Consider the following 57,671-nt stretch of genomic DNA (forward strand, 5'->3'; position numbering starts at 1 on the left):
AGACACCGCAGAAAATCTGGAACTGCATTGTAGGAGCCGTGACGCAGGTAGCCACATGGGGCGCGAATATGCAGGCGAAAGCCAGCGAAGTAATGAACACAATGATTACGGGCATTGTGAATATCGTAACGCAGACACCGCAGAAGATATGGAACTGCATTGTAGGAGCCGTGACGCAGGTAGCCACATGGGGCGCGAATATGCAGGCGAAAGCCCGCGAGGTAATGAACACCATGCTTACGAATATCGTAAGTATCGTTACACAGGTGCCGCAGAAGATTTACAACAGTATTTCCGGGGCTATTTCCAAAGTAGCGCAGTGGGGCACAGAGGTTAAAAATAAGGCCGTGGAGGGTATGAACATGGTACTTAACGGTATCACGGGCGTATTTTCCAATATCGGCAGCACGTTTGCAGACATTGGCAGCAACATTGTAAGCGGTATCTGGAACGGAATAAGTGGCGGCTGGGACTGGCTGAAAAATAAGGTATCAAACCTTGCAAACAGCCTGCTTGACGCGGCAAAGGACGCGCTGGGGATTGAAAGCCCATCGAAGCGTTTCCGGGACGAGGTAGGCGTATATATGGCGCAGGGTATCGGCGTAGGATTTGAAAAAGAAATGCCTGCCATAGCCAAGAGGATAGAAAAAGCCATACCGACAGAGTTTGACATTGGAACAAAGGTAAACGTAGGCAGCAACGCTGTATATGACACCAGAGGGAACCGCAGGGCATACGGTAGCGGAGCGCTTGCGGGAGGCTTTACCGTTATCCAGAACATTTACGCCAACACTACGGACTACGCAAAGCAGCAGAAAGAAGCTGCGCGGCAATTCCGAATGATAGCAAGGACGGTGGGGTAAGCCTATGGAATACGAAAAGTTGATTTACACCAATGAGAGAGGCGAAAGCGTAGAGTTTAGCACAGCCAGTATCTACCATTGTAACGTGAGCAAGGACGTTGACGGCATAGCGGGCGTTACGAATGTGCTTTACAGCACAAACAGTATGGGGCAGCATGGCGATACTTACGTAGGGCAGAGGATAGAGGCAAGGGATATTGATATAACGGGACATATCAACGCCAAGGACAAGGCGCAGGCATACGAACTGCGACGGAGCCTCTTAAAAGTCCTTAACCCGGAGCTTTCCGGCACGTTGGCCTACGAGTTTGGAGGCTTTAAGCGCGTCATTAACTGCCGCCTGCATGGAGAGCCGAAATTAGAGCGCAAAAGCGTTTTGATAGAGTTTACAATACCGCTTGACTGCCTTAACCCGTTCTGGCGGGAGGAGGACGAACAGAAAGAGGATATTGCGAGCTGGGTAGCGGCGTGGGAGTTTCCCTGTGAGATAGAAAAGGATAACCCGGAAAGCATGATTTTTGGATACCGGGCAGAAAGCGTTATTGTGGACTGCTATAACGAGGGCGACGTATCAACAGGAATGAGGGTAAGATTTACCGCGTTGGGGACAGTGACGAACCCTATACTTTTGAATGTGGATACAGGAGAGTTTTTAAAGCTCAATGTTACCATGCAGACAGGCGACGTAATAGAGATAAACACCCAGTACGGGAGCAAGGGAGCAACGCTGACGCGGGACGGGGAGAAAACCGATTATTTCCGCTATGTGGACGTTGACAGTACCTTTATGCAGCTGGAAATAGGGGACAACAATTTCCGTTATGACGCGGAGAGCGGCGTAAACTCTATGGAAGTCTCTATATTCTACAACAAGGAGTATCTGGGGGTATGAGTATGGAGCTTAGAGTATTTGACAAGGCCATAGAGCCGCTGGGGGCAATCGACGAGCTGGCAAGCCTGATATGGCGCATGAAATACTTTGATGTGGGAACATTCAGCCTGCTTGCCCCCATTACGGACAATAACAGTAAATTGCTGATTGAGGGCAATATTATTGTGAAGCACGACGGGAAAAAGGAAGTGACGGACGCAGCGGGCGGTATCTGGCGGCGGGCGGCACAGATTACCTACGTGCATATCACAAAAGACGAAAACGGCTTAGAGCAGATAGAGGCACAGGGGAAAATGCTTAGCTGGTGGCTCAATAAGCGCTGTATCAGCCCGCAGATTGTGGAGACAGATACAAACCAGAACCTTATAAATTCCATGATACAGAAGAACTGCGGGAGCGCGGCGACAGCAAAGCGCCAGTTTCCGCAGTTTACCATATTGGAGCAGGCGGATATGGGAGGCAGCAGCGTTGAGTATGCAAACGAGGTATACGCGAAGCTGGGCGACGAGGTAAAGGCGCGGGCACAGGCCGGGAAACTGGGCTATGACATTCTGATTAACGAAAGAGAAAAGAAATACGGGTTTTATCTCTATAAGGGAAACGACCTTACAGCAAAGAATAATGACGGAAATACGCCCTGCATATTTTCCCGTGATTTTGATAACGTCAATGAGCAGGAATATACGGCCAGCATTGAAAACTGCGGGAATTTTATCTATGTGCAGGGGGCAGCTGATGAAAACGGAAATCAGCCAGTAACGACCGTAGACGGAGAGGGCGCAGAGGGGCTGGAACTGGTAGAGGTTTTCTGTGAGGCTACGGATATTGCAAGGAAATACCAGAGCGGGGAGACAGAGGTAACGATACCGCTTGATACCTACATAGAAATGCTTAAGACGCGGGGAGCGGCGGAGCTGGAAAACTACGGGGAAACCATAAACTTTGTGAGTACCATAAACACAAATTCAAACCTGCGTTTTAAGGAGGATTTTAATTTAGGCGACCGTATAACCTGCAAAGAAAATAAATGGGGGATACAGATTGACGCAAGGATAACAGAAGTAACAGAGACATACCAGAAAGGCGCGGAGGAAATCGAGGCGACGTTTGGGGACAGCTTACCCACTCTGGTAGACCAAATAAGGAAAGTGAGGTAAGGGGAATGGCAAATTGCTTACCATTCAATGCGATAGAGCATGACAGGGTATATAAAGCCGAGGATTGGGCGTGGTATTTTGCCACGTTCATAGCAAACGGGGTATTTCCAAAGCCCAGCGACGGACTGCAAGTGATAGCCTACAGCGGAATGGAAATAAAGGTAAATGCGGGATACGCCTTTATCAATGGCTATGCGTTCCGAAACCCGGCCAGCGCCAGCATTACTCTTGATACGGCAGAGGGAGCCTTAAACCGTATCGACCGGGTAATAGTACGCTGGGATTTAACGCAAAGGGATATGTACTTAGCTGTTTTAAAGGGTACACCGTCTGCACAGCCAGCAGCAGTTAGCTTAACCAGAAATACAGAAATATGGGAGCTGGCGCTTGCGGATATTTACGTAGGAAAAGGCGTTACCAGCATTAAAACCCAGAATATCACGGACAGGCGCTTTAATTCTGCCCTGTGCGGGATTGTAACGGGGACAGTGGAAGAAATCGACGCAAGCGTACTGACGAAGCAGTTTGATGATTTTTTCAGTACATACAGCCAAGCGGTACTTGACGAGTTTAGCGTTTATAAGCAGAGCATGGAGGCTTATTTAACGGAAATCGGCGGGATTTACGACAGTTATGTAAGCAAAACAGAGAGCCTGTTTAATCAGTATAAGTCCCATTTTGAGGAGCGGTATACAGAATTTGAAAGTACATTAAGCCAGTGGGACGACGAGCTTTTAGCAGCTTATACGCAGTTTATGGCAAATATGGCGACTTTCCAGACCGAGGCAGAGAGCCAGTTTAATACATGGTTTGAGAGCATAAAGGATAAGCTGGGAGAGGACGCAGCCGGGCAGCTGGCTTTAGAAATTGAGGAGCTGACAGAAAGCGTAGAAGAACTGCGGCAGCAGGTACAGACGGGAAATGCGGCCATGCAGGAGGCGCTTGACGGGCTGGACGCGAGGCTTACAGCAGTAGAAAACGGCTGGGGCATTAACTATAACCATGACGCAGTATTAGGGCTGTGCTATATGGGCGCAGCGTGGATGTCCCAGTATTACGAAAGAACAGTAGAAACGGCAGTGTTAGGAGTTGGCTATATCGGCAATTCTTACCTTGCAAATACATTTTAAGAAAGGGGCATACCATGAAAGGGTTTCCAAAAACGCTTAAGACAAAAGATGATTATTACAACTGCCTTGCTATGGTGGCGGCAGGAGAGCTGAAAGCAGCAGACCTGCTGGCAAAGATTGAGGGGCTGGAAAAGCAGCGCTACATACAGTGCGCCGTTGTAAAGGCAGAGGAGGCAAAGAAAGCCGTAACAATTTATTACTGCGACGAGGCAGCAGAGGGCATGGCTTTTGTGTCCGGAGACGTAAGCGGCACAGTAACGGCAGTTACCCACACAAAGAGCGAGGAGGCAGAGGTGGCAGGCGAGGAGATGAACGACAGAACCGTTTTAACCCTGTCTAAAGGAATTGCCGCAGGAAGTACCGTTATTGCGCTGGAACACGCGGAAAAGGTAGCGGGAATGGATACAAACGATATTGCAGCGCTGAAAGGAGTTTTAAAGAAGTATGAGTAGATTATTGGTTGACGACGTAACGAAAACAGACAGCCGGGCGCTTCTGAATGTAAGCAAAATGGCGACTATCAGCGACATTGTGACACCGACGAACCAGTATTTATATGCCAGCGGAGCCAATGAGCTTACCTTAGTGGAAAACTGCGTAATTTCCGTAGGGGCAGCGGGAGTATTCAAAACAGGAAATACCGTTTTAAATGCCGCGAATTTGGACGTAGGCAGTGCTTTTACCGTGGGCTGTGATTACTACGTTTATATCTGTGACAGCAGGGTAGACGCGCAGGACGAGCAGTATGTCATTTCTCTTAATTCCACATATCCTACAGGCTGGAACGCCAGCAACAGCAGGAAGATTGGAGGCTTTCATTACGGGCGCTGCCGTAAGGTGGACGGGAATTTACAGCCCACAAACAGCAGCGGCGTGATTTTTGGCACAGGCTGGGAGAGCGCCGTAAGCAACGGCATTGTGCCGCGCAGCGTATGGACGCTGGGACACCGCCCGAAATGTAACCCGGAGGGCATGGTATATATCGGAGGCGGCACATGGGTAGACATTTACCTTAATTCTGACGACGGAGAAATGGGGCTGAAATCGGAGTACAACTGTGCGCCCATGACAGGAACGGAGGGCATGAACTGGTATAATTTTGTGGAGCGGCTGGCAAAGAGCGGTAAGCGCCTGCCGGATTACGCGGAGTTTTGCGCTTATGCTTTTGGCAGCCCTGCGGGACTGGACGACGCGAACACAAACGCATGGAGTGCAACGACAAATAGCGGCAGAGACGTAACGGGCAGCGTAGTTAATGCTGTATCTGCTGTAGGCTGCGTGGACGCTGTAGGCCGTGTATGGGAATGGCTGAATGATTTGATTACCAGAGCCGAACACGCCAAGAATACGGAAAACCACCCTAACGAGGCGTGGGGCTGGGATACCAATACACCGCTGAAAACAGGAGAAAAGAACTACGACGTTGGTAATATCTATCAGTATTACTATAATTCTCTGGCGGCGCTGATGGCGGGCGGCGGCTGGGGCAGTGGCGCGCGGTGCGGCGCGCGTGCGGTGAGTTGCAACGATTACCCGTGGGATGTCAGCGCGTACACCGGGGCGCGCGGGGCGTGTGACAGTCTGTAGACGGCGGGCGAAAGCCCAGCCGCAAGTAGTGGGAGGATAAAAAAGCATGACGACGAGAGACAAAAGCGATAGGCTACACCAGAAAATATATGATTTTCTGCTTTATATCTATCCGCTGCTTAGCAAGTATCCGAAATATGAGAAATTCAGCTTACAGACAGCGACCAGAAACGCCATACTGGAAATGCTGCAAGAGGTAATAAAGTGGCAGAAAACAGCCACGAAAAGCCATTTATACGCAGCGGATACGGCATTACAGCAGAGTAAGGAGCTTCTGCGGCTGGCAAATGATTTGAAGTATAGCGCTATGAACGCCCAGCACTACGGCCAGTGCTGCAAACGGCTTGCCGAGTTGGGCGTTATGCTGGGAGAAATCATAGACGAAGTAAAGGCTACGAGATAGCCGGAATATGGGGCAGCTGCTTACTTACAGCCCTCTGGCGGCGCTGATAGCGGGCGGCAACTGGAACAATGGCGCGCAGTGCGGCGCGCGTGCGGTGAATTGCAACAATTACCCGTGGAATGTCAACACGAACACCGGGGCGCGCGGGGCGTGTGACTTAGTGAGAGCATTACAGGCGCAGTGTTTTACGAAATGCTGGCAAGGACTTTTAATTAAGCAAATGCTTAATATCCTATAGTCAGAGCGGCTGTCCCGCCGTAAGGCAAAGAGAAAAAGCAGGGCTGCTGGTTAGTAGCTGCGGCGAAAGGCAGGAGCTTTTTAATTGAAGCGTATTTCACACGTTAAGAACCGAAACGGCCAGCTGGTAACGCTTATAGAGGCTATGGCCGATTACGGAAATATCCAGATTGCCTACAATAAGGCCAGAAAGTGCAAGCGATACCGCAAGGACGTTTTGATATTTACGAAAGAGAAAGAGGAGAATTTAGAGCGTGTAAGGCGGGAACTGCTGGAACTGTCCTATGAGCCGGGAGAGTACCGATATTTTAAGGTATATGAGCCAAAGGAAAGGCAGATAATGGCGTTGCCGTTTTATGACAGGGTGGTACAGCACGCCATAAACAACGTGATAGAGCCGATTTTCAGTAGGCGCTTTCTTTACCACTCTTACGCCTGCCGGAAAGAAAAGGGTATGCACAGGGCTTCTGCCACGCTGAAAAGCTGGCTTTACAGCTGGGAAAAGCATAACCCGGATAAACCGCTTTATGCAATTAAGGCAGACATACACCATTATTTTCAAAGTATCGACCACGAAACGCTTAAGGCGGAAATAAGGAGCCTGATAAAAGACGAGGGAGCGATTGCACTTATTGAAAGGATTATAGACCATAACGGCACAATGCCGGACGGGGTGGGGATACCTGTAGGAAACCTTACCAGTCAACTATTTGCCAATACATATCTGAACATCTTAGACCAGTACATAAAGCACACGCTGGGAGCAAAGTATTACGTCCGGTATATGGACGATTTTATAATACTTAGCCCGGACAAGAACCAACTGCGGGAATGGCTGGCAGAGATTGAGAGATTTTTAAGGGAACGGCTGAAACTGGAGCTTAACCCGAAAACAGCGATTTTATCAGCGAAGAACGGAATAGATTTTGTGGGATATAAGCATAGGGCGACACACAAGAAAGTAAGGCGCGACAGCATAAAGCGTATAAAGAAAACAATCCGAAAGCACCAAAGAGGGGACATTACAAAAGAGCGGTTACAAAAGAGTATTGCAAGCTGGACGGGACACGCAGGCCACGCCGACAGCTACAATTTACGAAAGAAAATAGTAACGCTTGCGGCAGCGGCGGAAAAGAAAGGGGGCGGCGGCTTGTAAATGGCAAGGAAAGCGCTGCTTAAGGTACTGGAAGAACAGCAGGAAATTATACAGCAGCAAAGCAGGCTGATTGTGGAACTGGTGGATACAATCGAGAGCTGGGAGCAGACGGCAGGCTATGACGGAGAAGAACTGAAAGAAAGGGCAAGAGCGTTGTGCGAAAGTGGCATAGAAACAGAGATTTACTGAATTTGCGTAGCAACGAGGCTTTCGTAGTGGAATTGGAGCGGATTAGAGACGAGGACGACAGGCAGAACAAGCGTATTGCCTTAATCGAGGAGGATACAAAGGCAATCCACAGGCTGACGACCTCTATTGAAAAGCTGGTAATTCAAATGCAGGATATGTTAGCAGAGCAGAAAGAGCAAAGTAAGCGTATCCAGCGGTTAGAGGAGGAGCCGGGCGACGCATGGAGAGAATTAAAGAAAAAGGCGCTGGATACCGTTGTGGGTATCGTAGTAGGCGCGCTGGCAACGGGGCTTATCTATATGATAGCCCAGAATATTTAAGAAAGGATTGAAAGAACATGAAAGGTATTAACTGGGTAAGAAAGCTGACAAGTAGAAAACTGTGGACGGCGGTAGCGTCCTTTGTATCCATGATGATTGTAGCCATGGGAGGAGCGGAAAACACCGCGACACAGGTAACGGCGCTGATTATGGCCGGGGCTTCTGTGGTGGCCTACATAATCGGAGAGGGGCTGACAGACAGCGCCAATATCGGCGTTGAGGTGGAAACAGAGGTAGAAATGGACGACACAGAGGAGTAAGACAAAGAACCGGGCGCTTGCGGGAAACCGCAGGCGCTTTTTTGAATGAAGAAAAGCGAGGTAATAGCATGGCGGAAATCAAAAGCGAAAGCACTAAGGAAATGACGCAGGAAGAAATTAAGAGCCTGCGGGAAAAGGTGGCGAAAATGACACCAGAGGAGCTGCGGGAGTTTAGAAATTCTCATAATGCAGACGAAATGGGCTTTTGGGGAGAGGAGAGCGTATAATATGCAGATAAATAAACTGCTTACACCATACAATTTTACAGACGCAAACGATACAGGCAGGATAAAATATATTGTTATCCACTATGTCGGAGCGTTGGGAGGAGCAAAGGCAAACTGCCAGTATTACGCGGGGCAGTATATAGGAGCTTCTGCGCATTACTACGTTGGATTTTCCGGGGAAATATGGCAGAGCGTGCCGGACGAAGATATAGCATGGCATTGTGGAGCAAAGAGCTACAAACATGCGGAGTGCCGGAATACAAACAGCATAGGTATTGAGCTGTGCGTAAGAAAGAAAAATACGGCACATCTGGGGGCGGAAGATAAAGACTGGTATTTTGAGGACGCGACCGTAAGGGCGGCAGCGGAGCTTACGAGGTACTTAATGGATAAGTACGGCGTTCCTGCGTCCCATGTTATCCGGCATTATGATGTTACCGGGAAGATTTGCCCTAATCCGTATGTCTATAACGCCACGGCGCACAAATGGGACGAGTTTAGAGGGCTGATTAGCGGAGCGGAAGTTACCGAGCCGCAGCAGAACCAGCAGGGCGCAGGCTCATATAAAGTAAAGGTTGAAATTGACGACCTTAACATAAGAGTAGGAGCAGGCACTAATTATGCCAAGACTGGGGGATATACCGGGAAAGGTGTATTCACGATTGTAGAGGAGAAAGCCGGGCAGGGCAGCACCGCAGGCTGGGGCAGGCTGAAAAGCGGCGCAGGCTGGGTATCTCTGGATTACTGCATAAAGATTGAAGGGAGCGAGACGGGAACGGCCGAAACCGGAACGGCAGACGGAGGAGACACAGAAAGCACAATCTGGGAGTTTCTGACTGGAAAAGGGCTAAATGCTTATGCCGCTGCCGGGCTTATGGGGAACCTGTACGCAGAAAGCGGGCTTGCAGCAAATAACCTGCAAAATTCCTACAGTACAAAGCTGGGAATGAGTGACGAGGAGTATACAGCTGCGGTAGATAATGGCAGCTATACTAATTTTGCGCATGACAGCGCAGGCTACGGGCTGGCGCAGTGGACGTACTACAGCCGGAAACAGGCTTTATATGACTATGCAAAGGCGGCGGGCACGTCTATCGGAAATCTGGATATGCAGCTTGATTTTCTATGGCAGGAATTGCAGGGGTACAAGTCTGTTATGGAAAAGCTGACGGCGGCAACGTCTGTGCGGGCGGCTTCTGACGCTGTGCTTTTAGGATACGAAAAACCAGCAGACCAGAGCGAAGCAGTCCAGAAAAAGCGGGCAGAGTACGGCCAGAACTTTTACAATATATATGCAGGAAAGAAAAACGAGGAGGCAGAACCAGAGCCGCAGAAACCGGCGGCAGCAGTGCCTTATACTGTGAAAATAGATATTTCAGATTTGAATATCAGAACAGGAGCGGGCACAAACTATGCAAAGACCGGGGAATATACCGGGAAAGGCGTATTTACGATTGTAGAGGAGAAAGCCGGACAGGGAAGTACCGCAGGCTGGGGCAGGCTGAAAAGCGGCGCAGGCTGGGTATCTCTGGATTACTGTACTAAGCTGGCATAAGCGCGGGCGTGTCGTTCATAAGAGGGCGGCACGCCCTTATTTTTTGTCTGAAAGTGCAAAAACACGTTGACAATATACCAAAGTTGGTATATAATAAAGAACATAGAGAGGAGGACAAAACAAATAAGTGCAAAGCACTGGAAAGGAGAAACGGCACGTTGGGTAAGAAAAAGAAACATAAGAAAAAGCCTATCAAGTGGCAAGATTTAGCGGTCAATGCACTGATAGACTTAATCGTAGGAACGGTACTTATCATAATAGGAAAGCTGTTAGAATAAGCACCAAGGCGGGCGAAAGCCCGCCGCCTATAGAAAATATACCACAAACGGAAAGCCGAGTAAAGAGCATGATTTTAAAGTTGGGTATCTTTTTGGTGACTGCGGGAGCCATAAAGCTATGCGTAGCGCTTATAATCAGAGCGCGAGAGAAAAGAGGGAAAACATGATAGGCGAGAATATCAGAAAGGCAAGAAAAGCGGCGGGCGTTTCTCAAAAAGAACTTGCGGAACGCCTGCAAGTCCACCAAAAGGATATAAGTCGATGGGAGAATGGGGCGCACGTCCCTACACTGGAAATATTTACAAAGATATGCAGGGAGCTTAACGCTTCTGCTGATGAAATTTTAGAATTGAAATAAAGGCGAAAGAGAGGGCTTATTATGGCAAAGAAAAAAATTGTACTTTATGGAGTTGCGGCGCTGTTTGCCGTAAGCGGTATTGTGGCGCTGCCGTCTGGGAATATAGCCGGAGGCGTGGGCTGCATTGTGATTGCAGCAGTATGCGCTTTTTTAGGAAAAAAGAGCGCAGATAAAGAAACGGAGACGGGAAAGCCAGCAAGAGAGGCTACGCGCCCGGTATCCGGCAGCAGGATTGCGGAGACAATAAGGACAAAAGTAGTAGGAGTTACGTACTGCAACGACGACGGAGAAAGCAGACAGGATATTTTAAGCAGAATGACAGGGGACGAGGAAATACAGATAGAAAAAACCGTATACAATGGAGAGCCTGCTGCGTATGTAAAATGGGGCGATAAGGTTTTAGGCTATCTGTCTGCGGAATTGTCTAAAGATTTAGCAAATAGATACCCAAACGCCAGATATGAAGCGAAATTGTTAGAAATTTCTGGGGAGGAGGTACATACGTTTGGGTGCAATATAGAGCTTGATATTATCGTAGACGAACAGAGAGGCAGCGCACAGGAGCCAGCCGGGGAAACAGTCGTATACGTAGACCGCAGCAGTAAAAAGTACCATATTAAGCCTGATTGTTCAGGGATGAAGAACCCGAAAGCAATACCATTAAGCCAAGCAAAAAAGAAATACGCGCCTTGTAGGAAATGCTGCAAGTAAGTAAGACCACGGGAGCCGCAGACTTGTAAAAGAGCCTGCGGCTTTTGTCGTGCAAAATTTACCAAAGAGAGGGATACCAGAATGGCAAATAAGAAAGGGAGCAGGCAGCTTACAAAAGCTGACAGGATAAAAATAGAGGCATTATTAAAAGCGGGGCATAGCAAAAGGGAAATTGCCGCGCAGCTGCACGTACACCGCAGTACGATTTACAACGAGCTTAAGAGGGGCAGATACATACACCGCAATAGTGACTGGACGGAGGAAGAACGGTATAGCCCGGATATAGCCCAGAAACGCTGCGAGGAAAATTTAAAAGTGCGTGGCACACAGCTTAAAATAGGCAACGATATAGCCTATGCAAATTACATAGAGGATAAGATAGTAAACGAGGATTACAGCCCGGCTGCCGTTCTGGGAGAATTGAAAGCGCAGGGGAAAGAGGGGGAGTTTTCAACTACAATATGCGTCACTACGCTTTACAGTTACATTGATAAAGGGATTTTCCTTAAGCTGACAAATAAGGATTTGCCAGTAAAGAAGAATAAAAAGCGGGGCTATCATAAAGTAAAGAAACAGCAGGCCAGAGCCAACGCCGGAGAGAGTATAGAGAAGCGCCCGGAGGAGATAGACAAAAGGGAAGAATTTGGGCACTGGGAAATGGATAGTGTCATAGGAAAGCGCGGAAAGTCTAAAAATACTCTGCTGGTGCTGACGGAGCGAAAGACGCGGGACGAGATAATATTTAAACTACCAGACCACACAGCAGAGGCGGTAGTAGCCGCAGTGGATAGGTTAGAAAGGAAATGGGGAGAACTTTTTAAACAGGTATTCAAGACCATTACCGTAGATAACGGCAGCGAGTTTGCATATTGTGAGGCGCTGGAAAAGTCTGTATTGGGGGAGGGCAACAGAACAAAGCTATATTACTGCCACCCGTATAGTAGCTGGGAGAGAGGGACGAACGAAGTAACAAATAAAATGGTGCGCCGGAAAGTACCAAAGGGGACGGATTTTGACGAAAAGACGGAGGAGGAGGTGCAGAGCATTGAGGACTGGATAAACAATTACCCGCGCCGTATTCATGGATACCATACGGCGGCAGAACGGTTTACAGAGGAGGTAGAGAAACTGGCATAATGGCAGCAGGAGGCAGATACAAGGCGCAAAGGCTGGCGGAAACGGCAGCTTTAAAGGCGAGCCGGAATAAAGAGACGGAAACACAGCGCTTTCTTAGTATGATGTGCATTATATATAAAAACAGCAGAATGAAATTATACAAAATGCTGAAACTGATTTTTTGTCGAAAAAAAGGTTGAAATTTTTAATGTTATTCTAGTTTATCAAATTTTGTTGTCATCGGCATTTCTGAATGCTATAATACTTATAATTGGGTTAACTATAGACTGTTGAAGGGAAAAGGTATCGTGTATGTTTGAATATCAGGTGGAGGCCGGAAGACCGGAGCGGCTGGGCGTGACAAAAGAGGGAAAAGACATCAATTTTGCGGTGACGGTGAGAGACGGCGGGGCATGCAGCCTGCTTCTTTATCCCAGAGGAGAGAAGGAGCCGGAAGCGGAACTGGAGTTTTCAGAGGACATGCAGTACGGGGATCTGTATGCCATGAAGATCCGCCAATTTCCCATGGACCGGTATGAATACAATTACCGGATCAACGGAACGGTTGTCCAGGATCCCTATGCGGATGCGGTTGCAGGCCGGGAGGTATGGGGGAACTGTCCGGACAGTCCTCATGAGGTTCGCTGCAGGGCGGATTTCGCGCCGTTTCCCTGGCAGGGAGACCAGCCGCTGGAGCTGCCTTATGAAAAGTGTGTTCTGTACATGACGCATCCCAGGGGATTTACGATGGATCCGTCATCCCGGGTACGTCATCCGGGAACGTTCGCCGGGATAAAGGAAAAGATCCCGTATCTGAAGAACCTGGGGATCACGCAGCTGGAGCTGATGCCGGTCTATGAATTTGCAGAAGCAGAGGCGGAGGAGACGCCGAAGAAGCATATGCCGGTGAAGAAGCGCAAGATGGAAATGCTGAATTACTGGGGGTATGGGAAAGCGTGTTTCTTTGCGCCCAAAGCGTCTTACAGCGCGTCTGGGAATCCGGTGCGTGAGATGAAAGAGCTGGTGAGAGAACTTCATAAAAACGGGATTGAATTGATCCTGGAATTTTATTTTCCGTATATGACCAGCCCGGCGCTGGTTCGGGACTGTGTAAAACACTGGGTATCGGAGTACCATATTGACGGCGTTCACGTAAATGCGCAGGACACGCCGCTGATCTGTCTGTCATGGGAGCCTCTGCTGTCCAGAACGAAGATTATGAGTGAATATTTTCCCCTGGAAAGGATCTATGAATCAGATTATCAGCCGACATTCCGGCGGCTGGCGGAGTATAACGATGATTTTATGATCAAAGCGCGCCGCTTCCTGAAAGGAGATGAGGATACACTGTGGCAGATCTCCGAGAGTATGAGACGAAATCCGGCGCAGCAGGCGGTGATCAATTACATAGCCTGCCACAATGGATTTACCCTGGCGGACGCGGTTTCTTACGATGTGAAGCACAATGAAGACAACGGGGAAGACAACCGGGACGGGACAGACTGCAATCACAGCTGCAATTACGGTGAAGAGGGACCTACGTCCAAAAAAGCGCTGCAGTCTCTCCGAAGACGTCAGATGCGCAATGCGTTCCTGATCCTGCTGCTGTCCCAGGGAGTTCCGGCTGTCTATGGCGGAGATGAGATGGGAAATTCCCAGAGAGGCAATAATAATGCCTACTGCCAGGACAACGAAATCTCCTGGATACAGTGGAGCAGAAAGAAATATGACCGCCAGATGCAGGAATTTGTCCGGGAGGCGATCGCTTTCCGCGGCCGTCATGCAGCGTTCGGACGAAGAAAGCCATATGTGATGAGCGACTATCTGTCAAAAGGCATGCCGGATCTGTCCTATCACGGAACCCGGGCCTGGTACGGGGAGTTTGAAAGCTACAACCGGCAGATGGGTATCCTGTATGCCGGCGAATATACGGGAGACCGCACTTTGTATGTTCTCTACAATATGCATATGATTGAACATGAGATCGCGCTTCCTACGCTCCCCGCAGGTCAGAGCTGGTATCTGCTGGCAGACACCGGCAGGGAAGGGGCATCGACCTTTTTGAAGGAAGAGGAAAAGATACTGCTGGAAGACCAGAAGATGGCGGCGGTTCCTCCCAGAACTATATGGATACTGACAGGTGAGACACATGAAAATGATTAATATCTGGAGACATTTCCATACGATCACAGAGCACAAGATCGTGGTGGCGCGGCATTGTTTCCAGGTGGGGATGTATTGGCAGGGGCTGACCCATGATCTGTCAAAATATTCTCCGGCAGAATTCTGGCCGGGATGTAAATATTATCAGGGCTACCGCAGCCCAAACAATGCAGAAAGGGAGCAGAAAGGGTATTCTTCTGCCTGGCTGCATCACAAAGGCCGCAATAAACATCATTATGAATACTGGATCGATTACAGTACAGGTCCGGTGAAAGGCATGGCAGGCATGAAGATGCCGCTTCGGTATGTCAATGAGATGATCATGGACCGGATTGCCGCTTCCAAAGTGTATGAAGGAAAGAAATATACACAGCATTCCCCGCTGATGTATTATGAAAAAGGGAAGGACGGCTATATGATCCATGAGGAAACCAGGGCTCTTCTGGAATATATCCTGCGTATGCTGGACGCGAAGGGAGAAGATTATACATTTGCCTATATGAAAAAATATATGGTAGGAAAGAAAGAATATCCCCGGATTAAAAAAATTTGAAAAAAGAAGGATTTTTGCATTTTATATGGAATAGATATATAATAAAAGGAATTTTTGCGAGGAGGGATGAAAGTTGACGATTCGTGAAAACGTGGAAAACTGGGAAAAAGAATTTCTGAGTCCTTATGCGTCCCTGAGCTGCAATTCCAGAGGAAGAGACATGGACGAGCCGCCTTGTGATATCCGTCCGGTTTACCAAAGAGACAGGGATCGGATCCTGCACTGTAAATCGTTCCGCAGGCTGAAGCACAAGACACAGGTGTTTCTGACGCCCAAAGGAGATCATTACCGGACCAGACTGACCCATACTCTGGAAGTGTCGCAGAATGCCAGGACAATCGCCAGAGCGCTTCGGCTGAACGAGGATCTGACGGAGGCCATCGCGCTGGGACACGATCTGGGGCATACGCCGTTTGGACATGCCGGCGAGCGGGCGCTGAATGAGGTCTGCAGCGAAGGGTTTGCCCACAACCGGCAGAGCGTGCGGATCGTGGAGCGGCTGGAAAAAGAAGGAAGAGGACTGAATCTGACCTGGGAAGTGAGAGACGGGATCCTCAATCATCAGACGGCCGGTCATCCATCCACGCTGGAAGGGAAGATTGTCCGTTATTCAGACAAGATCGCTTATATTAACCATGACGCGGACGACGCGATCCGGGGAGGGATTATCCGGGAGGATGAACTGCCCCGTACATATACAGATATTCTGGGACACAGTACCCGGGAAAGACTGAATACGCTGATTCACGATATTGTGGGGCAGAGCAGCGGCGTGCCGGATATCCGGATGTCGGAAGAAGTAGAATTCGCTTTTCATGGATTGCGTAAATTTATGTTTGAGCATGTGTATACCAACCCTAAGGCAAAAGGAGAAGAAAAAAAGGCGATTCATATAGTGAAGGAGCTGTTCCGCTACTATATGGATCATCCGGAACTGCTTCCCAACGAATATGTGGAGCGCATGTGGCAGTCCGGGGAGACCCAGGAACGAAGCGTGTGCGATTATATATCGGGTATGACGGATCAGTACGCCATAGCCAAATTCCAGGAATTCTTTATTCCGGCTTCCTGGAGATACTAAGAGAAATCAGGTGATTTCATGAACTACTATTCACAGGATCTGGTAGAGGAGATCCGGTCGAGAAGCGATATCGTGGACGTGATATCCGGGTATATCAGGCTGCAGAGAAAAGGCAGCAATTATGTGGGAATCTGTCCGTTTCACAATGACCGCAATCCATCCATGTCAGTCAATCAGTCCCGTCAGATCTATCATTGTTTCAGCTGCGGGGCTGGAGGGGACGTCTTTAAATTCGTTATGGAATACGAGAATCTGACATTCCCGGAAGCTCTGAAGACATTGGCGGACCGGGCGGGCGTAGAGCTGCCAGACCGGGAAGTATCCCCCGAAGAAAGAAAACAAGCCGATCTGAAGGCACAGATTCTGGAAGTGAACAAACTGGCAGCCAGTTATTATTATTACCTTCTGCGCAAACCGGCAGGCAAACTGGGAATGGATTATCTGACCGGAAGAGGGCTTTCTGCAAAGACCATGCAGCAATTCGGCCTTGGATACGCCGGAAAAAGCGGCAGTGAACTGTACCGGTATCTGAAGGGCAAAGGCTATTCGGATTACCTGTTGAAAGAGTCCGGGCTGTTTCAGGCGGATGAAAAGCATGGCATGTATGACAAGTTCTGGAACCGGGTGATATTTCCTATTATGGATATCCGCAGCAGGGTTATCGGGTTTGGCGGCCGTGTGATGGGCGATGGAAAACCTAAATATCTCAACTCCCCGGAGACGAGGGCTTTTGACAAGAGCCGCAATCTTTACGGGTTGAATCTGGCGAGGGTTTCCAGAAAATCCAATCTCATCCTGTGCGAAGGATATATGGATGTAATTGCCATGCACCAGGCGGGATTCAATCAGGCTGTGGCATCGCTGGGGACTGCCTTCACCCAGCAGCAGTCAGTACTGCTGAAGCGTTATACCAATGAAGTCCTGCTTACCTATGACAGCGATGACGCGGGAGTACGGGCGGCCATGCGGGCTATCCCTATCCTGAAGGACGCGGGACTGACCGCAAAGGTCATTAATATGGAGCCATATAAGGATCCGGATGAATTCATCAAGGCCTTGGGCGCCGATGAGTTCCAGAAGCGGATAGATCAGGCGGAGAGCAGCTTCTTTTTCGAGCTGCGCATCCTGGAGCGACAATATAATTTCCGGGAACCGGAGAGCAAGACGGCATTCTTCAGGGAGGTTTCAAAAAAACTCCTGGAATTTGAAGCGGGGATTGAGCGGAATAATTATATTGAAGCGGTGGCGGAACGCTATCATCTGACCTATCAGGAGCTGACGCGGATGGTCAGCCAGGTGGGAGAGCATCTGGGTGAGATCCGGAGGGAGGACAAGCCGCTTGCTCCTCTTAGCCAGCGGCGTAAAAAAACGGAGGACAGAAGCCTCCGTCCGCAGAAATTACTGCTCAGCTGGATGAGTTCTGATCTGAAGCTGTACCGGAACATTGTCCGCTATGTGGAACCGGAGGATTTTACCGATCCTTTCTGCCGGAGAGTGGCCGAGCTGCTGTCCGTGCAGGCCGGGGAAGGAAAGCTGAATCCGGCGGCGCTTTTCCAGCAGTTTACAGAAGAAGAGGACCAGCAGAAGCTGGCAGAGCTTTTGGAGCAGTCGATCCCATCCCTGTCCGGCAGAGGGGGAGAAGAGAAGGCATTACAGGAAACGATCCTGAGAGTAAAGCAGAACAGCATTTCCTGGCAGACGGAGCATATGGATCCGGGCGATATGGACAAGCTTCGGGAAATCGTGCAGAAGCGCCGGGATATGGAGAAATTGCATATTTCTTTGGATTAAGGATAAAATATGAACAATTATGGAAGGAAGAACCAATATGGAAGAAAATGTAACCAAATTCAGCGATAAACTGAAAGAATTACTTGCACTGGCAAAAAAGAAAAAGAATGTGCTGGAGTATCAGGAGATCAGTGATTTTTTCAGCGATATGAATCTGGATGCAGAACAGTTTGAAAAGATTCTGGATTTTCTGGAACACAACAATATTGACGTGCTTCGGATCACGGATGACGATGACGACGCCAATATCATCCTGACGGATGAAGATGAAGTGGATATGGAACAGATCGATCTGTCCGTGCCGGATGGCGTCAGCATCGAGGATCCGGTTCGTATGTATCTGAAGGAGATCGGCAAAGTGCCGCTTCTGAGCGCGGAAGAAGAGATCGAGCTGGCGAAACGGATGGAGCAGGGAGACGAGGAAGCCAAAAAACGTCTGGCGGAGGCGAATCTGCGTCTTGTAGTCAGCATCGCGAAGCGTTATGTGGGCCGCGGCATGCTGTTTCTGGATTTGATCCAGGAGGGCAATCTGGGTCTGATCAAAGCGGTGGAAAAATTCGATTACCGCAAAGGCTATAAATTCAGTACTTACGCGACCTGGTGGATCCGTCAGGCAATCACCAGGGCCATCGCAGACCAGGCACGTACGATCCGTATCCCGGTGCACATGGTGGAAACCATCAATAAACTGATCCGCGTGTCCCGCCAGCTTCTTCAGGAACTGGGAAGAGAGCCGCAGCCGGAGGAGATCGCGGCAGAGATGAATATGCCGGTGGAACGGGTGCGCGAAATCCTGAAGATCTCCCAGGAGCCGGTGTCTCTGGAAACACCGATCGGAGAAGAAGAGGACAGCCATCTGGGCGATTTTATCCAGGACGACAATGTTCCGGTACCGGCAGAGGCAGCGGCGTTTACGCTTCTGAAGGAACAGCTGGTGGAGGTTTTGAGCACGCTGACTGAGAGGGAACAGAAAGTGCTCCGCCTGCGTTTCGGACTGGATGACGGACGGGCACGGACCCTGGAAGAAGTGGGCAAGGAGTTCAACGTCACCCGCGAGCGTATCCGTCAGATCGAGGCGAAAGCTCTGCGCAAACTCCGTCATCCCAGCCGCAGCCGGAAATTAAAGGACTTTCTGGAGTAAGCCATGCAGCTTTCCGCAAGGATGGAGCGGCTGGCCTCCAAAGTCCCGTATGGGAGCCGGCTTGCAGATGTGGGAACGGATCATGGATATATACCGATCGCTCTGGTGCTCGGGGGAAGGATCTCCTTCGCAGTGGCCATGGATGTGAATCCGGGACCTCTGAAGAGAGCAGAAGAGCATATCCGCGGGCAGAAGCTTTCTGCATACATAGAAACCAGGCTGTCGGATGGATTGACTGCGCTGCGGGCAGGAGAAGCAGACACGGTGCTGATTGCAGGTATGGGAGGAGCATTAACTGTAAGGATCCTGAAGGGCGGAGCGCACTGTCTGTGCGACGTGAAGGAGCTGATCCTGCAGCCGCAGTCAGAGATTCATCTGGTGAGAAAATGGCTCTGTGAAAATGGATACCGGATCACAGAGGAAGACATGGTACAGGACGCGGGAAAGTTTTATCCTATAATGAAAGCGGTTCACGGAGAACAGCAGACACCGGGAGAAGTGGAACTGTATTATGGGAGTACGGATCGGCAGAAATCTCCGGCGGTCTTTGAAGCCTATATACGGAACGAATTGAGGAAAAATGAAAATATCCGGAGGCGGCTGAAAGAGCACGGACAGGAAAATTCTGTCCGTATGGGAGAACTGGAAAAAGAAAAGCGCCGGCTGGAAGAAGCGCTGTACGGAATCTCCCGGCAGAAGAGAGGGGAAACAGAATATGAAATGCAGTGAGATTTGCTGTGCAATAGAGCGGGAGTATTCACCGGAATACGCCTGTGAGTGGGATAACGTGGGGCTGCTGGCAGGAAGGCGCGATAAAGAAGTGAAAAGGATCCTGCTGGCGTTGGATGCCACAGATGAGACAGTACAGACGGCTGTGGAGCAGGAGGCCGACATGCTGATTACCCATCATCCCATGCTTTTCTCCGCAATCAAAAGAGTGACGGATGAAGATATGAATGGCCGCAGGCTTCTCGCCCTGATCCGTCATGACATTTCTTATTATGCCATGCATACAAATTATGATACCAGAGGGATGGCGGATCTGGCGGCCAGGATGATGGATCTGCAGGAATGCACGGTGCTGGAGGAAGTCAAAGACGGAGAAGGCATCGGCAGAGTCGGCGTGCTGCCGGAGAGGATGACTCTGAGAGCATGCGCGGAGAAAGTCAAGGAGGCTTACGGGATACCGAACGTGAAGATTTTCGGAGATTTGAATAAGGAAGTTTATTCAGCGGCGATCTGTCCGGGAGCAGGAAAGAGCACGATGAAGGAGGTTCTTCGTTTCGGATGCGACGTCTATATTACCGGGGATATTGACCACCATACAGGGATTGACGCGGTGGATCAGGGGCTGTGTATCATCGATGCGGGACATTACGGGATCGAGCATATTTTTATGGAGGACGTTAAGGCATATCTGGAGAAGACTTTAAGCGGAGTCCGTATCTCCTGCGTGCCGGTCCGCCATCCTTTTGCGGTAATTTAAAAACAGACTTATAAGGAAGGTGCAGGAGATGAAGCGCATATTCGTTGCAGGTCAGAAAGTTGATGTCAGGGACGATATGACATACAGAGAACTGGCCGATGCGTATCAGAAAGATTATGAATATCCTATTGTGCTGGTTCTGGAAAAAGAGAGGCATAAAATGAGAGAACTGTTCCGCACGGCAGAGGACGGCTGCAGTGTGGAATTTCTGACCATCAGCGATAAGGCGGGATATGAGACGTATAAGAGAAGCGCCGTACTCCTTATGTTGAAAGCGGTATCCGATGTGGCAGGCATGGAAGCGGCGCGAAGCATCCGTGTTCATTTCACAGTCAGCGAAGGATTTTACTGTACGGCACAGGACATGAAAGTGGATGAGCGTTTTCTGACATCTGTAAAAGAGCGGATGGAGGAGCTGGCCGCGCAGGCAGTGCCTATTGAAAAGAAAAGCCTTCCGGTGGAAAAAGCCATCGAACATTTTGAACGGCACGGCATGAAGGATAAGGCGCGTCTGTTCCGTTTCCGGAGAAGTTCAACAGTCAATGTATACTGCCTGGACGGATTCGAGGATTATTATTATGGATATATGGTGCCCGATACCGGATACCTGAAATGTTTTGACCTGATTCCGTTTGACGAAGGATTTGTGTTGGAGTTCCCGCCCATGAAAGATCCGGGTAAACTGGCTCTTTTCGCGCCGGAGTATAAAGTATTTACCGCGCTGAAAAATTCCGGGAAATGGAGCACGGTACTGGGTGCAGGTACGGTCGGGGCGCTGAACGAGAAGATTGTGGACGGGGAGATCGGCAATATCATTCTCGCCCAGGAAGCCATGATGGAGAAAGAACTGGGAAACATCGCGGCGCAGATCGCATCCCGGGAGGATAAGAAACTGATCATGATCGCCGGTCCGTCTTCTTCCGGCAAGACAACTTTTTCCCACAGGCTGTCTATCCAGCTGATGGCGCACGGACTGAAACCGCATCCTATCGCTGTGGACAATTATTTTGTGGAACGGGAAGACACGCCGCGGGATGAAAACGGCGACTATAATTTTGAATGTCTGGGAGCCATGGACATTGAGCTGTTCAACAGCCAGATGCAGGCGCTTCTGCGGGGAGAGAAAGTAGCCCTGCCCACATTCAATTTTCTGACCGGAAAGAAAGAGTATAAGGGCAACGAACTTAAGCTGGGGCACGACGATGTGCTGGTGATCGAAGGAATCCACTGTCTGAACGACGCATTATCCTATTCTTTGCCGAAGGAGAATAAATTCAAAATTTATCTGAGCGCGCTTACGCAGCTGAACGTGGATGAGCATAACAGGATTCCGACGACGGACGGACGCCTGCTCCGCCGGATCGTGCGGGACGCCAGGACACGGGGATCCTCTGCCCGGCGGACTATCGCCATGTGGCCGTCTGTGCGCAGGGGAGAGGATGAAAATATCTTCCCCTATCAGGAGACTGCCGACGTGGTGTTCAATTCCGCGCTGGTCTACGAGCTGGCGGTGCTGAAACAGTACGCGGAACCGCTTCTGTTCAGTATCCGCCCGGAAGATCCGGAATATCCGGAGGCAAAACGCCTTCTGAAATTCCTGGATTACTTCCTGGGGATCGACAGCGAGCGGGTTCCGAATAATTCCATTCTTCGGGAATTTATCGGCGGAAGCTATTTTCATGTGTAGGAATTAATTGCATATAGAGGTATGAAAAATCCGGGAGATATGGCTCCTGGATTTTTTATGCCTTTTCAAACCTCATAAAAAATCCTGAGGAGGAGGCACCTATCAGGCATACAAAATGTTTCATATAGCTTCCTCCTATAATAAAAACATAGCAGAGGAAGCTTACACACAGATGAATACAGAGTTACAGATCTGTAAGCTGCACCGGGGATTTCTATTTTACTTTATTCTGCGGAAGCCAGCGGCCTTTCCACGCGTACAGAACCATCAGGATCACGCCCAGCAGCCAGGAGACCGGGTAGAGGACGAAGACGCCGTCAATTGCCGGAAAAAACGGAAGGATCCATTGAATCCAGACGATGCGGAACAGGCACAGGGAAACCAGAAGAATCACCATCGGAGGGATGCTTTTTCCGGTGCCTCTTACCGTTCCCGCAAGCCCGTGCAGGATACTCAGCAGAAAATAGAACGGGCAGAAATACCGCATCGTGAGTTCGCCGTAGGCGATTGCGGCCGTGTTGTCAGTGAACATACGCATCAGAGGATCAGAAAAGAGAAGCAGCAGCGCTCCTGTGGCGACGGTATAAAGAAATCCCATGGCAAGAGTCGCCCACATGCCTTTTTTGACCCGGTCAATCTTCCCTGCGCCGTAATTCTGACCGGTAAATGTCGTGACAGCCATACTGAAGCTTGTGACCGGCAGAATATTAAAGCCGTCGATTTTCATGTAAGCGCCGAAGCCGGCCATGGCATCGGCGCCGAACCTGTTTACGCTGGATTGAACCAGAACATTGGAGAAAGAGATGACCATGTTCTGGATGCCGGTAGGAAGACCGATCCGGATAATGCGGGACGCCATTTTCTTCTGGATGCGGATCTGGCGGAGACTGATCCGGTAGGAAGTCGGAACGCGCATCAGAAATCCAATTGCGAGGACACTGGAGACAAGCTGGCTGATATCGGTGGCGATAGCGGCTCCTGCGACACCCATATGGAATCCTCTTACCAGAAGAAGGTCAAGTACAATATTCGTGATGGAAGCAGAACCCAGATAGAGCAGGGAACGCTTGGAATTGCCGACGGCGTTCAGAATGCCGGAAGCCATATTGTAGAGAACATTAAACACGACGCCGCCGAAATAGATCTGCAGATAGGCGACGGAATCTGCCAGGACATCCTGGGGCGTATGCATCCATAAAAGCAGAGGCCGGCTTAAAAATACGCCTCCGATAGTCAGCGCGATTCCCAGAATCAGCGCGATAGCCATGGAAGTGTGTACAGCGTCGCGGATTCCTTTGCGGTCATCTGCGCCCAGATATTGAGAGACAACAACGCCCGCTCCGACGGCTGCGCCCTGACTGAAAGCAATCAGCAGATTGATCAGCGAAGTGCTGGACCCTACGGCGGCAAGCGCATTGCTTCCCACAAAATTTCCAACGATGATGGAATCTGCGGTATTGTAAAGCTGCTGCAGCAGATTTCCAAGAATCAGCGGAACAGAGAAAAAGATAATTTTTTTCAATATATTTCCATCCGTCATAAGCCCGTTTTGGCTGACGGTTTCTGTCTGCATATTCACGATGATTCCTCCTCATACAAATATTCCGTCCCTCAGTATAGGAGCATGTTTAGAAGTTGTAAAGAGAAAATGAAGTTTTCTTGACAAAACAGGACAAGACAGCTAGACTAGAAGCGCATTCAGAAAATGTTTCAAAGTGAAATGGGGCTATAGAAATGAAAGAATTTATCAGAAAGAAGCATCTGGTTTTGCTGGCGGTCTGGTTTGCGGTTTATATGTCGCTGTTCGTGTACCAGGAGATTTTTCCGCCGGAGCAGGTGACGATTATTCACTGCCGGCTGGATGATGTAATCCCGCATGTGCCGGCGTTTATTTTCCCGTATCTGAGCTGGTTCCCGTATATCATTGTCTGCGCGGTGCTGGCGGTCAGGAACCTGGATGGGGAAGACTATACGAAAGCGCTTCTGATCCTGACCATGGGTATGAACATTTTCCTGCTGATCACTTATCTGTGGCCGACGGGCCTTGATTTCCGGGAGAGTATTACCTATGATACGGCGACGCTCAGCGGCTGGCTGATGAAGTTTGTACAGTCTGTGGATACGCCGAAAGCGGTATTCCCAAGCATGCACGCGTATGTGACCCTGGCTCTGCAGTATACGCTGGAGCTTCAGAGAGACCGGCTTCCAAAGGCAGGCATCTGGGTCGGCAGATTTTTCGCTGCGGCGATCATTCTCTCCACTATGTTCACCAAACAACATTCCGCGTTGGATGTGATCGGAGCGGTGGTGCTGTTTGGCGTATTGTGGGCTGTATTTGAGACTGTATTTGCGAAACATGAGGAAAAAATACAGATCCGGAGGGAACAGACAGAATAAGCGGCAGGACTTCGGCGCTTGACAGAGGTATTTCAGTAGGATAGAATATAGAAACGGCAAGTAGGACAGGCAATCGCGGCTGATGTATATCAGGTGAGGAAAGTCCGGGCTTCACAGGGCAGGATGCCGGATAACGTCCGGTGGAGGTGACTCCAAGGCCAGTGCAACAGAAATAAACCGCCAGGATTATTCCTGGTAAGGGTGGAAAGGCAGTGTAAGAGACTACCGCCCGGCTGGTAACAGACGGGGCACATGTAAACCCCATCCGAAGCAAGACCAAGCAGAAGCATATGGCGGCCCGTCAGCTTCAGGTAGGTCGCTGGAGCGTGCTGGCAACAGCACGTCTAGATAGATGATTGCTCAACGACATAACCCGGCTTATCGTCCTGCTTGCCATTTTTATAAAGGAGAATACCATGAAGAAACTCTATTCCTGGAATGTGAACGGTCTGCGGGCCTGCATGACGAAAGGATTTATGGATTTTGTAGAGCGGGAGCAGCCGGATGTGCTGTGCCTGCAGGAGACCAAGATGCAGCCGGATCAGGCTGATTTTGATTTTGGAGATTATACGGTGTATTGGAACAGCGCTCAGAAAAAGGGCTATTCAGGAACAGCGGTCCTGACGAAAGAAGTGCCGCTGAATGTGTCCTATGATCTGGGACTGGACCGTCACAATACGGAAGGCAGGACGATCACCCTGGAATATCCCGGATATTATCTGGTCAATGTCTATGTGCCTAATGCACAGCAGGGACTGGCGCGTATTGATTACCGGATGGAGTGGGAGGACGACTTCCGCGCGTATCTGGGAGCCCTGAAGGAGAAAAAACCGGTGATCGTCACCGGGGATTTTAATGTGGCGAAGGAAGAGATCGATCTGAAGAATCCAAAGACCAACCGCGGCAATGCCGGATTTTCGGATGAGGAGCGTCAGAAAATGAGAGACCTGCTGGCGTCCGGATTTGTGGATTCTTTCCGCTATCTGTATCCGGATCTGGAAGGGGTCTACAGCTGGTGGTCTTACCGCTTTAAGGCCAGAGAGAAGAATGCGGGGTGGCGTATCGATTATTTTCTGGTGTCAGAGGGATATGAAGATCACATCGAAGACAGCAGGATTCTGACACAGCAGATGGGCAGCGATCATTGCCCGGTGGAACTGATATTAAAAGATTGAATGAGTCTGATATGAGGCAGGCCGTCTGTTTCGGAAAGAGAACAGACGGCCTGGTATTTTTTAATCGATCCGGGTGATTGTCCCCTGGATTTTTTTGTTTTTTAAAGTGCTGATAATAGTGGGCACGGCTCCAAGAAGAAGAAATACATAAACCATTGCCAGATTGCCCCAGTAGACAGACGGCTCAATGATAAATTCCTGAAGAAGCCATGGGATTGCCTGGTAGGAAGTAAAGACATCCCATGCCAGTTCTCTGGCAACAACGATAGCCCAGTCAAGACGGTCCCCCGCGTAAGTCATGACAATCATAAGGATGCAGGAGATTATGATGCCTTTCTTCGAGAGCTTCCTGCCGAGCATCTCATATCCTTTCAGAGTGCAGACTGCCATAACAACTCCGGACAAGGCTGCCACGTATCCGAGCTGGCTCAGAATAATAATACAGACAACCCCGATAAGCGTGCCAAGAAGCGCGCCTACAATGCCGCCGATGACATTTTCGCCCGCAGCCCTGGATTCCTGCTGGGCAAGTATGGCGCTTTGACTTACATTTTGAAAGCAGTCAGAGCAAAGCTGCGCGTAAAAGCCGGATATGGTGCAGGGAGAAGTATCCTCTCCGGTTTTTCCGCAGAGCTGACAGCAGTTTTCGTATCCCTTTAAGCGAAGATAAGAAGTCAGATTCTGAAGTTCCTCTAAAAAGACAGCGCGTAATTTTTCCTGGTTCGATGTACTTTTCAAAGTCATGGTAATCAGATTTTGATTCTGCGCCAGAGAGGATACATTGCGGTGTTCCTTTTTGTAAATCTTGCAGTCCTGTTTTGTGAGCGAAGAATCCCGCGCCTGAGCGGCAATCTCCACGGTCAGCATGTAAAAATATGCTCTGGAACCGGAAACAAATGGATGGACAAGCATCTGGTAGCCGCCGTAGGTTCCGTACATTGTGCCTTCTTCTTCGTTCAGCCGCAATCCGGCAGCCTCGGCAAGCTGTTGGTAACAGTTCAGTAATTTCCCGGCAATTCTTTTGTTCATTCTTGAATATCTCCCTTCCGACACTGGTATGAATGTCTGTTTATATAATGGGAGAATCTGTATTATCTGTCAAGAATAAGATTTTCTTCGGTCTCAGATCATTGCGAGGATAGCTGCCTTAGGTCTGGCCCCCATGACCTGATTCACAATTTTGCCGTTTTTCATCACCACTAATGTAGGGATACTCATTACATGAAATTGACTGGCCAGTTCCGGCTGCTCATCCACATTGATTTTTCCGACTTTGATGTCGGGGCGTTCGTCGGCGATCTCTTCTATGATGGGAACAACCATACGGCATGGAGCGCACCACGGAGCCCAGAAGTCCAGCAGAACAGGTTTGTCAGAGCGGGTTACTTCTTCCTGAAAATTGGTTTTATTAATGTTGACAGCAGACATTTTTTGTCCTCCTTTTCTTGTTTTGTTTTATGAGCTGATAATAACGGTTTTACGGAAATACTTCTGTGACAAAATCACTTACGGGTGAAGCCGGGAACCATGGTTACGGAGAAAAAAGGCAAAAAAGGGGAACAAAAGCGGAAAATGGAAGAATACACGATTGACATATGGTCAAAATGCACAAAGTTGGCTCTGTAATAGCTGGGTTTTGTTGAGATAATTGTGCAAAAACGAAAAAAATTAAAGCAGAAATTGCTTTCTTTTTCATAAAATTGTATAATAATAAAGTATTTAAATGAAAGTGAGGATCTTTCTTATGAAACAGAATAGCATGTTGGCAATGATTCTGGCCGGTGGGCGAGGCTCCCGTCTGCACGATCTTACCAATAAGGTCGCAAAACCGGCTGTGGCGTATGGCGGAAAGTATAAGATTATCGATTTTCCGCTGAGTAACTGTGCGAACAGCGGCATTGATGTTGTCGGTGTTCTGACGCAGTATGAATCTGTGCTCCTGAACAGTTATGTGGCAGGAGGAAGCAGTTGGGGTCTGGATGCCCGTGACAGCGGCGTATTCGTGCTGCCGCCCCGTGAAAAATCGGATGTGAATCTGAATGTATACCGGGGAACAGCGGACGCGATCTCCCAGAATATTGATTTTGTAGACAGTTATGAGCCGGAGTATATTCTGATTCTGTCCGGCGACCATATTTACAAAATGAATTATGCGAAGATGCTGAAGTATCATAAAGAAAATAATGCGGACGCGACGATCGCCGTAATCGAAGTGCCTATGAAAGAGGCAAGCCGTTTTGGTATCATGAATACAGATACGGAGACCGGCCAGATTGTAGAATTTGAGGAAAAACCGGAACATCCGAAGAGCAATCTTGCTTCTATGGGCATCTATATTTTTAACTGGAAGCTGCTGCGTAAGATGCTGGTGGCAGATATGAAGAATGAGTCTTCGAACCATGACTTTGGAAAAGACATCATTCCGACGCTTCTGAATGACGGAAAGAGACTGTTTGCGTATAAATTCAAAGGATACTGGAAAGACGTGGGAACGATCGATTCCCTTTGGGAAGCCAATATGGATCTGCTGGACAAGAAGAGCGGCCTGAATCTGGACGACCGTACCTGGAAGATTTATACGGAAGATACCCCCACATTCCCGCAGTACATTTCTGAAACAGCGGATGTAAAGAACGCGTATATTACTCAGGGATGTGCGGTAGAAGGGAAAGTACATAATTCTGTGCTGTTTACCGGCGCTCAGGTAGGCGAAGGCGCACAGGTTCTGGACAGCGTACTGATGCCGGGAGCTATTGTAGAGGCAGGAGCGGTTGTACAGCGCGCCCTGGTAGCGGACGGAGTAAAAATTGGCAGTCAGGCAGTGGTGGGCGACGCGAACAGCGAACACATCGAACTGATAGCGAAAAATGTAAAAGGGGTAGGTTGACTATGGCAAGAGCATTAGGAATTGTAAGCTTTTCTGAAAACCATATTTGGGTAGACGGGATGGAGAATTATCGTTCAATAGGAGCGTTTTCTTTCCTTGGAAGATATCGGGTGATAGATTTTCCGATTTCCAACTTTTCCAACAGCGGTATCGACCGGATCCAGGTATATGTAAGAAGAAGACCTCAGTCTTTAGTACAGCATATCGGAACCGGACGTCATTTTAATATTAATTCCAAGAGCGGATACGTGCAGATCATGTTTACGGATTCCCAGGAGGAAAATGATTACTACAATACGGATGTAAAAGCATATATGGCAAATCTGGAGCATATTGAGAATACCTCCAATACGCATGTGGTGATCGCTCCGGCGTACATGGTTTACACGCAGGATTTTGATGCGCTGCTGAAGACTCACATTGAGTCCGAGGCGGACATCACGGTGCTGTACCATTCCGTAGACAACGCAAAAGAGGCATATCAGAACTGCTACTGCGTGAATCTGAACCGCCAGAAAGGCGTAGAGTCCTTCGAGCGGAACAACGGAAAGCTGAAAAACCGCAATATTTTCATGGATACCTATGTTATGAAAAAAGAGGTGTTCATTGAACTCCTGAAAGAGGCGCAGAAGACGTCTTCCATGTACACGCTCCGTATGATTATCAATGATAAATGCAGCGAGATGGATATCCGCGGAGTGGCGCACAGAGGATTTTTCGCGCCGATCACCGATTTCAAGAGTTATTATGACGGAAATATGTCTCTGTTGGATCTGAAGACGGCAAAAGCGGTGTTTAACGATTCCTGGCCGATTTATACCAGGACCAATGATTCTTGTCCTACCCAGTATTTTGAGACGGCTGATGTGAAGAGATCGTTTGTGGCAAACGGCTGCACCATCGAGGGAACCGTGGAAAATTCCGTGGTTGGACGTGAGTGCGTGATCAAACCGGGGGCAGTGGTGAAGAACTGTATTCTTCTCACCAATGTAGTGATCGGAGAAGGCGTACATATCGAAGGACAGGTCGTGGATAAGAACGCGAGAGTCACGAAGATGAAAGAGATCATCGCCGATCCGAAGACGCCGGGATATATCAGAAGAAACGATATGGTATAAAAATCATAGACAGAGCAAAAGTTACGCCGCCGGATGCAGATGCATCCGGCGGCGTTTTCACGGCATATGCCGATTTTTAGCGGATATTATGCAGATCGGAAATTAACTGAGCAGAGACTTGCAGATCTCTTCCAGATGATCCCGGATCTTAATATGCTGCGGACAGACTTCCTCACATTTACCGCATTTGATACATTCTGTGGCGGAAGCTTTGCTGTGTCCGCCGACCAGCCATGACTCCTGTCCTTTGGCGGTCTCTTTGTTCCCGTACAGGGTCAGCAGGTTCCTTGCGGTGAAAGAACCGGAGATACCGATGTTCTGCGGACAGACTTTCGCGCAGTAATTACAGGTGGTGCACGGGATCAGGGGAATCGCTGCAAGGGCTTCCTGCGCCTGTTTCAGCGTCTCCTTTTCTTTGTCGCTCAGACCGGAAAAGTCTTTCATGTAGGAAAGATTGTCCTCCATCTGCTCCACGCTGCTCATGCCGGACAGAACGGTGATGATTCCTTCCAGGTCAGCGGCAAAACGGATGCCCCAGGATGCGGGAGAAGAATCCGGTTCAGCGGCTTTCAGAATATCCTCCACCGGTTTCGGAGGCGTTGCCAGCATACCCCCTTTGACGGGTTCCATGATGATAACCGGTTTGCCGTGCTTTCTGGCCACTTCATAGCATGCTCTGGACTGGATGGCCGGATTTTCCCAGTCCGCGTAATTGATCTGGAGCTGAACGAACTCCATCTCCGGATGGGCAGTCAGAATCGCATCCAGTTCCTCCGGGGTAGAATGGAAGGAAAATCCTGCGTGTTTGATCAGTCCTTCCTGCTTTTTCTCCTGAATCCAGCTCCACATGTCAAAATCGTCAAAGTATTTGGTCCTGGACTCGCCCAGATTATGCAGCAGATAAAAGTCGAAATATCCGGCGCCAGTCTTTTTCAGGGAAGTATCAAACTGTGCCATTGCCTCTTCTTTGGTTTTGCAGTTGATCCATGCGGCGTTTTTTGTGGCGAGTTGGAAGCGGTCTCTGGGATAGCGCTCCACCAGAGCCTGACGGATCGCTTCTTCACTGCCTGCGTACGCCCATGCGGTGTCAAAATAAGTAAATCCTGCAGCCAGGAAAAGATCGACCATCTTCCTTACCTGTTCTACGTCGATCTGGCCGTCTTTCTGCGGCAGACGCATAAGGCCGAATCCCAGTTTTTTGATGTCCTCTCCTAAGTATGACATAGTTGCAGTCTCCTTTCTTCCCGCCGGTCCAGCGGGCCTTTTTCCTTATTGTAATGCTTTCCCGGATACCTGTCTAATGCCTAGTAAAAATGAAGGTTCATGCCTGCAGGTTATAGCCGTTTATTCCGGGCGCGCAGTGTATCCTGCATATGTTAGTCGACGCCCATGGCGCGCAGCAGGATCCGGGCGCATTCTTCTGAGGACAAGGTGGATGTGTTCAGCTCCATATCATAGTTGCTGCGGTCTTTCCAGTTTTTTTCTGTCCAGTATTTGAAATAATCACTTCGCTGGCGGTCTTTGCGTTCCAGCATCTTCTTTGCTTCCGCCTCTGTCACCGATTCGGTCCTCATGATCCGGTCAATTCGTTTGGCCTGATCGGAGGAATATATGTATACGCTGACTGCCTTGGAATCCTCCTTCAGGATTTCGGTGGAACACCTGCCCACAAATACAGCCGGGCCGGATTTTGCCAGATCTTTAATGGCTTTCTGTACTTCGTAGTACAACTCGTAGATTTTAGACTGGTTCCCGCCCTGGTTATAGCTGGCGAAAAGAGCGATATTATAGAGAAAACTGCCTGTATTTTTTTCATCGTATTCTTTCAGCAGGTCGAGAGAAATTCCTTTCTCTTTTGCCACCTTGACCATAAGATTTCCGTCATAGTAAGGAATTCCGGCCATCTCAGAGACCATTTTCCCGATCTCACGTCCACCGCTTCCAAATTCTCTTTCAATTGCCAATGATTTCGTCATGATATTCACTCTCCTTTTTTTGACTTCGGGTGACCGCGTCCCGGACAATGCGGATAAATTCTTCCGCATCCTCGGGGCCGAGCATTTCCAGAAACGCAGCCGTATGCTCGATGCCTTCGCTGCTCTTTTCGTCGACGACAGTCCGTCCTTCCTCTGTGATGGAGACGAGTACGCGCCGCCGGTCGGAGGGATCCGCGCTGCGCAGTGCGTAGCCTTTCTTTTCCAGTGCGTTCAGGATCGCTGCGGTCCGGGAACTCCGGATGCCGAAGGCGCTCGTCAGTTCTCCGGCTGAGACGCTGTCGTTCTGAAGACTCAGATAATGCAGCACTGCCTGCTCGCCGAAGGACATACCGCTTAGATTCCTGATCATAGGCATCTGATTCAGTTTTTTCATATAATAGAGAAAATCTTTCGCTTTTTCCCGATAATCCATATCGCACCCGCTTTATCTCATGCTATGAGATATTTATATCATGGCTACACGTGAATGTCAATATGGGGGATCAGGCGTCAATGAGGCATATGCTCCAGGAAACATCCCTTTTCGTGGGAATATATTATGCCCACCGCCTGCAGATAGGCATAGATGATCGTAGTTCCGACGAATTTCATTCCTCTTTTTTTCAGATCTGCGGAGATCGCGTCCGACAGATCGGAACGGGTTTTCCCTGTTTCATAAATGGTCTTTCCGTCGGTCCATTTCCAGAGATAATTGGAAAAACTCTGGTACTCTTTCTGAATATCCTGGAAGATACGCGCATTGTTTACTGCCGCTTCAATTTTCCGGCGGTTGCGTACGATACCCGGGTCCTGGCAGAGCGCATTTATCTTTTCTTCTCCGTATCTGCAGACTTTTTCCAGATCGAAATCATCGAATGCAGCCCGGAAACGTTCCCTTTTATTGAGAATGCATTCCCAGGACAGTCCGGCCTGGAAAGACTCCAGGATCAGCATTTCAAACAAATGCTGGTCGTCATGTACCGGAACGCCCCACTCTTCATCGTGATAGCGGATGTACCGTTCGTTTTTCGGATTGGCCCAGAAGCACCTGGTTTTCTGGTCTGTCCATTCCATAGTAAAAACTCCTTTCTGCTTTGCCGCCGCGGTCAGGGAGCAGAGCTGCTTTTCGGAACGTAGAGTCCGGAAAGATCTGCCCCTTCCAGTTTCAGAAGGTGGATCTTGAGATCAATGCCGCCGGCATATCCGGTCAGACTGCCGTCGGATCCTATAACCCGGTGGCAGGGAATGATGATGCTGATGGGATTGTGGGCGACTGCCCCGCCCACCGCCTGGGCCGACATGGTACTGCGATTCAACTGTTTCGCCGCTTCCCGGGCGAGTGTGCCGTATGTAGTCATTTCTCCGTAGGGAATCCGGCAGAGCAGCTTCCAGATCTCCTGACGAAATGGACTCCCGGAAGGACGCAGCGGGAGTTCTCCGATATCCGGTTTTTTGCCGGAAAAATACCGTTTCAGCCAGCCGCGGGCAGACTGGAAGACCGCAAGATCTCCGTTTTCTTCTGCTGCATCCCGGAGTGTGGACAGAAAATATTTCTGGCCTTCGATCCACAGCCCGGTCAGCGCTTCGCCATCAGAGGCCAGAGTCAGCATTCCGACGGGAGACGGACAGGTGGTAATATAGTTCATATTGATATCCCTTCTTCGGCGTTCTGCGGTAAAACAGAACGGTTGTTTGTGATTTATTTTACCACACAGAGACCGGCATGGGAACTGTTTGACAGAAATACGAAAAGGGCGATTTCCGGAAGAAAATATTCTTTCCCTTTTATCCGTTCTCTATTATAATGGCAATAGAGAGATTAATACCATATCAGGAGGGAACTATGCCAAAGAGAACAGATATTCACAAAGTACTGATCATAGGATCCGGACCGATCATCATCGGACAGGCCTGTGAGTTTGACTATTCCGGCACTCAGGCGTGCAAGGCGCTGCGGAAACTGGGATATGAAATTGTACTGGTTAATTCCAATCCGGCCACGATCATGACGGATCCAGAGACAGCGGATGTGACCTATATAGAGCCGTTGAATGTGGAACGGCTGGAACAGATCATTGCCAAAGAACGCCCGGACGCGCTGCTGCCGAATCTGGGAGGACAGTCCGGACTGAACCTGTGCGCAGAACTGGCGAAGGCAGGCATCCTGGAAAAATATCAGGTACAGGTGATCGGGGTCCAGGTGGACGCCATCGAGCGGGGCGAGGACCGGATCGAGTTTAAGAATTCCATGAATGCGCTGGGGGTCGAGATGGCGAGAAGCGAAGTGGCGTACAGTGTGGACGAAGCGCTTGCCATCGCTGAGAAACTGGGCTATCCGGTGGTGCTGCGTCCGGCCTATACCATGGGCGGCGCCGGCGGCGGACTGGTGTACAACCGGGAAGAACTGAAGACGGTCTGCGCCAGAGGCCTGCAGGCCAGTCTGGTGGGACAGGTGCTTGTGGAAGAATCGATCCTTGGCTGGGAAGAACTGGAACTGGAGATCGTCCGTGATGCGGACAACAATATGATCACGGTCTGCTTTATTGAGAACATTGATCCCATGGGCGTCCATACAGGAGATTCGTTCTGCTCCGCACCTATGCTGACCATTTCAGAGGAAGTCCAGAAGCGTCTGCAGGAGCAGGCATACAAGATTGTGGAATCGGTGCAGGTGATCGGAGGAACGAACGTACAGTTCGCTCACGACCCGGTCAGCGACCGGATTGTGGTGATCGAGATCAATCCGCGTACTTCACGTTCTTCCGCCCTGGCTTCAAAGGCAACGGGATTCCCTATCGCGCTGGTATCGGCGATGCTGGCGGCAGGGCTGACGCTGAAAGACATCCCCTGCGGAAAATACGGCACACTGGACAAATATGTGCCGGACGGCGACTATGTGGTGATCAAATTTGCCCGCTGGGCATTTGAAAAATTTAAAGGCGTGGAAGACAAGCTGGGAACACAGATGCGCGCGGTCGGCGAAGTCATGAGTATCGGAAAAACATATAAGGAAGCATTCCAGAAAGCGGTGCGAAGTCTGGAAACGGGACGCTACGGTCTGGGCTATGCCAGGAATTATCATGAAATGACGAAGGAGGATCTGCTGCGTCTTCTGATCACGCCGTGCAGCGACCGTCATTTTATCATGTACGAGGCGCTGCGCAAGGGGGCGTCGGTGGAAGAGATCCATCAGCTGACCAAGGTAAAAGTCTGGTTCATCCAGCAGATGAAAGAACTGGTAGAAGAGGAGGAAGCGCTGCTTAAATACAAAGGCGGACTTCCCACGGACGAGATGCTTACGGCAGCCAAAAAGGACGGATTTTCGGATAAATATCTGAGCCGGATTCTGGAGATCCCGGAGGACCGGGTACGGGAGCGCCGCATCGCCATCGGAGTGGAAGAAAACTGGGAAGGCGTCCATGTGAGCGGGACGCCGGACAGTGCATATTATTATTCCACTTACAACGGAACGGACAAAAATCCGATCCGCACCGACAAGCCGAAAGTCATGATTCTGGGCGGAGGCCCCAACCGGATCGGGCAGGGCATCGAGTTCGACTACTGCTGTGTTCATGCAGCGCTGTCCCTGAAAAAGCTGGGATTTGAGACGATCATCGTGAACTGCAATCCGGAGACGGTATCCACCGATTATGATACTTCGGACAAACTGTATTTTGAGCCGCTGACACTGGAAGACGTGCTGAGCATTTATAAGAAAGAGAAGCCTGTGGGTGTGATCGCACAGTTCGGAGGGCAGACCCCGCTGAACCTGGCTTCGGAACTGGAGAAAAATGGCGTCAAGATTCTGGGAACGCCGCCCGCCGTCATTGATCTTGCGGAGGACCGGGATCTGTTCCGGGAGATGATGGAAAAGCTGGAGATCCCCATGCCCGAATCCGGCATGGCGACGACGGTGGACGAAGCGCTGGCGATCGCCAGAAGAATCGGATATCCGGTGATGGTGCGTCCTTCTTACGTATTGGGCGGACGCGGCATGGAAGTGGTCTATGATGATGAAAGCATGACAGAATACATGAAGGCGGCCGTGGGCGTGACGCCGGACCGTCCGATCCTGATCGACCGATTCCTGAACCATGCGCTGGAGTGCGAGGCGGATGCCATCAGCGACGGCACGCATGCGTTCGTCCCGGCCGTGATGGAACATATCGAGCTGGCAGGGATCCATTCGGGAGATTCCGCGTGCATCATTCCTTCGGTGCATATTTCCGCAGAAAATGTGGAGACGATCAAAGAATACACGAGGAAGATCGCTGAGGAAATGCATGTCAGAGGCCTCATGAACATGCAGTACGCGATTGAGAACGGAAAAGTGTACGTGCTGGAAGCCAATCCCAGGGCGTCCCGTACGGTTCCGCTGGTTTCCAAAGTCTGCAACATCCGCATGGTGCCGCTGGCAGTAGATATTATTACATCGGAGCTGACCGGAAGACCATCGCCGGTACCGGGGCTGAAAGAGCAGGATATTCCATATTATGGCGTAAAGGAAGCCGTATTCCCATTTAATATGTTCCCGGAGGTGGATCCGATCCTGGGACCGGAAATGCGTTCCACCGGAGAAGTCCTGGGACTTTCGCCGTACTACGGGGAAGCGTTTTTCAAGGCTCAGGAGGCGACTCAGACGAAACTGCCGCTTGGCGGGACTGTGCTGATATCGGTGAACCGCAGAGACAAAGCGGAAGTGGTGGAGATCGCCAGAGGATTTGCGGACTGCGGGTTCCGGATTGTGTCTACGGGAGAGACCTGCAGACTGATCCAGGAGGCGGGAATCCCGGCGGAGCGGGTAAACAAGCTGTATGAAGGACGTCCGAATATCCTGGATATGATTACCAACGGTCAGATCGACCTGATCGTCAACTCGCCGTCCGGAAAAGAAAGCGTCCACGACGACAGCTATCTGCGGAAAGCGGCGATTAAAGCGAAGATCCCGTACATGACCACGATCGCGGCGGCACGCGCCACATTCAAAGGAATTCATTACGTACAGCAGCACGGCAACGGAGAAGTAAAATCCCTGCAGCAGCTGCACAGCGAAATTCGGGTGAAAGAATGATTGTGGATATAGAAAAAAGGAGAAAAAGAGTTTACCATTTTTCCGCAGAAGATAAATGGGATCTCATTCCTGGTTCTTCAAAGATTGCAAATATACCGGAAGATTCTATATTGGCATACGGAAAATTAAGAAGCCTTTTCGGAGAACCAGTATATGAGACGAAAAACATGGAGGACCAGTATCTTTATAGTCTCCGGGGACAAGACGAAAAGGGACAAGAGGTTTTTATTTATGCGTATAGCGGACCAAGTGGCCCAGCTATAGGCGGATTAAATGACCGGGACAGCCTGGAAGCGGCAGAGCAGTTAATTGAATTAATTAAAAATGCAGCACCTGCAGATTATGATTATACTGGCTATTATACAGATTTTTTTCTGAAGATACATGAAGGAATTAAAGACGGAATACCGTTTTGTAAAGAAACGCCAGTGGATCCGAAAGAGATAGAATTCTGAATTGTTGGTGAGAAAATTGCTGCCCGGCAGGCGGAAATGGCCTGCCGGGCAGCATTCTCGATTCAAGATAAAAACGTGTAGCATTTAACTGGATTTACGCAGTAAATGCTACACGTCGCTTTCAATAATAGCATTTTCAGCTGTTTTTTCAAAGGTGATTTTACGCAAAAATGTTCATAAAATTGTTGATTAAATGAACATAAACGGGATATAATGGGAAAAAAGGTAAAAGGAGAGGACACCTTGACGCAGAAAGAAATGGAACAGCAAAAGGAAATAGAGCGTCTTCAAAATAAAATCCGTTCCTTGTTAGACGCATATGAACGTGTTTCTCTGGAGTTGGAGCAGTTAAAGACAGAACAAAAACCACAGAAGCAAAAGGGACGTCCTCCTGTAAAGAGAGAAGTAAAAGAAAGGATTCTGGCGCGATATCGTAAAAGGGATACCATGCGTGTAATCTCAAAAGAGGAAGGGATTGCGTTGAGCACGGTGCAAAAAATCATAAAAGAAGCATCGGAACAGTCACGCATCGTATATGTTTATGCGGATAAAGAGATTCCCACAACGATTATCGATGCCAGCGCTCTGACACAAAGAGTAGAGATTGAGAATCTGACAGATGATATGCTCAGCAGAGCATTTGGTATCCAGGAACATCCGAGCTGGGAAGATTATGAAACATTTCTGGAGACACGTTGTATGCCCCGGACAAGGTATGGAATTAAAGCGGAATTGCACAGGATGGGAATTGACAGTTATGATCCGTTTCAGATTTTGGAAAAGACGGCGGGAAGGGTTTGTGGTGATCATCAATATCTGATTCGGATGGGGAAAGACTGGATATTGCGATATGATCAGGTGAGGAAAGGATCCAGGAAAGGGACGGACAGGAGGAAAAAGCTGCTGACGTTTATGGCGGAAACAGAAAGGGAGTGGAAGCTGGATGAAAGTAAATATTGACGAAATGCAGAAAGAGATGCATTATGGCTGGACTTCCTCAAAAGGGAATCAGAATAAATGGCGCATAGATGGAGGATGTAGAAAAAATTCTGCAGGAGTTTCAGGGTGTTTATGAAGACAGAATTTTGATAAGAGTACAGGAGACGATTCGTATGCAGATGCGAAAATACGCATATCTGTTTTTAGCCTTGTAAATCATCCGGTGATCGTTTATAATCGGATGAAGAGCCTTGAAAAGGTACAATTATAGGCAGTATGCCGGTATTTTAGATAGAAGGAGATACAAGTGATGAAGAGAGTACGGACAAGATTCGCGCCGAGTCCTACCGGACGTATGCACGTGGGAAACCTGCGTACGGCGCTGTATGCATATCTGATCGCGAAACATGAAGGGGGAGATTTTCTGCTGCGTATCGAGGATACGGACCAGGAGCGCTATGTGGAAGGCGCGGTGGATATCATTTACCGCACGCTGGAGAAAACCGGCCTGATCCATGATGAAGGTCCGGATAAGGACGGCGGTGTAGGTCCCTATGTACAGAGCGAACGCCAGGCGGCGGGGATCTATCTGGAATATGCAAAGAAACTGATCGAAAAAGGAGAAGCATATTACTGCTTCTGTGATAAAGAGCGTCTGGAAGGGCTGAAGCAGGAAGTGGCCGGCAAGGAGATCATGGTCTATGACAAGCACTGCCTGCATTTGAGCAAAGAAGAGGTAGAGGCGAAACTGGCAGCGGGCGTGCCCTATGTGATCCGGCAGAACAATCCGCAGACCGGGACGACCACGTTCCACGACGAGATTTACGGAGATATTACGGTGGATAATTCCGAGCTGGACGATATGATCCTGATCAAATCCGACGGATATCCTACTTACAATTTCGCCAATGTGGTAGACGACCATCTGATGGGCATCACCCATGTGGTGAGAGGAAATGAATATCTGTCCTCTTCGCCAAAATACAACCGTCTCTATGAGGCGTTCGGATGGGAAGTGCCGGTGTATGTACACTGTCCGCTGATCACAGACGAGAATCATAAGAAATTAAGCAAACGCTGCGGACATTCTTCCTATGAAGATTTGATCGAACAGGGATTCCTGACAGAGGCAGTGGTGAACTTTGTGGCGCTTCTGGGGTGGTCGCCGGAGGACAACCAGGAGATCATGTCCCTGCAGGAACTGATTGAAAAATTTGACTATCACCATATGAGCAAATCTCCGGCGGTGTTCGACTACGGAAAGCTGAAATGGATGAACGGCGAATACATCAAAGCCATGGATTTTGAAGCGTTTTATGAGCAGGCGCTCCCGATCATGAAAGAAGTGATCACGAAAGATTATGATTTCCGCAAGATCGCCCAGATGGTGAAAACACGCATCGAGATCTTCCCGGACATCAAGGAGCTGATCGATTTCTTCGAGGAAGTGCCGGAGTATGACGTGTCCATGTATACACATAAAAAGATGAAGACCACACAGGAAACTTCCCTGACGGTTCTGAAAGAGGTGCTGCCGCTTTTGGAGGCGCAGGAAGATTACAGCAACGACGCGCTGTATTCCATGTTGAGCGCTTTTGTTGCGGAGAAAGGCTATAAGAATGGTTATGTGATGTGGCCGATCCGTACCGCCGCATCCGGGAAGCAGATGACGCCCTGCGGAGCAACTGAGATCCTGGAAATTATCGGCAAGGAGGAATCCATTGCCCGCATCAAGAAAGCGATCGAGAAATTGAGCTGAATTGTCTATGAGTTCTTTTACAAAATCACAGAGCATGGCGGTCCGTCATAAGGATGGACCGCTGCTCGTCCTTGCAGGCCCGGGTTCGGGCAAAACCACTGTCGTTACAAGAAGAGTGCAGTACCTTGTACAGGACTGCGGCATTTCTCCTTCCTCCATCCTGGTCATTACGTTTACCAAAGCGGCTGCAGGTGAGATGAAGGAGCGCTTTCTGCGCCTGATGGGAGAAGATCATACGACTGTGTCGTTCGGCACGTTCCACGCCGTTTTTTTCAGCATCCTGAAGCTTTCCTACGGATTTACGGCGGGAAATATCCTCCGGGAGGAGACCCGTTATCAGTATCTGAAGGAGACGGTGGAACGGCTGCGTCTGGAGATCGATGATGAAAATGAGTTTCTGTCGGGAATTTCGGCGGAGATCAGCCTTTTGAAGAATGAACGAATCTCGCCGGAGCATTATTTCTCTAAAAACTGCTCGGAGGAAATATTCCGAAAGATTTACGATGAGTTTGAAGAACGGAAGCGCAGGGCCAGGCTGATCGATTTTGACGATATGCTGGTCTATACCTGGGAACTGTTGTCCCAAAGACCGGATATCCTGTCCGCATGGCAGAAAAAATTTCAATACATTCTGGTGGACGAATTTCAGGATATTAACCAGATCCAGTATGATATTCTGAAACTGCTGGCAAAACCGGAGGACAATCTGTTTATTGTGGGAGACGACGACCAGTCGATTTATCGTTTCCGCGGTGCGAAGCCGGAGATCATGCTGAATTTCCAGAAAGATTATCCTTCGGCGGGGCAGGTGATCCTGAACGATAATTTCCGTTCTACGAAACAGATCGTGGAGTCGGCGGGACAGGTGATTCGCTGGAATAAAGCCAGATTTGCCAAAGAAATTCATGCCCGGGGAGGGGACGGACCTCCGGTGAAGACGCTGGAATTCCCGGATCAGCAGCAGGAGTGTCTCTTTCTTTTACGGGAACTGCAGCGGGCGAGGCAGAATGGCGGAAAGTGGTCAGACACCGCAGTTTTGTACCGGACCAATACGCAGCCCCGGCTTCTGATTCAGAAATTGATGGAATACAATGTGCCTTTCCGGGTGCGGGACCAGATGCCGAATCTGTTTGAACACTGGATCGCCAAAAATCTGTTCTGCTATATCCGGCTGGCTATGGGATCCAACCTGCGCAGGGATCTTCTGCCGGTGCTGAACCGTCCCAAACGGTATCTGAACCGGGAATGCCTGGACGACGAGGTGATCTCCTGGGAACATATGCTGATGTATTACGAGGATAAAGGTTACGTGTGCGACCGGATCGAGAAACTTTGTTATGACTTGAAAATGCTGGGCAGGATGGGGCCGTTTGCGGCGGTCAGTTATATCCGCCATGTAATCGGCTATGACGATTATCTGAGAGAGTACGCCCAGTTCCGCCGGATGAACGAGGAAGATCTGCTGGAAACGGCGAATGAGCTGCAGGAGAGCGCGCGGCCGTTCAAGACTTACGACGAATGGTTTGATTACATAGAGAAATATAAAGAAGAGATGGAACAGATGCGCCGGCAGCAGAAGGAGGTCCGGGACGGCGTTCAGCTTGCCACCATGCACAGCAGCAAGGGCCTGGAGTACGAACGGGTATTTATCCTGGACGCTGCGGAAGGGATCACGCCATATAAGAAGGCGGTGCTGGATGCAGATCTGGAAGAGGAACGGCGGATGTTCTATGTGGCCATGACCAGGGCGAAGAAAGAACTGACCATCTGTTATGCGAAGAAACAGTTCAGCCATGAGCTGAAGCCGTCCCGATTCCTGAGAGAACTGCGGGGCGAAGAGCCGGATGCTGCAGCGTCTGGAAAAACCCGAAAAAATCCCCTGGAAGATGAGATGGGAAGGATAAGGAGGAAATGATGGTAGAGCAGTATAAGACCGTATATGAAGGCGGTACCGGAGAGATCGTGGAGAAAAAATCCCGATTTATTGCCAATGTGCGTCCGGTGGAAACAGAGGAAGAAGCGCTTGCTTTTATCGAAGAAATGAAGAAAAAATACTGGGATGCCCGCCACAATTGTTCCGCCTATATCCTTGGAGAACGCCAGGAACAGATGCGCTGCAGTGATGACGGGGAGCCGTCCCAGACGGCGGGAAAACCCATGATGGATGTGCTGGACGGAGCGGGCCTTACCAATACGGCAGTGGTTGTCACCCGTTATTTTGGAGGGACCCTTCTGGGGACCGGCGGATTGGTGCGCGCATATTCTGCGGCAGTCCAGGAAGGGCTGAAGAACAGCCGGATTATCACGAAATACTGGGGTACGGAACTCCTGGTGGGCACGGACTACAACGGAATCGGAAAACTGCAGTACCTGTTCGGGCAGCGGCAGATTCCGATTCTGGACGCCGAGTATACGGACCAGGTGCAGTTTACTGTGCTGGTCCCGGTTTCCCGTGTGCAGGAAATCCGCAAGGCTGTAACGGAAGCCACCAGCGGACAGGCATCTATGGAAGAAAAAAGGAGCCTGTATTACGCGGAGGTGGATGGAAAGTATGTGAGGTTTTGAAAAACCATTTGGTGAAGATAAGTTCAGATTGCGCTCCATGGGTTTTGTTAATTTTACTGCAAGATGGAAAAAATTTCTTGAAAAATTTTTTCCATCTTTTTTTGTTTTTCTAGAGGTAGTTTTATGAGTTGCTGATATATTCGAAATGGTATGTTGTCCGTACTATTTTCGTACTGTTCAATGTTTTCAAATAATTGGCTTAGGGAAATGTTGAGACTTTGCGCTACTTTGTAAATGCTTTCAAGAGTGGCGTTTTTTTCGCCCCGTTCCAACTGCCCTATGTAGGTAGGGTGAAAATTGCAGAGTTCCGCAAGCTGTTCCTGTGTCAGATGCTTTTTCTTTCGGTAAAAGCGAATTCGTTGTCCAATCTCAAATGCAATAGACATGTCGTCCCCCTTTCTTTTTGAATATAGACTATAAATATTGAGAAATATAAACAATAGATCATAAATATTAAATTTTGAAAAATGTATACTATAAATACTAAATATATTTTATTAGATGGTAGAGATAATAACGATTTTAATGGTATAGTTGACAGTACTAAAGCAAAAATATATACTATGAATATGAAAAAAATATAAAAGATATCAAAAGTATAGTTTGTAGGAATGGAAGATGAAGAAAGTTTTCGCGTAATCATAGTATTAGGCGGAATTCTGACAAGTAGAGTAATCCGGAAAGAGAAACTCATGAGATATACGACTGGGTGGATAAACTACTACCGGTATGCAGACATGAAAAACTTAATGGAGGACATGGACGAATAGCTCCGTCACAGAATCTGTGCGGTGTATTAGAAACAATGGAAGAGAGTGTGGATGAGGTATAAAATATTTCGGGTACTTTATCTGCCGGAGGAGCAAGTGCATAAGATGGCAAACCATCGCAAGGAAACATGGAGAGTGTCGGAAATGCTGAACACTGTGCTTATCAGTATAATAATAGTGGACAGACTCGGATAACCATCCATGGCTGTCCGCTATCTAAAAGTACATGTAAACTATTGAAGCGCACAGTACCGAACGGTACACTGCGTGGTTTGGAAGGGAGGATCAAATTTCCCTTATCTGGTGGTATGGGGAGCGTACGAAAATGAAATGTCCGAAATGCAAAAAAGAAATTTCTCATAATACAAGCTTCTGTCCTTATTGTGGCACTCTAGTTAGAAGAGACAGTGAAGAAAAACCTATTTTAAAACGTTGTAAAAAAGCGCGGAAGATGAGAATCATTCTGAGCATGTTAATAGCGCTTTCAGTTTCGGGAATTGGTTTTTTCTGGATATTAGGGATTATCAATGACAGATACAGCATCTTTCCTTTTTTTTATAGACAGTCGGAGTTATTGGTGGATCTGGAATCAGAAACGGTCTATCTCCCAGTGAAGGAGGAAGAAGAAAGCCGTTTTACGGTACGGGCACTGACCGATATGGGAGAGATTCATCTCTGTGAAGATAAGAACACCGTGGTCAGTGAAATGTATGATGACGGGACTCATGGAGACGAACAGGCAGGAGATAATATTTATACGTGTTACATAGAACTGGAATCAGAAGAAACTGGTACTGTCCGATATTATGCAAAAGCGGACGGGGAAACTTCAAATTCTGTAGATGTTTATTATTTTTCAGTTCCGACAGAGGAAATAATAAATGAGATGAAATCGATAGAGGGAGAACTGTCGGAGATAGAAAGCGGATATGCGGATGAGAATGGTTACGTGCCGGATGAAAAGCTCCCGGATGTGATGAGTGAAATATCAGACTATGTACGGGAATTATATGAAAGGAAACAGATACTTGATTATGAAATAAACGATGGAAATGTTTTGTTCCGTTTTCACAGCGGCATACCGTATTTATATAGTCCTTCAGTGGAAGGAACAGATGAGGAAGGAGAAGAACTTTCTCTGTCAGTGATTACCTGTCAGCCATATGAGGGAACTTATCCCGGCTGGTTAGATCCATATCTGGAATTACCGGATCAAACGGCAGAAAAACTGGACGGCGTTTTTGGTAATTGTTCATTTTCTTCAGAAACTGATTATGACGGAGAAGAAGTTACGCTGTCTTTGATTCGGTCATTTTCCTCAGATGAGATCATTTTGTGGCATGGCCATGGAGGCTACAGCGCCGAATACCATTCCATACTAGGGACAGGAGAAATGTTCGATTGGATACATCACTTTGGAGATGCTGTACGTGGACAGATTGTGTGGTTGTCGGATGGGCGTGCCGGTATCACTTCCAAATACATTGACGAATACTGCGGAGATCTTTCCAGAAGCTTTTTCTATCTGGGAACCTGCAAGAGCGGAATGGATGATGTGTTGGCAAATTCGTTTTTAAATAAAGGGGCAGCGGCAGTCACAGCAAATTCAGATACGATATTTACAGTGTACGATTTATTGATGATTCAGTCCGTTATGAATAATATGACGATTCTGAACCAAGATACGGAAAACTATCATACGCTGGGCGAAGCGCTGGAACTGGCAAAAGAGCAGTACGGTGAAGACGACAGAGGATATGGTATAAAGGACAGCATTGCAGAAGTGCTTATTTTTGGAGGCGAACAGGCAGAAAACTATCGGATCGCCGAATATGAAAAAGTGGACGAAGAGAGCCTGCGGAAAATATTGAGCGAGTATACCTCAGAGCCAGTTTTGAATTTTATCTATGATGATTTTGACAATAATGATTCTCATGAGGCGATTGCGTTTTGCGGAAGAGAGGATGAAGTTGATGGAAGTTATGTAGGAATCTTTTATCTGGTTACGGGAAACGGAGTACAAGCTATCAGGGATTTTGGCGGATATTGGGATACCGGAAAAGTCTTTGATTTTGGAACGGAAAAAATATTTGCCGTCACACAATATTTTACCACAGGAGGCATTACTTTCTACTATCAGATAGACGAAGATACGATCCGTGAGGTGGATGGGTCAGGCATAGGAGAGGGTTTATATCAGGATGAGCAGGGGCGTATGTGTATGACGGACTCCCAATATGACGCCAGTGTAGATGGGAGCGGGCATACGTGGAATGTATACTATTTTTACTGGGATGATGGTTTGAAGGAATATGGAGGGACAGCGATTACAACGGATGAGTTCCGGCAATACAATGGAGCGGATGATATACTGGCGCAGATAGCAGCGGATGGATATGAAGTCACGTCCATTTATCAAAGAAAAAATGGAATTATCAATATCAACTGTTGTGATGGAATATGGAATAAGAATGTAAGAGTTGCCTATACAGATGAAAACGTGGAAGTGTCACCAGTGACAGAAGGATATTTTTATGAAGAAGGAATCATAAAACCGGCGTTGAATACGGAGATTGCGACTTATTAAAAACTGTAAGAAATATACTTAACCAATGAATAAATAATAATTATCAGGAGGATAAAAGAATGTCAATATTTGATAAGATCGGAAACGGAGTAACAGAGGCGAGCAATAACCTTTCCATGAAAGCGAAGGAAATCAGCGAGCAGTCCCGTTTAAACGGAGAGATCGCAAAAAGGGAAGCGAGGAAAAAAGAGTGTTTTGCAATCATGGGAGAGATGCATTATATCTCCGTGAAAGAACAAACGGAACCGGACTATTCGGCATTGGTTTCGGAGATAGACACACTGTCGGGAGAGATGGAAGAATTAAAAACAGATCTGAGGAAATTGAAAGGGGTGTTCCTGTGCCCCAACTGTAATATGGAAATCCCTAATTCCAGCTTATTCTGCCCGAACTGCGGACAACAGTTAAAAAGAAACGATATCTGCTCCAATTGTGGGGCGCCGTTGGAATCTGGAGCAAAATTCTGCGTGAAATGTGGGACCAGAGTGGCTGAATGACAGAGGCGGCATGGAAAACTGACAAGTAAAATACAGCAGAGAGGGTGTATGAATGTACTGTAAGAATTGTGGCCATGAATTGAAGCCTGGGACCCAATTTTGTCCGGCATGCGGTACAAAAACAGAAAATACAAAGTCTAAAAACTCGTCATTTAGAGGGCGGAAAGTATTGTTTTTTATAGCATCTCTGATATTGGCCGCAGGGGCATCTATTGGCGCATTTAAGATTGCAAGCGTCATTGTAAAAGATGATCCCAGAGAAAACTGGGTGGCGATAGTCGAGGAATACGGAGACTGGTATGTCATTGATGGAAGGAATGAAAAGCTTGCAGAAATCCAATTGGATAACGTTAATCGGATCGGAGATTTTAATAGATATGGAATTGCCTATGTATATCTAAATGATGAAAGCATTGCTTATATTAATACCGAAGGCGATGTATTGCCAAAACGTTTTAAACCATGTGAGGAAAACTATTTTAATTATTTATTTAATTTGTATGAACCCATTCCGGAGTCAAATTGGTATCTAGGATTGGGAGCTTTTGAAGAGAACGGGAAGTACGGGTTTGTAGATGCAGAAGGAAACACGGTGGTATATCCCGTTTATGATGAAGTGTACGGATTTGCCTCTAATGGACTTGCGAAAGTCCGGGTCGGCGAAAAATGGGGATATGTTAATACGAAAGGAGAAATAGTAATTGAACCTGTATACGCCTATACCGTCGGATTTGGCAGTGGAGAACTGGCGGCGGTGAAAACGGAGGCTGGAGATCGCTATTTTATTGATGAAAATGGAGATATTAAGATTAACATGTACCAATACGTGGATATGGATGTCCGTTTTGATGAACGCGGATTATGCGGAGCAGAGATAGATGGGAAATGGGGGTGTATAAATACCAAGGGCGAGATTGTAATTGATCCTGTATATAGTCAAATAACTATTGGTGATGATTACATATTGGCATGGGATGAAAATATAGTGTGGATGTTAGATGAGCAAGGGGAAATAACGGGCGGGCCGTTTGACAGCACTCAAATTTTCTTAAGTTCTAGGGCGGGTACTGCATGGCTTGCCCGAGATAACGGAACTGAAAAGTGGGGGATTGTTAATGATAATAATGAGGTGATCATGGATTTTATTTATGACATTGTTTACGATGATATATTTTATTTTGGGGAAGCAGGGTTTATCGCACTTTCAGAAGACAATTCCAAAGTACAGCTTTTTGGAGAGGACGGAGAGTTAAAAGGAGAATGGCAGCAAGAGTACGATGATGAAGAATGGTTTCGCAAAATCTATAACAATGAGACAGGTGAAGTGGAAATGTGTGCGATTAAGATGGACGGCGAATGGAATCTCATGGATACCCGGTGGGAAGTTTCTATGAAAGCAAAGAGAGGGACTTATGCAAGTTATAACGGTGAAATCCATGCTTCTGAAATCGATGATATTTCCAATGAAATGGGCTTTATAGGTTCGCCGCTTGCTGTGGCAGTAGAGAATGAATGGGGTTATATCGATTCCGAAGGAAAGATGATGATTCCCTGCCAATACACAAGTGCGGGAGCTTTTTTTGATAAAAGTGCTTTAGAAGCGTGAAAAACGAAAGGAGATTAACCACATGAATAAGACAAAACTTGGAATTACCATAGGCTTAGCCGGAGCGGCAGTGTACTTTCTGGGACTTTACAGTTCGGTACTGGCATTTTTGTTTGCAGTGTACATACTTGCTTTTGAAGAAAATGGCTGGCTGAAAAAACAGGCGGTGAAGATGACTGCTCTGATTTTAGGGTTTGCCATTTTGCAAACGGGACTGGGATGCGTGGACAAAATTGTAAGTATTATTAATTACATACTAAGATGGTTTCCTGTTCCGTGGCAGATGTCGGTGCCGCTGAATCTCACTTCTTTATTGTCAACTGCGTTGAGTTTGGTGGAGGACGTGCTGCTGATCGTGATGGGATGGAGTGCGTGGAGGTTCCAGAACGTTAATATCCGATTCCTGGATAATATAGTGGATAAGAATCTATAGATGGAGAAAACACTATGTATTGTATGAAATGTGGGAGACAACTGGTTCCCGATGCGAAATATTGCAAATACTGCGGTGCGAAAACTCTTTATGGACTGAAGATCGAAGAGGCAGCCGTGGAAAGTACGGAGCCTCCTGCATTATTGGAAGAGAACAAAGAAAAGGCTGTTCTCGGAAAGAAAGGGCGGATTGCCGCGATAACGGCAGCAGTTATTTTGGTTCTGGGAACAGGATTCTTTCTGGTATGGAGATTTAAAAACAATCCTCAAGAAGGAATGGGAAGGAATATACCCACAGGACCTGCATTAAATGAACTTGCGGAAGAAGAGGAATCTTTGCCGGAGGAAGAACCGGTGCAGTCTTTGGAGAAGCTGGAAAAGCAGGAAGAAAAAGTGGAGGGAAATTTTGAGTATAGAAAAACCAGTCAGATATATCGAAATATGAACGGCAAAGAAGTTTCAAGAATGGATTTTTCGTATGATGAAGGAGGAAATATTTCGCATGCGGTAAGGTCTTATCCGGACGGTACGACGGAAAATATATATTATGAATATGAGTACGATGAAAACGGCGCATTAGTCAAGGAAAACCAATACGATGAGAATGGAAGATTAAAATTAGAAAAATTTTATAATGTGGAAGATGGTGAACCCGACTGGATAGAATACTCATATTATGAAGATGGGCGTTTAGAAAGTAGTGTGGAATATGAAAATGGAAAAGGAATCTTGAGACAGACGTATCATCCAGAGGGTACTCAAAGTTTTCAGATCATGGAATATAAGAGAAATTCGGATGGAAACGTGACAACAGAAACGGAACAGGCTTACGATTCACAGGGAATATTAATTGGAACTTATATCTACGAATATTTTTATGATGATAATGGGAATTTATCTGGTTGGGAAAGTAATGAAGACATGCATTCCTGGAGCGCTGATTTTTATGGAAATGATGAATGGTTGGGAACTATCAATTATAACGAAGATGGAACTGTGGATATGCAGCCGGCAGAAGGATATGAGCCGGCAGGGAACGGATTTGTAAAAATAGGAAGTCCTAGGGATACACTCTCCAGCTATTCGGAAGATACTTATGATGATGCGGGAAACGTGGTAAAAACTTCCTGGTTCAATAAATCGGGAGAACTATTGTATTCTTATGAGTACGAATATGAAAAACTGGAAGTAAATGACTGATCTTTGATAGAGGGGAGATTATATTTATGAAAAAGGATATAGCAAAGATGTTCTGGATTACCGTACTGATCGTTGCCATACTTACAGGTTGCGGGAAATCATATGAAGAGCGTTTGATTGGGGCTTGGTATGGTGCTGGAGAGAATGAACCAGAATTTGTTTTGTATAGCGATGGTACCTGCGATATCGCAGAAACATCCGGAACCTGGGCAGTTGTGAATGATAATATTTTTAAACTGGATTATACATATTATGGTTTGACGAAAACGTATACAATTACCAATCTGAAAGATGGTGTTTTGGAAATTGTAAACGACAATGAAGAAAGAACTTTGTACAATGAGCCGACGGAAGAAGTAAGTGTGGATGATACGATTACAAACGACGCGGAAATAAATAATGATCTAGAGGCCTCTGTAGTTGAAGATGCAGATGGCGCGAAAAGTTCAGTGCGGAAACTAGAAGGAGATGGATATTCTTCGCCGGAAGAATCCGTAGAAGCGTATATAAATGCTTTAAAAAATGGAGACATAGATGCTGCAGTCTCAACATTTGTTATAGAAAGTTATGTGGACAAATTTGAAACCAGGGCTTTTTTGGAAAGATTGGGCTCATGGTCGGCGAAGACAGGATGGGGAAGAGGTACTAAAATTACTGGGGACAGTTACGAACATCAGCTCCTGATTCAAGGCCGTGCGGCAGATATTACGCAAAATTTGTATACACAATATGTAACGTATAGTGGATTTTTCTATGATGATACGGTAATTCCGTTGTTTGAGGAAAATTCTGTTGATGAATTTCTTGATGCATATCAGGGGGAAGGATTTACTTCTTCTATGGCAACGATGGAATTGAAGGAGTTTGTAGATCCCGGTTCCTTGACAGAAGTATATGAAACATTTATGGAGGCAAATTCTCAAAGATCCACAGCCTATTTTGGATTCGATGAGTATCAGTATATCGCCGCTTGTATAGAGATAAACGGAGAGGACTGGCTGCTCGCTATGACCTGCTGCAAAGATGGAGATAAATGGTATAACTTGGAGCAAGGGGGAGATCTTGGAAGTTTATTGGCAATTCCATTATCGAGTGCAGGACTAATTCCATATTCAGAACTTGATATTTGAGGAACAAAAGCAATAATAGGGAGGAAAAAGGATGTTTTGCAGTAATTGCGGTACACAGAACAGCGACGGCGCTGTTTTTTGTAAGAATTGTGGGTTTTCTCTGGAAGAAGGGCTGGTAAAGGAAACGGAAAAAGAAATTCCTGATTCTCAGCAGCCGGTTTCGTTGGAACAAAAAGCAAGTACATACGCAGGACCTCAGAATAATGTGTTGGTATCACAGGCGAATGCGTATACACAGTCTTCGGTTGGCGATAATGATGCCTCGGCTTCAAAAAATCAAAATGCAATATATAAGCCTATTGGTATGTGGGGGTATTTTGGACTTCAGATTTTATTTGGGATTCCATTGATTGGATTTATTTTTCTTCTGGTTTTTGCGTTCGGAGGGACGAAGAATATCAATGTGAGAAATTTTGCCCGTTCTTATTTTTGTGTATTGATATTGTGGATTGTTCTGATTCTGCTTTTCTTTACGATAGGACCTGGAAGAGCGCTTCTGGATATCTTGCTTTATAATTTGCGCTATTTATAAGAATGGAAGGATAGGATGGAACGGTACAGGAATGCAGATGATTTCCTGTGCCGTTTTTTACAGAAAAATAGGAATTTTTGAGGTTACATAATGAAAAAGAAAACGAAAATTATTATTTCGCTGATTTTGATTTTGGTTATATTGGCAGGAGTATTGTGGGGAAGAACCTATCAGCCTCCTTCCGCTACTTATGATATGACCAGGGCTCAGAATGAAGAGACAGCGGATGGAGAAACTGACCGGGAAGAAGAGAGAAAAGCAATTTTGGACAGCATTGGATCGGGTACAGATGCAATAGGGATTATAAATCCTAACGTGACTTGTTTTACAGAGTTGGACTCAGAAACAATCTGTGATGCGGTTGAAACGGTACAGCTTATGGACGATGGATATGAAATCGTTCTCCAGGAGGAAGCGGCTCCATACTTTGAAAATCTGGGAAGCGGCGATATTTTTTTCTTGGATGGAGGGGCGGATTCCCCTTTCGGGGAACCTTATTTTGGCAAGATTGTATCTGTGGATCAGGGGAATGAGATTGTTATTTATGCCGAAAATCCTGCGATGGATGAGGTCTTTGACGATTTTCAGCTGGAAATAGAAGAATATCTTCTGGAAGAGAATATCCGGGAGATTCGAGCATTCGACGGTGTGAGCGTAGAAGTGGGGGCATCTTTGGACGATGTGGATCTGAACGAAGATTATCTGGACCCGGAAGGATTTCTTGTGACCTCAGAAACAGACGACACAGCTGCGGCTTCCGCTATGGCATACAGGCAAACGGCAGCCAGTGACAGCGGAAATTCCTTTGTGTCTGAAGAAGCATCTTTTTTATTAAATATTGATTTTGATCTTGGAAAATATATCAACGATATGGAAGGATATGAAAGGATAAGGGAGAATGAAGATGAAGAGACGAATCTGGCGATTAAAGGGGAAGTCGGCTTAGACAGGGTGCAGGTGAGGGCAAATGCGGATTTCGGCGTTTCCTACGATAATTTTATAAAAGAATTATCGGCAGGGGCGAGGGCTGATTATGTGACGAATGTGGCAGTCGGATGGAAAGCGGAGACCGATTTTGATAAGTTGGATGCGAAGGAAGCAAGGAAAATAGAGTTTGGAGATGCTGTTAAAATATCGGGTCTGGATAATAAACTTTTTCCGCTGGTGTACATAGATATCCTTACAGGAACGACCATACAGCTTGTCGCGTCGGGAGGAAATGACAACAGCACTTATAAAGCGCTGACCAATATTCCAGTGGCAGGCGGAATTATGGTGTATTCAGATATTAGTGGGAATATTTCATTGAAAACAGAACTGTTTTTCAAATACAGAGATGAGATTGATATGGGGGATTTTGTGTTTGTCAGGGACGGACAGTTAGTTATGCAGACAGAAGATACAGGGAAGACAGAAGAGAAAGATCCTGAATATGACTGGGGATTTCTTGCTGAAGTACAAGGAGATGTGGATGTAAATTTCTTAGGAGTTTCGGCGCTGATCTTTGTGGCCAATATCAATGTTGCGGATATTGCTCTGGCAAAAGTAGGGGCGGAGGCGGAAGGAGAATTGTCTCTGGAAATAGGAAAAGGAGGAGCCGATGCAGAGGCAGACGGATATTTGCGAATCTATCTGAAAATCTTAGATATCCGCATGAAGTTGAAAGCATCTTTAAAGCTCTTATACTTTACTTTTAGCCCTGAATTTTCACTGTCGTATACTTTGTGGGACGGCACGCTGTATGAATTGGGAGAGAAAAATTCGACGTATTTTGACGTGGGAAATATGAATGCGGGGCAATTGGCGGCGTATGACAAGCAGTATGTTTATTATAAAGACCAGAATGGGTGTCTGATCAGAACAGAAAAAAATGGAACAGGAAAATATACGGTTTCTGAAGATGAATTTTATATGATTTGCGGAATTGATCAGTCCTATATCTATCAACTGCGCTGTACAGAGGAACAAGGAATATATGATGTATATAGAGTGGCAAAAGACGGCGCCGGGAGCCGTTTGATTATAAGCAATGTGTCTTGGGTGCTGTACAATGATTCAGAAACCCTCTTTTATGTTCCGGGAGATAATAGAAAACAAATCAGGAAACTAGACCGTCAAAGCCTGAATGAACAAAAATTTGCGGATTTTTCGGAGAATGTGGAATTGATGGAATATCAGTCCGATAAAGATACTTACCTGGTGACCGGAAGCAAATCTGGCATTGCAGCGTTTTTGGGCAGAGGGAGTGAATACTATTCTGTGACACAAGATGGAACGGTTACGGAGCTCGGAGGGAATCTGGAAATTCAGGACATGAATCTGAGGAAAGAGGGCGAGTACACATATCGGAACGAGCCTGTTTCCAGTGGATATTTGAGAAACAGTTCCGCGAGCTATTATGTGATGATTGAGGGTGGAGAGGCAATCAAGACGGACTGCTTGACCGGCTGGATGCCTACCAGAAAAGGAATGTTTACGACGCTGAAAAATGATCAGGAGGGAAGCAGTTATCCGTATAAAATTGTATGTTATACAAATCAGACGGAGCCATCCTATATTGTGGAAACGGAATCTGATCAAGCGTTTTTTACTTTGGTGCAGGATGAAAGAGGATATTGGTACTATTTCGATCAAAATGATTCGGAGCTTTTTCTTTACCGGCTGGACGAAAATTTTTCCAATAAGACTTTGCTGAAAAGTTTTCCGCGCTCGGAGGTTAATTATAATTTGACCGACTGCGCTACTGTCATTATAGATAATATTATCTACTTTTATACGATCCCGGATGGAGAGAGCTCATCGATGATTTACAGATACTCGATTTATCAGGAGGCGGTATGAAAAAGTGGATTTGGATATATATGTTGGCTGTAAGTCTTATTTCTTATAAAAATGTAAGTTATGCCGTAGAAACAGAGGATGCAGAGTTTGAAGGAAACAGAAAATTATGTGTTGTAATATCCCAGTCAGATCTGGAAAATTATATTTCCGGAGGCCGGTATTCTCTGGAAATGCTGTTTCGGACCTGTGGATTTGACTGGCTTAATTATCGAATTTATACGTCGGACAGGGACACTTATGCGGAGATTTCTTATGAATTTGACAGTTTTAATGACTATGTGGACAAGACGGAGCAGCTTTTAGGATATGAACCGCTGATCGTATATTTTACTGAGAATGGAATCGTCTATGAAGAAAGTTTTCCATCCGTGGAATTGATGAATTGGCTGTTTCAAGAATTGGCCGAAAAGGAATTGGTGAGCGAATATTCTGCAGAAGATTTGTTTGTGATTGAAGACAGCAGACTGTATTTATTTGGTGAAGATCATGTTTCATTTGAGAATATGGATCTGAGACAGGAAGAGCTCCCTTCGATTGTAGAACAATTAAGTATCCGCACAAGGAAAGCGGCGGACGGAAAAGTGGAGAGATCTATCAATTTTTCTATGGCAGAGGAAGTGTGGGAAACGAGGGGAAAACAGTATTTTGAAAAAAATGAAGAGTATGCAGGGCTTCTTCTGGCCGTAAATACGCAGAACGGACAGACAGATATTTCCTGTGAAATGTCCGCATATTCATACAGGGAAATCGCAAATCAGACATTTGTCCTGTTGGGTGTCCCCGATGTGTTAAAACAGGAGCAAGAATGGGATGGATCGGGGCTGCAGACGCACATCAGGGAGATCATTGATTTTCAGAAACTAATGTCGGAAGACTGTGTGGCGGAGATTGTCTACGAACTGTCGGACAGGGAAGGGGAGATTACGGTTTTATCTGAAGCGGGAGAAGTGGAAGAGGACCGAATATCGTATCAAAATATGGAACCGGCATGGATAGAGTACAGTTATCCGGATTTGCCCCAATTTCAGGAAGTATCAATTCACACAAGGGTAGGCGGCCTGCTTGGAAGAAAAGAACGTGTCATTGTCTTTAAAATAAAGAAAAATCTGGCTGAGAATTTTCATGAAGACATAAAAAGCATATTGGAAGAGCGTATGATACGCGGAACAGTGCTGAATATATATGATGAGGGAGAAGAGCGTAATTATGAGGTATGCTTTTCTTCTTATATGGACAGTCAGATTCTTGAATTTACAGAGCAGATTTTGGGAGCGGTCGGAACCCTGCAAATTGAAAATAATGGATATTTTTTTGATGAGAGCACAATTCAGGAGAGTATAAGGGCGGCGGATTTTCTGAATGGTTATCAAAAGCCGGAAAATTTCAGGATAAGTTATGAACTTCCTGCGGGAAGCATTATACAGGGTGGAAAGGAAAGCTTAGAAACGGATCTTTATGAGAACGGCAGAATAGATATCCGCTACCGTTATTTTGATTGGAAAATCTGGGCGGGAGCATACGGAATTATTTTTGTAACTTTCTTTTATATAAAAATTGTTTTTGGAAAATATGGGAAGGGGAATAGGAAACGCTGATCAAAAGTCCGGGAGATGCATGATCTCCCGGCACAATTCATAGGTTTCCCCGCTCAGATAATGGACCAGCAGCGCGTCGTCCGTCAGAAACGCGGCGTACGGCAGGACCGAAACTCCGGCAGCCACTGGGGAGAAGTCCCGTTCCAGCCGCCAGAAACCGTTTTCCGGCTCAAACATATCCTGTACAATCAGGGAGAGTTCCGAGCCGTTCTGATCCATGTAAGCGATTCTGCGTCCCCGGACGGCGTTTACATTCCAGAACATCTCTGATTTCCGGCCGGTCTTCCGGTCAAAATACCAGTCCATCTTTGCCTCCGGTCCGGCGCTGATTTGCAGATGCACCAGATTTCCGGGCAGCTCTTCCAGATAAACATTGCCTGAAAGGTCTGCTTTCTCTTCCAGGACACCGCCCTGGAGGCTGAATATCCGGTAGGAATACGTATGGGTTTCTTCGTTATAACTGAGAGAAAACACATCGGAATTCTCCGGTTTCCCGGTGCCCGCATCTGCGGGGAGTTCTGCGGCGGCATCCGCATATTTCCCGATGATCCAGTCCCGGATCAGGGCCTGGTCTTCAAGGGCCTGCTCTTCCAGTTCCTGGGAAAATTCCTCTTCACTGTACACCGCTTCCCACACGAGCTGCTTCTCTTGCGCTTTCCCATTCCGATATTCCCACGCGAAAAATTCGTATTTGACAGTTTTGCCGAGCCGGTCTGTATGCTGGACGATTTCCCCGGTTCTGCGCAGGGACCCCGGAAACCATTGGTAGAGATCCCATGATCTGTAACTGGCGCCCCCATAAATCCAGCACTGAATCGCATTTTGTTCCGCGTCGGCTGAAATGCCTCTGGAGTCGATCCCGATCACCGCGAAAGTTTTCAGACGTTCCTGCCAGACAAGGGTCGTAAATACTTCATTTTGGGCGAGGGTATGATGGTTGATGCGCAGATCCGGGATGTCGTCGAAATTAAAATCTGCAGTATTTATATAAACTTCGCTTATGGGATTGTAGAAATTAAGGTACATTTTTGCGGCCGGCTCTGCCTCTTTCTCGTCGGAGAATACTTCCATGAGATAAAACCACGCAGGGATATCCATGTTTTCGGAGTTTCTCCCGCATAGAGTGAAACGAATCAGGGGATGCGGCCATTCCGGGGTGGACCATTCCCGGTATTCCACCACCGGTTCGTAACCGTTTTCCATAAGCTGGACGTTCAGTTCTTCCAGTGTGTACCGGCTGGAGTTGTCCGGCGGCGTATCCGAAAGAGGCAGGGCATAGGGCGTCAGCAGAAACTGTCCGGCATCCGGGTCCCACAAATGTGCACGCAGTTCCAGCGGCTGACAGTGTGGATTCTGCCCTTCTTTTTCCACCAGATCCGTATAACCGTCGTCGTTCCGGTCCTGAAGAGAAATCCGGTAATCGTCCAGTTCAATGGTCTGTAGAATGGTACGGTCTGCGGACGTCAGTTTCATCTGATAAAAATGAATGGAGTCGGCCGGAGCGGCCGTGACGGTTCCGGTAACGGTTTGTCCGCCGAAAGGAATGTCCGTGTAAGTCCAGTCCAGGATCTCATCGCGGGTGCTGCGCCGCGTGCACCCGTGTTCTTCCAGTTCATCCGTTTTGATATCCTGATAGAGGAAACAGGTTCGGTGAAGAAGATCCCTTCGAACGTCCTTTACTGTGTCGCAGGTTTCCCGCATGATGCGGTTCCACAGATCCTGCTGTGAAACCTGCGGGGTACCGGACGGCGGACAGCTGGAGACAAGGCGGGCGAGGTACGCCTGCTGTCCCTGACGG

The 57,671-nt window shown here is 47.7% G+C and carries 54 protein-coding genes, 1 other RNA gene and 1 pseudogene (1 of these 56 running past the window's edge); 46 read left to right on the forward strand and 10 right to left on the reverse strand.

The annotated features are described in order from the left end of the window. The 24 genes from B5F29_RS16485 to B5F29_RS13425 form a co-directional block, all read left to right on the forward strand. A partial coding sequence (locus B5F29_RS16485) for a phage tail protein (RefSeq protein ID WP_330397623.1) occupies positions 1 to 863 on the forward strand: 863 nt, incomplete at its 5' end. Between the two features lie 4 nt (positions 864 to 867). After that, on the forward strand, positions 868 to 1,755 hold the full coding sequence (locus B5F29_RS13300) for a phage tail family protein (RefSeq protein ID WP_087155111.1): 888 nt from the start codon (positions 868 to 870) through the stop codon (positions 1,753 to 1,755). 2 nt (positions 1,756 to 1,757) lie between these two features. Further along, a complete protein-coding gene (locus B5F29_RS13305) occupies positions 1,758 to 2,912 on the forward strand; it encodes a siphovirus ReqiPepy6 Gp37-like family protein (protein WP_087155192.1) in 1,155 nt (384 codons plus the stop codon). A 5-nt stretch (positions 2,913 to 2,917) separates the two neighbouring features. Further along, positions 2,918 to 4,042, forward strand: coding sequence for a hypothetical protein (locus B5F29_RS13310; RefSeq protein ID WP_087155112.1), 1,125 nt, complete (start codon positions 2,918 to 2,920; stop codon positions 4,040 to 4,042). Between the two features lie 14 nt (positions 4,043 to 4,056). After that, on the forward strand, positions 4,057 to 4,494 hold the full coding sequence (locus B5F29_RS13315) for a hypothetical protein (RefSeq protein ID WP_087155113.1): 438 nt from the start codon (positions 4,057 to 4,059) through the stop codon (positions 4,492 to 4,494). Further along, on the forward strand, positions 4,487 to 5,629 hold the full coding sequence (locus B5F29_RS13320) for a phage major tropism determinant (protein WP_087155114.1): 1,143 nt from the start codon (positions 4,487 to 4,489) through the stop codon (positions 5,627 to 5,629). The genes B5F29_RS13315 and B5F29_RS13320 overlap by 8 nt, the downstream gene beginning before the upstream one ends. 46 nt (positions 5,630 to 5,675) lie before the next feature. After that, the gene (gene avd, locus B5F29_RS13325; RefSeq protein ID WP_087155115.1) at positions 5,676 to 6,032 is read left to right on the forward strand and encodes a diversity-generating retroelement protein Avd; all 357 of its coding nucleotides are present in this window, start codon (positions 5,676 to 5,678) and stop codon (positions 6,030 to 6,032) included. Positions 6,033 to 6,354: 322 nt separating this feature from the next. Next, positions 6,355 to 7,425, forward strand: a complete 1,071-nt coding sequence (locus B5F29_RS13335; RefSeq protein WP_087155117.1) for a reverse transcriptase/maturase family protein — start codon at positions 6,355 to 6,357, stop codon at positions 7,423 to 7,425. After that, positions 7,426 to 7,614, forward strand: a complete 189-nt coding sequence (locus tag B5F29_RS13340; protein ID WP_087155118.1) for a hypothetical protein — start codon at positions 7,426 to 7,428, stop codon at positions 7,612 to 7,614. A gap of 26 nt (positions 7,615 to 7,640) precedes the next feature. Next, a complete protein-coding gene (locus tag B5F29_RS13345) occupies positions 7,641 to 7,934 on the forward strand; it encodes a hypothetical protein (protein WP_122641579.1) in 294 nt (97 codons plus the stop codon). Positions 7,935 to 7,951: 17 nt separating this feature from the next. Then, positions 7,952 to 8,194 (forward strand): hypothetical protein, encoded by a 243-nt coding sequence (locus tag B5F29_RS13350; protein WP_087155120.1) that lies wholly within the window; start codon positions 7,952 to 7,954, stop codon positions 8,192 to 8,194. Between the two features lie 41 nt (positions 8,195 to 8,235). Next, a complete protein-coding gene (locus B5F29_RS13355) occupies positions 8,236 to 8,421 on the forward strand; it encodes a hypothetical protein (protein WP_143449159.1) in 186 nt (61 codons plus the stop codon). A gap of 1 nt (position 8,422) precedes the next feature. Continuing rightward, entirely contained in the window at positions 8,423 to 9,976 is a 1,554-nt protein-coding gene (locus B5F29_RS13360) for a phage tail tip lysozyme (RefSeq protein ID WP_087155122.1), read from the forward strand. Between the two features lie 441 nt (positions 9,977 to 10,417). Beyond that, entirely contained in the window at positions 10,418 to 10,612 is a 195-nt protein-coding gene (locus B5F29_RS13370; RefSeq protein ID WP_087155193.1) for a helix-turn-helix domain-containing protein, read from the forward strand. Positions 10,613 to 10,738: 126 nt separating this feature from the next. Then, positions 10,739 to 11,323: a hypothetical protein gene (locus tag B5F29_RS16625; RefSeq protein WP_206414217.1), complete on the forward strand. Its 585-nt coding sequence runs from the start codon at positions 10,739 to 10,741 to the stop codon at positions 11,321 to 11,323. A gap of 81 nt (positions 11,324 to 11,404) precedes the next feature. Beyond that, positions 11,405 to 12,460 (forward strand): IS30 family transposase, encoded by a 1,056-nt coding sequence (locus B5F29_RS13380; RefSeq protein WP_087155124.1) that lies wholly within the window; start codon positions 11,405 to 11,407, stop codon positions 12,458 to 12,460. Positions 12,461 to 12,751: 291 nt separating this feature from the next. Beyond that, positions 12,752 to 14,602 (forward strand): alpha-amylase family glycosyl hydrolase, encoded by a 1,851-nt coding sequence (locus tag B5F29_RS13390; RefSeq protein ID WP_087155126.1) that lies wholly within the window; start codon positions 12,752 to 12,754, stop codon positions 14,600 to 14,602. Beyond that, positions 14,589 to 15,155, forward strand: a complete 567-nt coding sequence (locus tag B5F29_RS13395) for a DUF5662 family protein (RefSeq protein ID WP_087155127.1) — start codon at positions 14,589 to 14,591, stop codon at positions 15,153 to 15,155. Before B5F29_RS13390 ends, B5F29_RS13395 begins: the two co-directional genes overlap by 14 nt. Positions 15,156 to 15,228: 73 nt before the next feature. Further along, positions 15,229 to 16,236 (forward strand): deoxyguanosinetriphosphate triphosphohydrolase, encoded by a 1,008-nt coding sequence (locus B5F29_RS13400; protein ID WP_087155128.1) that lies wholly within the window; start codon positions 15,229 to 15,231, stop codon positions 16,234 to 16,236. A gap of 18 nt (positions 16,237 to 16,254) precedes the next feature. After that, a complete protein-coding gene (dnaG, locus tag B5F29_RS13405) occupies positions 16,255 to 18,027 on the forward strand; it encodes a DNA primase (protein WP_087155129.1) in 1,773 nt (590 codons plus the stop codon). A gap of 37 nt (positions 18,028 to 18,064) precedes the next feature. After that, complete coding sequence (gene rpoD, locus B5F29_RS13410) at positions 18,065 to 19,168, forward strand: RNA polymerase sigma factor RpoD (RefSeq protein ID WP_087155130.1); 1,104 nt, start codon at positions 18,065 to 18,067, stop codon at positions 19,166 to 19,168. 3 nt (positions 19,169 to 19,171) lie between these two features. Further along, positions 19,172 to 19,897 (forward strand): tRNA (adenine(22)-N(1))-methyltransferase, encoded by a 726-nt coding sequence (locus tag B5F29_RS13415; protein WP_087155131.1) that lies wholly within the window; start codon positions 19,172 to 19,174, stop codon positions 19,895 to 19,897. Continuing rightward, the gene (locus tag B5F29_RS13420) at positions 19,884 to 20,654 is read left to right on the forward strand and encodes a Nif3-like dinuclear metal center hexameric protein (protein WP_087155132.1); all 771 of its coding nucleotides are present in this window, start codon (positions 19,884 to 19,886) and stop codon (positions 20,652 to 20,654) included. The genes B5F29_RS13415 and B5F29_RS13420 overlap by 14 nt, the downstream gene beginning before the upstream one ends. 28 nt (positions 20,655 to 20,682) lie before the next feature. After that, entirely contained in the window at positions 20,683 to 22,341 is a 1,659-nt protein-coding gene (locus B5F29_RS13425; protein ID WP_087155133.1) for a nucleoside kinase, read from the forward strand. Positions 22,342 to 22,555: 214 nt separating this feature from the next. Here the strand turns inward: B5F29_RS13425 and B5F29_RS13430 are convergent, their stop codons facing one another. Then, positions 22,556 to 23,914 carry an MATE family efflux transporter gene (locus B5F29_RS13430; protein ID WP_087155194.1) on the reverse strand — a complete coding sequence of 453 codons (1,359 nt, stop codon included), beginning with the start codon at positions 23,912 to 23,914 and terminating at the stop codon, positions 22,556 to 22,558. 161 nt (positions 23,915 to 24,075) lie between these two features. On the opposite strand from B5F29_RS13430, the gene B5F29_RS13435 reads away from it, so the two are divergent. From B5F29_RS13435 to B5F29_RS13445, 3 genes are all read left to right on the forward strand, one after another. Continuing rightward, complete coding sequence (locus B5F29_RS13435; protein ID WP_087155134.1) at positions 24,076 to 24,738, forward strand: phosphatase PAP2 family protein; 663 nt, start codon at positions 24,076 to 24,078, stop codon at positions 24,736 to 24,738. Between the two features lie 57 nt (positions 24,739 to 24,795). Further along, an RNA gene (rnpB, locus tag B5F29_RS13440) (RNase P RNA component class A) lies at positions 24,796 to 25,135 on the forward strand. A gap of 19 nt (positions 25,136 to 25,154) precedes the next feature. Then, a complete protein-coding gene (locus B5F29_RS13445; protein ID WP_087155135.1) occupies positions 25,155 to 25,913 on the forward strand; it encodes an exodeoxyribonuclease III in 759 nt (252 codons plus the stop codon). Positions 25,914 to 25,973: 60 nt separating this feature from the next. On the opposite strand, the gene B5F29_RS13450 is transcribed toward B5F29_RS13445, so the two are convergent. Then, the gene (locus B5F29_RS13450) at positions 25,974 to 26,942 is read right to left on the reverse strand and encodes an FUSC family protein (RefSeq protein ID WP_087155136.1); all 969 of its coding nucleotides are present in this window, start codon (positions 26,940 to 26,942) and stop codon (positions 25,974 to 25,976) included. 93 nt (positions 26,943 to 27,035) lie between these two features. Continuing rightward, the gene (trxA, locus tag B5F29_RS13455; RefSeq protein WP_087155137.1) at positions 27,036 to 27,341 is read right to left on the reverse strand and encodes a thioredoxin; all 306 of its coding nucleotides are present in this window, start codon (positions 27,339 to 27,341) and stop codon (positions 27,036 to 27,038) included. 316 nt (positions 27,342 to 27,657) lie between these two features. Between trxA and B5F29_RS13460 the strand changes: the two genes are divergently transcribed. Both B5F29_RS13460 and glgD read left to right on the forward strand, forming a co-directional pair. Then, the gene (locus B5F29_RS13460) at positions 27,658 to 28,800 is read left to right on the forward strand and encodes a glucose-1-phosphate adenylyltransferase (protein WP_087155138.1); all 1,143 of its coding nucleotides are present in this window, start codon (positions 27,658 to 27,660) and stop codon (positions 28,798 to 28,800) included. A gap of 2 nt (positions 28,801 to 28,802) precedes the next feature. Further along, positions 28,803 to 29,918 carry a glucose-1-phosphate adenylyltransferase subunit GlgD gene (gene glgD, locus B5F29_RS13465; RefSeq protein WP_087155139.1) on the forward strand — a complete coding sequence of 372 codons (1,116 nt, stop codon included), beginning with the start codon at positions 28,803 to 28,805 and terminating at the stop codon, positions 29,916 to 29,918. A 102-nt stretch (positions 29,919 to 30,020) separates the two neighbouring features. Here the strand turns inward: glgD and B5F29_RS13470 are convergent, their stop codons facing one another. The 5 genes from B5F29_RS13470 to B5F29_RS13490 form a co-directional block, all read right to left on the reverse strand. Then, a complete protein-coding gene (locus B5F29_RS13470; RefSeq protein ID WP_087155140.1) occupies positions 30,021 to 31,142 on the reverse strand; it encodes an aldo/keto reductase in 1,122 nt (373 codons plus the stop codon). Positions 31,143 to 31,294: 152 nt separating this feature from the next. Next, entirely contained in the window at positions 31,295 to 31,894 is a 600-nt protein-coding gene (locus B5F29_RS13475; RefSeq protein WP_162608439.1) for a cytidylate kinase-like family protein, read from the reverse strand. Continuing rightward, positions 31,872 to 32,327 (reverse strand): MarR family winged helix-turn-helix transcriptional regulator, encoded by a 456-nt coding sequence (locus tag B5F29_RS13480; protein ID WP_087155142.1) that lies wholly within the window; start codon positions 32,325 to 32,327, stop codon positions 31,872 to 31,874. Before B5F29_RS13480 ends, B5F29_RS13475 begins: the two co-directional genes overlap by 23 nt. Positions 32,328 to 32,404: 77 nt before the next feature. Then, on the reverse strand, positions 32,405 to 32,968 hold the full coding sequence (locus B5F29_RS13485; protein ID WP_087155143.1) for a DNA-3-methyladenine glycosylase I: 564 nt from the start codon (positions 32,966 to 32,968) through the stop codon (positions 32,405 to 32,407). A 32-nt stretch (positions 32,969 to 33,000) separates the two neighbouring features. Beyond that, positions 33,001 to 33,540: a methylated-DNA--[protein]-cysteine S-methyltransferase gene (locus B5F29_RS13490; RefSeq protein ID WP_087155144.1), complete on the reverse strand. Its 540-nt coding sequence runs from the start codon at positions 33,538 to 33,540 to the stop codon at positions 33,001 to 33,003. Between the two features lie 197 nt (positions 33,541 to 33,737). On the opposite strand from B5F29_RS13490, the gene carB reads away from it, so the two are divergent. The 6 genes from carB (at position 33,738) to B5F29_RS13520 (ending at position 42,683) form a co-directional block, all read left to right on the forward strand. Continuing rightward, a complete protein-coding gene (gene carB, locus B5F29_RS13495; RefSeq protein WP_087155145.1) occupies positions 33,738 to 36,965 on the forward strand; it encodes a carbamoyl-phosphate synthase large subunit in 3,228 nt (1,075 codons plus the stop codon). Next, positions 36,962 to 37,420 (forward strand): hypothetical protein, encoded by a 459-nt coding sequence (locus B5F29_RS13500; protein WP_242955671.1) that lies wholly within the window; start codon positions 36,962 to 36,964, stop codon positions 37,418 to 37,420. Before carB ends, B5F29_RS13500 begins: the two co-directional genes overlap by 4 nt. 243 nt (positions 37,421 to 37,663) lie before the next feature. Beyond that, positions 37,664 to 38,380: a hypothetical protein gene (locus tag B5F29_RS13505; RefSeq protein WP_087155146.1), complete on the forward strand. Its 717-nt coding sequence runs from the start codon at positions 37,664 to 37,666 to the stop codon at positions 38,378 to 38,380. A gap of 289 nt (positions 38,381 to 38,669) precedes the next feature. Continuing rightward, a complete protein-coding gene (gene gltX / locus B5F29_RS13510) occupies positions 38,670 to 40,118 on the forward strand; it encodes a glutamate--tRNA ligase (protein ID WP_087155147.1) in 1,449 nt (482 codons plus the stop codon). A 7-nt stretch (positions 40,119 to 40,125) separates the two neighbouring features. After that, positions 40,126 to 42,033: an ATP-dependent helicase gene (locus tag B5F29_RS13515; RefSeq protein WP_087155148.1), complete on the forward strand. Its 1,908-nt coding sequence runs from the start codon at positions 40,126 to 40,128 to the stop codon at positions 42,031 to 42,033. Next, positions 42,033 to 42,683: a YigZ family protein gene (locus B5F29_RS13520; protein ID WP_087155149.1), complete on the forward strand. Its 651-nt coding sequence runs from the start codon at positions 42,033 to 42,035 to the stop codon at positions 42,681 to 42,683. Before B5F29_RS13515 ends, B5F29_RS13520 begins: the two co-directional genes overlap by 1 nt. 53 nt (positions 42,684 to 42,736) lie before the next feature. On the opposite strand, the gene B5F29_RS13525 is transcribed toward B5F29_RS13520, so the two are convergent. Next, on the reverse strand, positions 42,737 to 43,069 hold the full coding sequence (locus B5F29_RS13525) for a helix-turn-helix domain-containing protein (protein WP_087155150.1): 333 nt from the start codon (positions 43,067 to 43,069) through the stop codon (positions 42,737 to 42,739). Between the two features lie 306 nt (positions 43,070 to 43,375). Between B5F29_RS13525 and B5F29_RS17210 the strand changes: the two genes are divergently transcribed. From B5F29_RS17210 to B5F29_RS13575, 11 genes and pseudogenes are all read left to right on the forward strand, one after another. Further along, complete coding sequence (locus B5F29_RS17210) at positions 43,376 to 43,453, forward strand: group II intron maturase-specific domain-containing protein (protein ID WP_242955676.1); 78 nt, start codon at positions 43,376 to 43,378, stop codon at positions 43,451 to 43,453. A 577-nt stretch (positions 43,454 to 44,030) separates the two neighbouring features. Continuing rightward, positions 44,031 to 46,040 carry a choice-of-anchor X domain-containing protein gene (locus B5F29_RS13535; RefSeq protein ID WP_242955672.1) on the forward strand — a complete coding sequence of 670 codons (2,010 nt, stop codon included), beginning with the start codon at positions 44,031 to 44,033 and terminating at the stop codon, positions 46,038 to 46,040. A 59-nt stretch (positions 46,041 to 46,099) separates the two neighbouring features. Beyond that, entirely contained in the window at positions 46,100 to 46,537 is a 438-nt protein-coding gene (locus B5F29_RS13540; protein ID WP_087155153.1) for a zinc ribbon domain-containing protein, read from the forward strand. Between the two features lie 52 nt (positions 46,538 to 46,589). Continuing rightward, complete coding sequence (locus B5F29_RS13545; RefSeq protein ID WP_087155154.1) at positions 46,590 to 48,143, forward strand: WG repeat-containing protein; 1,554 nt, start codon at positions 46,590 to 46,592, stop codon at positions 48,141 to 48,143. 22 nt (positions 48,144 to 48,165) lie between these two features. Then, positions 48,166 to 48,576, forward strand: coding sequence for a hypothetical protein (locus B5F29_RS13550; RefSeq protein WP_087155155.1), 411 nt, complete (start codon positions 48,166 to 48,168; stop codon positions 48,574 to 48,576). A 23-nt stretch (positions 48,577 to 48,599) separates the two neighbouring features. Beyond that, a pseudogene (locus tag B5F29_RS17320) lies at positions 48,600 to 48,653 on the forward strand (zinc-ribbon domain-containing protein); the annotation flags it as partial. 39 nt (positions 48,654 to 48,692) lie between these two features. Further along, positions 48,693 to 49,775: a hypothetical protein gene (locus tag B5F29_RS13555; protein WP_242955673.1), complete on the forward strand. Its 1,083-nt coding sequence runs from the start codon at positions 48,693 to 48,695 to the stop codon at positions 49,773 to 49,775. A 26-nt stretch (positions 49,776 to 49,801) separates the two neighbouring features. After that, positions 49,802 to 50,905, forward strand: a complete 1,104-nt coding sequence (locus tag B5F29_RS13560) for a hypothetical protein (protein WP_087155157.1) — start codon at positions 49,802 to 49,804, stop codon at positions 50,903 to 50,905. A gap of 31 nt (positions 50,906 to 50,936) precedes the next feature. Continuing rightward, positions 50,937 to 51,437, forward strand: a complete 501-nt coding sequence (locus tag B5F29_RS13565) for a zinc ribbon domain-containing protein (RefSeq protein WP_087155158.1) — start codon at positions 50,937 to 50,939, stop codon at positions 51,435 to 51,437. Between the two features lie 90 nt (positions 51,438 to 51,527). Beyond that, on the forward strand, positions 51,528 to 54,278 hold the full coding sequence (locus B5F29_RS13570) for a hypothetical protein (RefSeq protein ID WP_087155159.1): 2,751 nt from the start codon (positions 51,528 to 51,530) through the stop codon (positions 54,276 to 54,278). Continuing rightward, positions 54,275 to 55,873, forward strand: coding sequence for a hypothetical protein (locus B5F29_RS13575; RefSeq protein ID WP_087155160.1), 1,599 nt, complete (start codon positions 54,275 to 54,277; stop codon positions 55,871 to 55,873). Before B5F29_RS13570 ends, B5F29_RS13575 begins: the two co-directional genes overlap by 4 nt. Here B5F29_RS13575 and B5F29_RS13580 read toward each other — a convergent pair whose 3' ends face one another. Beyond that, positions 55,874 to 57,671, reverse strand: partial view of a hypothetical protein gene (locus B5F29_RS13580; RefSeq protein WP_087155161.1) — the 3' portion only. The gene runs 566 nt beyond the window's last position; the window shows 1,798 of its 2,364 coding nt (coding positions 567-2,364); its start codon lies off the right edge, out of view — the gene reads right to left on this strand; the stop codon is at positions 55,874 to 55,876.

This window comes from Lachnoclostridium sp. An196, from assembly GCF_002160135.1.
GTDB lineage: Bacteria > Bacillota > Clostridia > Lachnospirales > Lachnospiraceae > Hominiventricola > Hominiventricola avistercoris.

What these genes read in the sequence shown, in the direction of transcription:
- avd (WP_087155115.1), top strand. Translation starts at nt 5,676, where the DNA reads ATGACGACGAGAGACAAAAGCGATAGGCTACACCAGAAAATATATGAT.
- B5F29_RS13525 (WP_087155150.1), bottom strand. Translation starts at nt 43,069, where the DNA reads ATGTCTATTGCATTTGAGATTGGACAACGAATTCGCTTTTACCGAAAG.
- B5F29_RS13470 (WP_087155140.1), bottom strand. Translation starts at nt 31,142, where the DNA reads ATGTCATACTTAGGAGAGGACATCAAAAAACTGGGATTCGGCCTTATG.
- B5F29_RS13340 (WP_087155118.1), top strand. Translation starts at nt 7,426, where the DNA reads ATGGCAAGGAAAGCGCTGCTTAAGGTACTGGAAGAACAGCAGGAAATT.
- B5F29_RS13540 (WP_087155153.1), top strand. Translation starts at nt 46,100, where the DNA reads ATGTCAATATTTGATAAGATCGGAAACGGAGTAACAGAGGCGAGCAAT.
- B5F29_RS13500 (WP_242955671.1), top strand. Translation starts at nt 36,962, where the DNA reads ATGATTGTGGATATAGAAAAAAGGAGAAAAAGAGTTTACCATTTTTCC.
- B5F29_RS13315 (WP_087155113.1), top strand. Translation starts at nt 4,057, where the DNA reads ATGAAAGGGTTTCCAAAAACGCTTAAGACAAAAGATGATTATTACAAC.
- B5F29_RS13490 (WP_087155144.1), bottom strand. Translation starts at nt 33,540, where the DNA reads ATGAACTATATTACCACCTGTCCGTCTCCCGTCGGAATGCTGACTCTG.
- gltX (WP_087155147.1), top strand. Translation starts at nt 38,670, where the DNA reads ATGAAGAGAGTACGGACAAGATTCGCGCCGAGTCCTACCGGACGTATG.
- B5F29_RS13460 (WP_087155138.1), top strand. Translation starts at nt 27,658, where the DNA reads ATGAAACAGAATAGCATGTTGGCAATGATTCTGGCCGGTGGGCGAGGC.
- B5F29_RS13350 (WP_087155120.1), top strand. Translation starts at nt 7,952, where the DNA reads ATGAAAGGTATTAACTGGGTAAGAAAGCTGACAAGTAGAAAACTGTGG.
- B5F29_RS13395 (WP_087155127.1), top strand. Translation starts at nt 14,589, where the DNA reads ATGAAAATGATTAATATCTGGAGACATTTCCATACGATCACAGAGCAC.
- B5F29_RS13450 (WP_087155136.1), bottom strand. Translation starts at nt 26,942, where the DNA reads ATGAACAAAAGAATTGCCGGGAAATTACTGAACTGTTACCAACAGCTT.
- B5F29_RS13545 (WP_087155154.1), top strand. Translation starts at nt 46,590, where the DNA reads ATGTACTGTAAGAATTGTGGCCATGAATTGAAGCCTGGGACCCAATTT.
- B5F29_RS13305 (WP_087155192.1), top strand. Translation starts at nt 1,758, where the DNA reads ATGGAGCTTAGAGTATTTGACAAGGCCATAGAGCCGCTGGGGGCAATC.
- B5F29_RS13560 (WP_087155157.1), top strand. Translation starts at nt 49,802, where the DNA reads ATGAAAAAGGATATAGCAAAGATGTTCTGGATTACCGTACTGATCGTT.
- B5F29_RS13300 (WP_087155111.1), top strand. Translation starts at nt 868, where the DNA reads ATGGAATACGAAAAGTTGATTTACACCAATGAGAGAGGCGAAAGCGTA.
- B5F29_RS13370 (WP_087155193.1), top strand. Translation starts at nt 10,418, where the DNA reads ATGATAGGCGAGAATATCAGAAAGGCAAGAAAAGCGGCGGGCGTTTCT.
- B5F29_RS13425 (WP_087155133.1), top strand. Translation starts at nt 20,683, where the DNA reads ATGAAGCGCATATTCGTTGCAGGTCAGAAAGTTGATGTCAGGGACGAT.
- trxA (WP_087155137.1), bottom strand. Translation starts at nt 27,341, where the DNA reads ATGTCTGCTGTCAACATTAATAAAACCAATTTTCAGGAAGAAGTAACC.
- B5F29_RS13430 (WP_087155194.1), bottom strand. Translation starts at nt 23,914, where the DNA reads ATGCAGACAGAAACCGTCAGCCAAAACGGGCTTATGACGGATGGAAAT.
- B5F29_RS13570 (WP_087155159.1), top strand. Translation starts at nt 51,528, where the DNA reads ATGAAAAAGAAAACGAAAATTATTATTTCGCTGATTTTGATTTTGGTT.
- B5F29_RS13320 (WP_087155114.1), top strand. Translation starts at nt 4,487, where the DNA reads ATGAGTAGATTATTGGTTGACGACGTAACGAAAACAGACAGCCGGGCG.
- B5F29_RS13420 (WP_087155132.1), top strand. Translation starts at nt 19,884, where the DNA reads ATGAAATGCAGTGAGATTTGCTGTGCAATAGAGCGGGAGTATTCACCG.
- B5F29_RS13435 (WP_087155134.1), top strand. Translation starts at nt 24,076, where the DNA reads ATGAAAGAATTTATCAGAAAGAAGCATCTGGTTTTGCTGGCGGTCTGG.
- glgD (WP_087155139.1), top strand. Translation starts at nt 28,803, where the DNA reads ATGGCAAGAGCATTAGGAATTGTAAGCTTTTCTGAAAACCATATTTGG.
- rpoD (WP_087155130.1), top strand. Translation starts at nt 18,065, where the DNA reads ATGGAAGAAAATGTAACCAAATTCAGCGATAAACTGAAAGAATTACTT.
- B5F29_RS13475 (WP_162608439.1), bottom strand. Translation starts at nt 31,894, where the DNA reads ATGACGAAATCATTGGCAATTGAAAGAGAATTTGGAAGCGGTGGACGT.
- dnaG (WP_087155129.1), top strand. Translation starts at nt 16,255, where the DNA reads ATGAACTACTATTCACAGGATCTGGTAGAGGAGATCCGGTCGAGAAGC.
- B5F29_RS13310 (WP_087155112.1), top strand. Translation starts at nt 2,918, where the DNA reads ATGGCAAATTGCTTACCATTCAATGCGATAGAGCATGACAGGGTATAT.
- B5F29_RS13520 (WP_087155149.1), top strand. Translation starts at nt 42,033, where the DNA reads ATGGTAGAGCAGTATAAGACCGTATATGAAGGCGGTACCGGAGAGATC.
- B5F29_RS13575 (WP_087155160.1), top strand. Translation starts at nt 54,275, where the DNA reads ATGAAAAAGTGGATTTGGATATATATGTTGGCTGTAAGTCTTATTTCT.
- B5F29_RS13380 (WP_087155124.1), top strand. Translation starts at nt 11,405, where the DNA reads ATGGCAAATAAGAAAGGGAGCAGGCAGCTTACAAAAGCTGACAGGATA.
- B5F29_RS13550 (WP_087155155.1), top strand. Translation starts at nt 48,166, where the DNA reads ATGAATAAGACAAAACTTGGAATTACCATAGGCTTAGCCGGAGCGGCA.
- B5F29_RS17210 (WP_242955676.1), top strand. Translation starts at nt 43,376, where the DNA reads ATGAGATATACGACTGGGTGGATAAACTACTACCGGTATGCAGACATG.
- B5F29_RS13565 (WP_087155158.1), top strand. Translation starts at nt 50,937, where the DNA reads ATGTTTTGCAGTAATTGCGGTACACAGAACAGCGACGGCGCTGTTTTT.
- B5F29_RS13415 (WP_087155131.1), top strand. Translation starts at nt 19,172, where the DNA reads ATGCAGCTTTCCGCAAGGATGGAGCGGCTGGCCTCCAAAGTCCCGTAT.
- carB (WP_087155145.1), top strand. Translation starts at nt 33,738, where the DNA reads ATGCCAAAGAGAACAGATATTCACAAAGTACTGATCATAGGATCCGGA.
- B5F29_RS13445 (WP_087155135.1), top strand. Translation starts at nt 25,155, where the DNA reads ATGAAGAAACTCTATTCCTGGAATGTGAACGGTCTGCGGGCCTGCATG.
- B5F29_RS13390 (WP_087155126.1), top strand. Translation starts at nt 12,752, where the DNA reads ATGTTTGAATATCAGGTGGAGGCCGGAAGACCGGAGCGGCTGGGCGTG.
- B5F29_RS13360 (WP_087155122.1), top strand. Translation starts at nt 8,423, where the DNA reads ATGCAGATAAATAAACTGCTTACACCATACAATTTTACAGACGCAAAC.
- B5F29_RS13515 (WP_087155148.1), top strand. Translation starts at nt 40,126, where the DNA reads ATGAGTTCTTTTACAAAATCACAGAGCATGGCGGTCCGTCATAAGGAT.
- B5F29_RS13485 (WP_087155143.1), bottom strand. Translation starts at nt 32,968, where the DNA reads ATGGAATGGACAGACCAGAAAACCAGGTGCTTCTGGGCCAATCCGAAA.
- B5F29_RS13480 (WP_087155142.1), bottom strand. Translation starts at nt 32,327, where the DNA reads ATGGATTATCGGGAAAAAGCGAAAGATTTTCTCTATTATATGAAAAAA.